The sequence below is a fragment of the Serratia sp. OS31 genome (assembly GCF_014164835.1).
GTDB lineage: Bacteria > Pseudomonadota > Gammaproteobacteria > Enterobacterales > Enterobacteriaceae > Serratia > Serratia liquefaciens_A.
Map to the genome: position 1 here is coordinate 1 of NZ_JACJFQ010000001.1, position 57,671 is coordinate 57,671.

Sequence of the window (57,671 nt, forward strand, 5' to 3'; positions counted from 1 at the left end):
TGATTATTCCGGCCCCCAGTCGCAGATCCAGCGGGCTGCAGATGGCGATGGAGAAAACGCGTTCACTGGTGAAGGGTTCGAACTCCGCGCCCGGCAACTCATTTTGCACCAACTGCAAAGCCTGTCTGACGGGCCCAAACAGCTGCCGAGCTCGCGTCGTCGGTTGAATGCCACGTCCACAGCGCACGAACAGCTCATCGTTAAACATCAATTTCAACCGCGCGACCGCATTGCTGACTGCCGGTTGTGACATTCCCAAAAAACCCGCCGCCCGGGTGATGTTTTGCATCTGCATCACGGCATCGAAGACGGTGAGCAAATTCAGATCGACACCGCGCAAATGCATATCAGTGACGTCTTTATCAATGATAACTCCTGAATTACATTCCGACATATCCCACTCCACTAAGTCCTGTGTAGATAATTCATCAGGCATAATTAAAACAACGACATCGCGGTATTAACCACACCGTATAGAATTAGTTATCTCTCGCTCCGTTCATGTAACATCGGGCTCAAGTATCGTCCTGTTTATAAACATGGTTAAAAGCCAAAATCCGGTTTTCAACAGATTTATCATTCACCTCCCAGTAAAAAACATGAAACTCTTATATTTAATAACATGCAGTAACAAACCATTTTCTTTCACCCTCCGACAAGCAATATTCAAAAACACGTATCACCCAATCGAAAACCTGTGACTTACCGCCCCTATTTAGTCACATCAATAATTCACAAAAAATATAAATCATCGAAAAGCATTGATGCCAACAATAAAAAACGGCCACCTTCAACACTGGCTAGCACGGCTCTCGTTATTTTGCATCTTTAATTTTAACGCACTGTCTCTCAGAAGCAATTGCGAGAATATATATTCATTTCGTTTATGCTAACCGGGCCGCAAATCCGCCTTCACCTTTTCTCTGACAATGTCATTTTTCACCGAACTATCGTCTGTTTCTCAGGGTGCGTTAATCGGGCACTAAAGGAGTACCCTCATTTTCAATCAGGTGTTGACATAGTTAGGCCAATAACGTATCAAATTAGACAACGAAATTATTTAGAGAGTTGAACCGCCATGAACCGCACTTACCGTCTACTAGGCCTACTACTTAACGCATCTTCTTTGCGCGGTATGCCGGTGGACGGAGTTCAGAGCTGATTCAGCCCACCCTCATAACAAACCCGCGCTACTGCGCGGGTTTTTTTTTACCCGCTTAGCGTGAAATAAACACGATAAGGAACCACCCGATGAGCCAACAAGTCATTATTTTCGATACAACTTTGCGTGATGGCGAACAGGCGCTGCAAGCCAGCCTGAGCGTGAAAGAGAAGATTCAGATTGCGATGGCGCTGGAAAGAATGGGTGTCGACGTCATGGAAGTGGGTTTCCCTGTCTCCTCACCGGGTGATTTCGAATCCGTGCAAACCATCGCTCGCCAGATTAAAAACAGCCGTGTCTGTGGCCTGGCGCGTTGCGTAGATAAAGATATCGACGTCGCGGCCGAAGCATTACGCGTCGCCGAAGCGTTCCGCATTCACGTGTTCCTGGCCACCTCGACCCTGCATATTGAATCAAAACTGAAGCGCTCGTTCGATGAAGTGCTGGAGATGGCAATACGCTCGGTGAAGCGCGCCCGTAACTACACGGACGACGTAGAATTCTCCTGCGAAGACGCCGGCCGCACGCCAATCGATAACCTGTGTCGCGTGGTAGAAGCCGCTATCAATGCCGGCGCTACCACCATCAATATTCCGGACACCGTGGGCTACACCACGCCGAACCAGTTTGGCGGCATTATCACCACCCTGTATGACCGCGTACCGAATATCGATAAAGCCATTATCTCTGTCCACTGCCACGACGATCTGGGTATGGCGGTCGGCAACTCCATCGCCGCAGTGCAGGCCGGCGCCCGCCAGGTTGAAGGGACCCTGAACGGTATCGGCGAACGCGCAGGCAACACCTCGCTGGAAGAAGTGATCATGGCGATCAAAGTGCGCCAGGACATCATGAACGTGCACACCAACATCAACCATCAGGAAATTTTCCGTACCAGCCAGATTGTCAGCCAGCTGTGCAACATGCCGATCCCGGCCAACAAAGCGATCGTCGGTTCCAATGCTTTTGCCCACTCCTCCGGTATTCACCAAGACGGCGTGCTGAAAAATCGCGAAAACTACGAAATCATGTCCCCGCAGACCATAGGTCTGAAGGATGTACAGCTGAACCTGACTTCCCGTTCCGGTCGCGCTGCGGTGAAACACCGTATGGAAGAGATGGGCTATAAGGAACAGGACTACAACCTGGACAATCTGTACGCCGCCTTCCTGAAGCTGGCCGACAAAAAAGGCCAGGTGTTCGATTACGACCTGGAAGCGCTGGCGTTCATTAATAAGCAACAGGAAGAGCCAGAGCACTTCAGCCTGGATTACTTCAGCGTGCAGTCAGGCAGCAGCATTATGGCCACCGCCTCGGTGAAACTGGTCTGCGGCGAAGAAGAGAAAGCCGAAGCGGCCACCGGCAATGGCCCGGTTGACGCGGTTTATCAGGCAATCAACCGGATTACCGGTTACCCGATCGAACTGGTGAAATATCAATTAACCGCCAAGGGCCAGGGGCGCGATGCGCTGGGCCAGGTTGATATCGTGGTGTCCTACAACGGCCGCCGCTTCCATGGCGTAGGTCTGGCGACCGACATCGTGGAATCCTCCGCCAAGGCGATGGTTCACGTATTGAATAATATTTGGCGCTCCCAGCAGGTAGAAAAAGAAAAGCAGCGTCTGCAGCAAAGCAAACATCAAAATAATCAGGAAACGGTGTGAACATGACGAAGACCTACCACATTGCCGTCTTGCCCGGAGACGGAATCGGCCCGGAAGTAATGGCCCAAGCGCGTAAAGTGTTGAACGCAGTGCGTCAGCGCTTTGATATCCGCATCACCGAAGCCGAGTACGACGTCGGTGGTATTGCCATCGATCGTCATGGCAGTCCGCTGCCGCAGGCAACCCTCGCCGGTTGCGAGCAAGCCGACGCCATTCTGTTCGGTTCAGTCGGTGGCCCGAAATGGGAACACTTGCCGCCGGCAGAGCAGCCTGAACGCGGTGCCTTGCTGCCCTTGCGCAAGCACTTCAAACTGTTCAGCAACCTGCGCCCTGCTCGCCTGTATCAAGGGTTGGAAGAGTTCTGCCCGCTGCGCGCCGACATCGCCGCCCGCGGTTTCGATATTTTGTGCGTGCGTGAACTGACCGGCGGCATCTATTTCGGCCAGCCGAAAGGCCGCGAAGGCCAGGGCATGCAGGAACGCGCTTTCGACACCGAGGTCTATCATCGCTTCGAGATCGAACGCATTGCGCGCATCGCCTTCGAATCTGCCCGCAAGCGCCGCAATAAAGTGACCTCGATTGATAAAGCCAACGTATTGCAGAGCTCCATTCTGTGGCGCGAAGTGGTGAATCAGGTCGCTAAGGATTACCCAGACGTGTCGCTGTCGCATATGTATATCGACAACGCCACCATGCAGTTGATCAAAGACCCGTCACAGTTCGACGTGCTGCTGTGTTCCAACCTGTTCGGCGATATCCTGTCCGACGAGTGCGCAATGATCACCGGGTCGATGGGCATGCTGCCGTCCGCCAGCCTGAACGAGCAAGGCTTCGGTTTATACGAGCCCGCAGGCGGTTCTGCGCCGGACATCGCGGGTAAAGGCATCGCCAACCCGATCGCCCAGATCCTGTCAGCCACCCTGCTGCTGCGTTACAGCCTGGGTGCCACTGAAGCAGCAGATGCCGTAGAACGCGCAATCAACCAGGCGCTGGAACAGGGTTACCGCACCGCCGATCTGGCCGGTACCGGTAAAGCCATCAGCACCGATGAAATGGGCGACATCATCGCCCGCTTTGTAGCTCAGGGGGCATAACATGGCCAAGACCTTATATCAGAAGCTGTACGATGCCCATGTGGTACACGAAGCACCGAACGAAACGCCGTTGTTGTATATCGACCGCCATCTGGTGCACGAAGTCACTTCACCACAGGCGTTTGACGGCCTGCGCGCCATGGGCCGCAAAGTGCGCCAACCGGGCAAGACCTTTGCCACCATGGATCACAACGTCTCGACCCAAACCAAAGACATCAATGCCAGCGGCGAGATGGCGCGTATTCAAATGCAGGAGCTGATCAAAAACTGTGCTGAATTCGGCGTCTCACTGTATGACCTGAACCACCCGTTCCAGGGCATCGTACACGTCATCGGCCCTGAACAGGGCATGACGCTGCCGGGCATGACCATCGTCTGCGGCGACTCCCACACCGCGACGCACGGCGCTTTCGGCTCGCTGGCCTTCGGTATCGGCACTTCGGAAGTGGAGCACGTTTTGGCTACCCAGACCCTGAAACAGGGGCGCGCCAAGACCATGAAGATTGAAGTCACCGGCGACGCCGCCGAAGGCATTACCGCCAAGGACATCGTGCTGGCGATTATCGGCAAAACCGGCAGCGCCGGCGGTACCGGTCACGTTGTGGAATTTTGTGGCAAAGCGATTGAGGCGCTGAGCATGGAAGGCCGTATGACCCTGTGCAACATGGCGATCGAAATGGGCGCCAAAGCCGGGTTAGTGGCTCCGGACGACACCACCTTTGAATACCTGAAAGGCCGTCAGTTTGCCCCAACCGGCAATAACTGGGAGCAGGCTGTCGCCTACTGGCGCACCATGAAGTCCGATGACGACGCCAGGTTCGATACCGTAGTGACCCTGCGCGCCGAAGACATCGCGCCACAGGTCACCTGGGGCACCAACCCAGGCCAGGTCATTGCTGTCAATCAGGCCATTCCGGCGCCGGAATCGTTCAGCGATCCGGTTGAACGTGCCTCGGCAGAAAAAGCGTTGGCCTATATGGACCTCAAACCGGGTATCAAGCTGACCGAAGTGCCAATCGACAAAGTGTTTATCGGTTCTTGTACCAACTCACGTATCGAAGATTTGCGCGCGGCGGCGGCAATCGCCAAAGGCCGCAAGGTTGCCAACGGCGTACAGGCTATCGTGGTGCCGGGCTCCGGCCCGGTGAAGGCCCAAGCAGAAGCGGAAGGCCTGGATCAAATCTTTATTGAAGCCGGTTTCGAATGGCGTCTGCCAGGCTGCTCAATGTGTCTGGCGATGAACAACGATCGTCTGAACCCTGGCGAGCGCTGTGCATCTACCAGCAACCGTAACTTCGAAGGGCGTCAGGGCCGCGGTGGACGTACTCACCTGGTCAGCCCTGCGATGGCCGCGGCGGCGGCCGTTGCCGGTCATTTCGCCGATATCCGTGATATTCACTAAGGGGCTAACGTGTCTAAATTTACTCAACATATTGGTTTAGTCGTGCCTCTGGACGCGGCTAACGTCGACACCGACGCCATCATTCCAAAACAGTTTTTACAGAAAGTGACGCGTACCGGCTTCGGCCAGCACCTGTTTAACGACTGGCGCTTCCTCGACGACGCCGGCCAGCAGCCAAACCCTGAGTTCGTGCTGAACAAGCCGCGCTACAAAGGTGCCAGCATCCTGCTGGCGCGTGAAAACTTTGGCTGTGGCTCCTCACGTGAGCACGCTCCGTGGGCACTGACCGATTACGGTTTCAAAGTGGTGATTGCACCAAGCTTCGCCGATATCTTCTACGGCAACTCGTTCAACAACCAGCTGCTGCCGGTTACTTTGAGCGAACAGCAGGTCGATGAGCTGTTCAACCTGGTTGCAGACAACGAAGGGGTTGAATTCGTGGTCGACCTGGAGAATCAGACGGTCAATGCCGGTGGCAAAAGCTACCCGTTTGAGATCGACAGTTTCCGCCGCCACTGCATGATCCATGGGCTGGACAGCATCGGCCTGACGCTGCAACACGAAGCGGATATTTCACGCTATGAGGCGCAACAGCCGGCCTTCCTGAACTGAACAGCAAACACCCGCCGTCTGGCGGGTGTTTTTTATCACCAGTAACCCAGCCACTTCCACCAGGCCCCGCCAATTAACATCCAAATCAGCAGGTTAATCACGCTCATCACAAAACCGGCTTTCCACCATTCGCCCAGCGTCACATAGCCGGAACCGAAAATAATCGGTGCCGTCCCGGTACCATAGTGGGTCAGTGACATCATCAGAGAAGACGAAAACGCCAGGATCAGGCCCAACAGCGCCGGTGGCGCCCCGAGCGCAACGCCGGCGGCAAAGAAAGCGGCAAACATGGCGGTGACGTGTGCGGTGGTGCTGGCAAAGAAGTAGTGCGAATACAGATAGATGATGGTCAGCAGCACGGTACCGCCCACCCAGCTCATCCCCATATGATCAATGCCACTGCCCACGGTCTGCGACAGCCAACCGATCAACCCCAACTTGCCGAGGAAGCTGGCCATCATCACCAGCGCGGAGAACCACACCACCGTATCCCAGGCACCTTTGTGCTTCAACACGTCCTCCCAACTCAACACGCCGGTGGCCAACAGTACCGCCAGGCCAATCAGCGCGGCCGTGGTTGGGTTAACCGCCAGCGCCGGACCGAAGATCATCGCAGGGATACCCGCCCACAGCACCAGCAGCAGGGCAAACACTGCCAGGGTGATTTTCTCCGGCAAAGTGACCGGGCCCAAAGCCTGTAACTTGTCGCGAGCGAAACGCGGCGCGTCCGGGGTGCTTTTCACCTCCGGCGGATACAGCAGATAAATAACCAGCGGCATAACGATCAACGAACACACGCCCGGCACCAGAGCGGCAATCGCCCACATAGACCAGGAGAGTTCGAAGTTGCCATGCGTGCCTTTGGCTATCAGGCTGACGATCAACGGGTTGGGCGCAGTAGCCGTGATAAACATCGCCGACGTGATGGGGTTGATGTTGTAATTCACCAGCGACAGATAGCGGCCAATTTTACCGGAGGTATTCAGATCGGGCCGGGAGCCGAAGCTGTCGGCGATTGACTTCATGATCGGGTGAATAATCCCGCCGCCTCGGGCGGTATTGCTTGGGGTGACCGGCGCCAGGGTCGTTTCCGCCAGCGTCAATGCATAGGCGATCCCCAGCGTCTTCTTGCCGAACAACGAAATAAAGTAGTAGCCAATGCGTGCCCCCAGCCCGGTTTTGTTCAGGCTAAGCGAGATCATGATCGAAAAACCGATCAACCAAATCAACTGGTTGGAGAACCCGCTGAGCGCATCATTCAGCGCCGCGCCCGGTTTGCCGGGGTTAGTGACGCCGGTTACGGCCACCAGCGCAATGGCCACGATGGAAACGGCACCGATCGGCATTGCCTTGCCGATGATGGCGATAATAGTGCCGATAAACAGCGCCAGCAGGTGCCAGGCATTGGGCGCAACCCCTTCGGGAACCGGGATTACAAACCAGATAAGCAGAGCGGCGGCGACAGCACACAGGGAAGGGACAGGTTTGAGCGGTGTTAGTTTATCCATAACATACCCACTTTTCTAAACGGATCGGCATCTCAACAAAGAGATGGACGGGAGCACAGCGATGAAGCTCCGGATCCGTTTAGCTTGGGGCTTGGCGCAATGTTCTCAATGACATGCGTCAATGTTGCTGCCGTTTAAACTCACACTTCTCGTACGCGAACGCTCATCCACAACGCCGCCACGGCCAAAAGTGTCGCCAGCCAGTACACGGCGTAATGGCCCAGGTTTTCCACCAGTGCGCCCTGCAGCACCCCGGCCAGGATCACCCCGGTAGAAATACTGTTGGTAAACAGCGTTGTCGCCGCGCCTGGCCGTCCCGGCATCAGGTCCTGGAAATAGAGCATGCCGATACCGGCGATGATGCCGATAAAGATGGCGTTGAACAACTGCAATACCATCAGCGCCAGCTTGAATTTAAACACCACCAGCCCGGCATAAAACAGGATGCCTGCCGCCACGGCGAACAGCATCATATTGCGTTTGCCGAAGCGTTTGACGTAATAACCGGCCAGCAGCATCGCCGGGATCTCCAGCCCGGCGGCCGTGCCCATCAAAAGCCCCGCCAGGTTCTCCGGCAGGCCCAGATCGGCGGTGATATACAGCGGCATGTCGATGATGTACATGGTATTGCAGGTCCACATCAGCACCGAGGCGATAAACAGCCGCCTGACATCCGGATTCCGCCAGGCGCTGACCGGGACAATCGGTGCCGAAGGCGCTGCGATTAGCGTATCGGCAGGTTCTACCGGCACAACACGCGGCACCGAAGGCAGCGTAAACCACACCAGCAATGCACAGATTGCAAAAGTCGCCGCAGCAATGACGAACATCACCGTAAAGCCGTAATTCAGCGCCAGCGTAAACGACAGCGGCGGGCCAATGACCCAGGCCAACGACAGCTGCGCACGCATGACCGAGCTGAACATCACCACTTCACGCGCCGAGCTGTCGGCATATTCCCGCGCCAGTGCAAAAATCTGCGGCATGGCGGTGTTGGCAATCGCCGACAGCAGCACCCCGGCCGTGATCAGCGTCAAATAGTCGCGGTTGAAGGCAAAAAGCAGGCAATTGCCGACCGCCATCAGGCAACACACCAGGATCAGTTTGCGTCGATCGCCGCGCGTGTCCGAGCGTTTGGCCAGCAGAAAACTGACCGCAATACCGACAATGGCGTTAACGGTATAGAACAGACCCACCCACAGCGGCCGGACTTTAACCTCGGTGGTTAAAAACAGGCTCAGGGTCGGTGCCAATAGCGCGCCGGCAATACCGGAAAGGAAAGCAATCAGCAGGAAAGCGGCAAAGACGGGATTAAAGCGGCGTGGCAGCCAATGCAGTCGTTTCATATCGTCGTCTCTGGGCTTTAATGCGGAAGACAGAACCTTAGGCCAAGGGGAAAAAATTGCAAGAATATCCCCACAGCCCACAATAAAAAAACCAGTGGGTATGACCCCACTGGCTGGTGAACAACACCATTACTCAGAAACACTTTCGCTACCGAAGCCTCAGAGGTGCTCGCGGTATTGCTTGTCCGTCATTGACGCGATATCCCATTGGGTCAGGTGGGCCAACATCTCCAGCCGCGCCTGTTCAGGCACCAGCCCCAACCAGTCGGCGTGCTGCCGACGTATCGCACTGAAGTAGCGCTGATAGAACTGTTTTGACAAGAAAACTTTCATCCGTCGCCCTCCCCCTTTCATTGAGGAAAATTATCGGCGTAATATAGGGAAAGATAAATTGATGGGTTACCGCCGGAACCTTCCTCTTTTATGTCCACATCCCGATTGCAACAACAGTTCATTCGCCTGTGGCAGCGCTGCCACGGTGAAGCGACCGAAACCACGCTACAGGAGCTGGCCGAAGTGCTCAGCTGTTCCCGCCGCCACGTGCGTTCGTTACTGGGTGCCATGCAACAGCAGGGCTGGCTGACCTGGCAGGCAGAGTCGGGGCGCGGCAAGCGTTCGCAACTGACCTTTCACTATACCGGTCTGGCGCTGCAGCAGCAGCGTGCCGAGGAGTTGCTGGAGCAGGATCGTATCGATCAGCTGGTGCAACTGGTCGGCGATAAAAACGTAGTGCGACAGATGCTGCTATCCCAGCTGGGCCGCAGCTTTCGTCAGGGTAAACACATTCTGCGCGTGCTCTATTACCGCCAACTGTACAATCTGTTGCCGGGTTCGGCGTTGCGGCGCTCGGAAACCCATTTGGCCCGACAGATTTTCAGCGGCCTGACGCGGATAAACGAGGAAAACGGGGAACTTGAATCCGACCTTTCTCATCATTGGCAAGCTTTAACGCCGTTGCATTGGCGATTTTATCTACGCCCGGCCATTCATTTTCACCATGGGCGCGAGCTGGAAATGGAGGATGTCATCCGTTCGCTCAGCCGGTTGATGCCACAACCGCTGTTCTCCCATATCGAACGCGTGACTTCGCCGACGCCTTACGTGATTGACGTGCATTTGCACGCGCCCGATTACTGGCTGCCGTGGCTGCTGGGCAGCGTTCACGCCATGATATTGCCGCGCGAGTGGCAGAGCCTGCCGGAATTCTCGCGCCATCCGGTAGGGACCGGCCCCTACAGCGTGGTGCGCAATCACCGCAGCCAGATGAAAATTCACGCCTTTGACGATTACTTTGGCTATCGCGCGCTGATCGACGAGGTCAATATCTGGGTGCTGCCAGAGGTGACCGAAGAACTGGTGCACTCCGGCGTACAGCTACAGGCGGACGATACCGGGAAAAACGAGCTGGAAAGCCGGCTGGAAGAAGGCTGCTATTTTCTGCTGTTCGATCAGCGCTCACCGCTGGCCGCCGATCCGATCATGCGCAGCTGGTTGTGTGAACTGATCAATCCCATTTCGCTCCTGAGCAATGCCGGCCCTGTTTATCAACGCTATTGGTCACCGGCCTACGGCATTCTGCCGCGCTGGCACCACAATCGCGCGCTGGCTTTGCAGCCCAAACCGGCCGGTTTGACCGAGCTGACCCTGACCTACTACAGCGAACACTCAGAGTTTCACGCCATTCAGCAGGCCATCGAACCCTTGCTCGCGCAGCACGGCATCAAGCTGAATATTCAGATTGTCGATTACGCTACCTGGCATAAAGGCGACGCGAGCACCGACCTGTGGCTCGGCAGCGCCAACTTTTACCTGCCACTGGAGTTTTCACTGTTCGCCACCCTGTATGAACTGCCGCTGATGCAGCACTGCATGAGTGAGGACTTGTCCGAAGATGCGGCGCTGTGGCGCGCCAATGCGCTGCCGCTGGCGGATTTTTGCCAACGTCTGGTCAGCGGCCATCAATTGCATCCCCTGTTCCACCACTGGCTGCAACTGCATGGCCAGCGCAGCATGCGCGGCGTACGAATGAACACTCTGGGTTGGTTTGATTTCAAATCTGCCTGGTTTGCCCCCCCGGAAGCATAAGCACCTTTCACCGGCGCCCGTTAGTCTTTACAATGGCGCCGTCTCAACGGGGTGCAAAACGCCAGCGGCCGGTTTTGCTGAGAACAAACCCGTCGAACCTGATCCGGTCAATACCGGCGGAGGGATTTGAGCCCAGCGATCCGGCATCAGCCGCTTGCCCCCTCAGATACCCTTGCCCCCCTAAATTTTCAGGAGTGCAAAGTGGTCAAAAAAAGCCTGCCCTTGTTACTGTTGCTGTGCGCCGCATCGGTGTTCGCCAAGCCCACGCTGACGGTCTACACCTACGATTCCTTCGCCGCTGACTGGGGCCCTGGCCCGGCGGTTAAAAAGGCCTTTGAGGCCCAGTGCGATTGCGAGCTGAAATTTGTCGCGTTGGAAGACGGTGTCTCACTGCTTAACCGCCTGCGCATGGAGGGCAAAAACAGCGCCGCCGACGTGGTGCTGGGGCTGGACAACAACCTGCTGCAGGCTGCGCAACAAACCGGGTTATTCGCGCCAAGCGACGTCGACAGCAGCAAATTGAGCGTCCCGGGCGGCTGGCAAGACCAAACCTTCGTGCCTTATGACTACGGCTACTTTGCCTTCGTTTATAACAAAGAAAAGCTGAAGAACCCGCCCAAAAGCCTGCATGAGCTGGTCGACAGCAGCCAGAACTGGAAAGTGATCTACGAGGATCCGCGTACCAGTACCCCAGGTTTGGGTCTGCTGCTGTGGATGCAGAAAGTGTATGGCGATCAGGCACCGGCGGCCTGGCAGAAGCTGGCGAAGAAGACCGTCACCGTGACCAAGGGCTGGAGCGAAGCCTATGGCCTGTTCCTGAAAGGCGAAGGCGATTTGGTGCTCAGCTACACCACCTCCCCGGCTTACCATCTGATTGAAGAAAAAAAAGACGGTTACGCCGCGGCCAACTTCAGTGAAGGCCATTATCTGCAGGTGGAAGTGGCGGGCAAACTCAAGGCCGGCAAGCAGCCTGAGTTGGCGGAACGCTTTATGCAATTTATGGTATCCCCGGCGTTCCAAAATGCCATTCCTACCGGCAACTGGATGTACCCGGTGATCAAGACCTCACTGCCGGCCGGATTTGACCAAATGACCGTGCCGCAGACCGCCTTGCAATACAGCGCAGAAGAAGTGGCCAAACAACGCAGCAACTGGATCCGGGCATGGCAAACCGCCGTCAGCCACTGATCCCGCAGTGGCTCTGGCCGGGGCTGCTGGCCGCCGGCCTGATCCTGACCATCGCCGTGCTGGCGATGGGGTCGCTGTGGCGGCACGCCCCGGACAGCGACTGGCGTGGTTTATGGCAAGACAGCTACCTGTGGCACGTGGTGCGCTTTACGTTTTGGCAAGCCCTGCTGTCCGCGCTGATCTCGGTGCTGCCCGCGATTCTGTTGGCTCGGGCGCTCTATCGCCGCCGTTTCCCCGGCCGTCAGTTACTGCTGCGGCTCTGCGCCATGACGCTGGTGCTGCCGGTACTGGTGGCGGTGTTCGGCCTGCTCAGCGTCTATGGCCGCCAGGGCTGGTTGGCAATGCTGTGTGGCTGGCTGGGCATTAACTACAGTTTCACGCCTTATGGTCTGCAGGGCATCCTGCTGGCGCACATGTTTTTCAACCTGCCGTTGGCGACACGTCTGTTGCTGCAGGCGCTGGAAAACATTCCGGTTGAACAGCGCCAATTGTCAGCCCAGCTCGGCATGAGCGGTTGGCAGCAGTTTCGCTTTGTCGAATGGCCGGCGCTGCGCCGTCAAATCCTGCCGAGCGGCGCGCTGATCTTTATGCTGTGCTTCGCCAGCTTCGCCACCGTACTGTCGCTGGGAGGCGGCCCGCAGGCGACCACCATCGAACTGGCCATCTATCAGGCGCTCAGTTACGACTACGATCTCAGCCGCGCCGCCCTGCTGGCGCTGATCCAACTGACATGCTGCCTGGGACTGGTGATATTCAGCCAGCGGCTGAGCCAGGCGCTGCCGGTCGGCAATACCCATGCCCATATCTGGCGTAATCCGGAAGACAGCCTGTGGCGACGCATCAGTGACTTTTTGCTGATTGCCGCCGCGTTGCTGCTGCTGTTGCCCCCACTGCTGGCGGTGATCGCCGACGGCGCCAATCAAACGCTGGTCAGCGTCCTGCAGCAACAGGTGTTGTGGCAGGCGTTGTTCACTTCGTTGCGCATTGCTCTGGGGGCGGGCGTACTTTGTGTCGTGCTGGCCATGATGCTGCTATGGAGCAGCCGTGAGCTGAAGCTGCAACAGAGGCTCCGTTGGGGCCACGCGCTGGAGCTGAGCGGCATGGTGATCCTGGCGATGCCGGGCATCGTGCTGGCCACCGGTTTCTTCCTGCTGTTAAGCGACACCGTCGGGCTGCCGCAGTCGCCGTATGCGCTGGTGATCCTCACCAATGCGTTGATGGCCGTGCCCTATGCGCTAAAAGTGTTGGAAAACCCCATGCGCGACCTGGCCGAACGCTATAATCCGCTGTGCCTGTCGCTGGATATTCAGGGCTGGCAGCGGCTACGCTGGATTGAGCTGAAAGCGCTGCGCCGCCCGTTGGCCCAGGCGCTGGCCTTCGCCTGCGTGCTGTCGATCGGCGATTTCGGCGTGGTGGCGCTGTTTGGCAACGAACATTTCCGCACCCTGCCTTTTTACCTGTACCAGCAGATCGGCGCCTACCGCAGCAATGACGGCGCGGTCACCGCGTTGCTGTTGCTGCTGCTGTGCTTCCTGCTGTTTACCCTGATCGAACGCTTACCGGGCCGCCATGCTAAAGCTTGAAAAACTGACCTATCTGTATGAACACCTGCCAATGCGCTTCGACCTGCGTATTCAACCGGGCGAACGCGTCGCGGTGCTGGGTCCCAGCGGGGCGGGGAAAAGTACCCTGCTCAGCCTGATCGCCGGTTTTCTGCCGGCCGCCAGCGGCAGGTTGCTGCTTAACGGCAGCGACCACACCGGCACACCGCCGGCCAAACGCCCGGTCTCGATGTTGTTTCAGGAAAATAACCTGTTCGCCCACCTGACGGTGGAGCAGAACATCGGCTTGGGCCTGGATCCCGGCCTGCGGCTGAATGAAGAGCAGAAGTGGCAGTTGGCGCAAATTGCCCGGCAAGTGGGGCTGGAAGAACATCTGCCCCGCCTGCCGTCGCAGCTTTCCGGTGGCCAACGTCAGCGCGCCGCCCTGGCGCGTTGCCTGATCCGCCAGCGGCCCATCCTGTTGCTCGACGAACCTTTTTCGGCGCTCGATCCGGCTTTACGCAATGAGATGCTGCAATTGCTGCAGGAGGTTTGCGACCAGAGAAACCTGACGCTGTTAATGGTATCGCACAACCTGGATGACGCCGCACGCATTGCGCCACGGACCCTGCTGGTGGTGGACGGCCGCATTTATTACGACGGTCCGACGCAGGCACTGCTGGACGGCAGCGCGCCGGAAGCCAAGGTGCTGGGCATTTCACACAAACCGTGATCTTCCGCCCGTTTTTTATGCTGTGCAAATAAACCTGTTGTGCGAATTTTTCGCCTGTGGTTTTATAAAAACCTGACTTTTTTTACTGATGATAAGGTTCCCTGTGATCGCATCCTCGCTGACTTCGACCCTACTAATTACCGCGCTACCAGCCGCGGTGGTCGTCGTGCGTGTGGTGGTGGTCGTCGGCAATGCGCCGTAGGGTCCGAATCAACGCATCGATTCCCAAACCCCGCCGGCGCAAACCGGGCGGGGTTTTTAGTTTTAGCCCCCTGCCCAGAAAAGCAAACCGGCCTTGAGAAAGGATAGGAACATGGCAATTTCGGGCACGCCACATCAAGGTAACCGCTTCACTGGCGCAGAGTTGATCGTTCATCTGCTGGAGCGTCAGGGCATCACCACCGTCGCCGGTATTCCCGGCGGCGCGGCACTGCCGCTGTATGACGCGCTGAGCCAAAGCACCCGCATTCATCACGTCCTGGCTCGCCACGAGCAGGGGGCGGGTTTTATGGCGCAGGGTATGGCACGCGCTAACGGCAAGGCGGCGGTTTGTATCGCCTCGAGCGGCCCCGGTGCGACCAATCTGGTCACCGCCATCGCCGACGCCAAACTCGATTCTATCCCGCTGGTGTGCATCACCGGCCAGGTGCCCTCTTCGATGATTGGTACCGACGCCTTCCAGGAAGTAGACACCTACGGCATCTCGATTCCTATCACCAAGCACAACCATTTGGTCCGCGATATCCGCGAACTGCCGCAGGTGATCTGCGACGCATTCCGCATCGCTGAATCCGGCCGCCCTGGCCCGGTGTGGATCGACGTACCGAAAGATGTGCAAACGGCGGTTATCAGCCTGGACGAACTGCCGCCGATCGCCGTTCCCGATGCGGCACCAACCTTTGAAGCCACCGCCGTGGCGCAGGCCGCCGCGATGATCAACCAGGCCAAACGACCGGTGTTGTATTTGGGCGGCGGCATCATCTGCGCCAACGCCTATCAGCAGGCCATTGAGCTCGCTGAACGCGCTAACCTGCCCACCACCATGACGCTGATGGCATTGGGCGCCATGCCGGTGCAGCATCCGTTGTCGCTGGGCATGCTGGGTATGCACGCGGCGCGCAGTACCAACTTTATTCTGCAAGAGGCTGATTTACTGATCGTGCTGGGCGCGCGCTTTGACGATCGGGCGATTGGCAAGACCGAGCAATTCTGTCCAAACGCCAGCATCATTCACGTAGATATCGATCGCGCCGAACTGGGCAAGGTCAAACAGGCCAATATTGCCATTCACGCCGACGTTGGACAGGTACTGCAACAACTGCTGCCTCAAATCGAAGCGCAGCCACGCAGTGAATGGCTGAGTACCGTCAATGATCTCAAGCGCGAGTTCCCGTTCAGCATGCCTAACGCCGAAGATCCGCTGAGCCACTACGGGCTGGTGTTGGCTGCCGCGCGCTGCGTGGACGAAAGCGCCATCATTACCACCGACGTGGGGCAACATCAGATGTGGGTGGCGCAAGCCTATCCGCTGAGCCGGCCGCGCCAGTGGCTGACCTCCGGCGGGCTGGGCACCATGGGCTTCGGCTTGCCGGCAGCGATCGGCGCAGCCTTGGCCGAACCCCAGCGTAAGGTGCTGTGTTTCTCCGGCGACGGCAGCCTGATGATGAACATTCAGGAAATGGCAACCGCCGTCGAGCAGGACTTGGACGTGAAAATCATCCTGATGAACAACCAGGCGTTGGGGTTGGTGCACCAGCAGCAAACGCTGTTCTACCAGCAGCGCATCTTCGCCGCCGCCTATCCCAAACGCACCGACTTTATCAAGATTGCCGCCGGTTTCGGGATGGACACCTGCGATTTGAATGCCGCAGAAGATCCGCAGGCGGCACTGGCCGAAGCGCTCCAACGCCCGGGCCCTTGCCTGATCCACGCGCTGATTGATATTAATGAAAAAGTTTTCCCTATGGTGCCGCCGGGCGCTGCCAACATCGACATGATTGGAGAATAAGCCATGTCAGAACAACGCAATAACCCACAGGTGATCCTGGAACTGGCGGTACGTAACCACCCTGGCGTGATGTCGCACGTATGCGGTCTGTTTGCCCGCCGCGCCTTCAACGTGGAGGGCATTCTGTGCCTGCCGCTGAAAGACGGTAAGCAAAGCCGCATCTGGCTATTGGTGGCGGACGATCAACGTTTGGTGCAGATGATCAGCCAGGTAGAAAAACTCGAAGATGTGCTGCAGGTAAAACGCCACAGCGAAGACGTGCGGGTGTTTGAACAGCTGGAAGCCTTCTTCCAGTAAGGTGCAAAGGGGCGCCACGCTCCCGAATTTGATGACAAAGTTGTCTTTGCACCCGAGATACCCGGGCCTAGCGCACCGAGGGGCGCTCCGGCGGGCAAGCCGCTACGACCCCTGCGGCACGCTCTCCCTAATAACGAGCATTTTCAGCAGCCTGTGGGGCGTCACGCCCCCTTGTTATTGACCGGCCAACACCTTCCACAGCAGGTGACGGTAGACCGGCATCAGCGGTTGCTGGTGCAGGTAATAAAAGGTGCCGATCGCCAATCCCCAGCTCAGGACGCAGGCCATCCGCAAACGCACCGGCGACAGCCACTTGCCAAGCCGGTCGACGCTGCGTTTGCCTTCGCGCCACCATCGCCAGCTCAGCCAGGCGGCCAGCCAAATCAATACCACTACCGCAAACAGCAGCCATTTAAATAACGCGCTGTTGGCGCTGGCAGGGATGTCGATGGCTACGCCGGCCAAAATCCCCGGGAAGAAATAGACTGGCGGCCAGGCAATACAGCCGATGATGTTAGGCAACGCGAACTTATACGGCGGCAAATCGAGCATGCCGGCCACCATCGGCACCAGCGGGCGCGTTGGGCCGACAAAACGCCCAATCAGGATGGTCGCCATACTGTGTTGATGCAACGCGTGCTCTGTTTTGTCCAGCATCGCTTTGTTCTTCTTCAAGAATGACCAGCGGTGCAACGGCCCCTTGAAGGCGCGGCCGATAAAGTAAGAAATCCAGTCGCCCAACAGGCAACCCACGATGCCCGCCGCCCAGGCATAATAGAAATCTACCTGACCGCTGCCGATCAACGCACCGATACTGGCCATCATGACCGTGCCGGGCAGCAACAGCCCCACCAGCGCCAGCGATTCCAGAAACGCGACAAACATGACCACCATCAGAGTGAAAGCCAGTGACTGGGTGATCAAGTGCTGTAAATAGGCTTCCATTAAACCTCTGTTCGTTATCCAAAGCGCGTGGGCGTGGGATTGTCCGGTGCGGCCGGGAGCGAGTCAACCGGTGAATTGTATGCTTTTTTGGCAGAACTGTGCGACCATGGACAATTACTGTATAAAAACCCATACTATAATTTATCTATCCCCCTTTCAGCTTAGCTTCTCAGGAACAGCGTGATGTCACTCCAACAGGGTTTCTTGCTCACCCGCCACTGGCGTGATACGCCTGCCGGCACCGAGGTGGAGTTTTGGCTGGCGACCGACAATGGGCCGCAGCAACTTCGTCTGACGCCGCAGACCTCCGTAGCCTTTATCCCGGTCGAACAGCGCCAGCGCGCCGAACTGCTGCTGCGTGAGGAGCGGCAACTGGAGCTGAAACCCCTGCCGTTGACTGACTTTCACCATCGCCCGGTAGTGGGGTTGTACTGCCGTCAGCACCGCCAATTGATCAAGCTGGAAAAGTTGCTGAAAGACGGCGGCGTCAATGTCTACGAAGCCGATATCCGTCCGCCGGAACGCTACCTGATGGAGCGTTTCATCACCGCACCGGTGTGGTTCAGCGGTCAGGCCAACGGTAATGGCCCGCTGCAGGGCGGCCAAATGAAACCGGCGCCGGAATACCGCCCAACCTTGAAGCTGGTCTCTCTGGACATTGAAACCACCGCGCACGGCGAACTGTACTCGATTGCCCTGGAAGGTTGCGGCCAGCGCCAGGTTTACATGCTCGGGCCCGCCAACGGCGGCAATGAACCGCTGGATTTTGAGTTGGAATACTGCGTCAGCCGCCCGCAAATGCTGGAACGACTGAATCAATGGCTTGAACGGCACGATCCCGACGCCATTATTGGCTGGAACCTGGTGCAGTTCGATTTACGCGTGCTGCAAAAACACGCCGAACGCTATCAGATCCCATTGAGACTGGGCCGTGGCGGCAACCTGCTGGAGTGGCGCGAACACGGTTTCAAACAGAATCACTTTTTCGCTTCCGCCGCCGGTCGCCTGATTATCGACGGCATTGAAGCCTTGAAATCCGCCACCTGGAACTTCCCTTCGTTCAGCCTAGAACACGTGTCGCAAACGCTGCTGGGAGAAGGCAAGTCTATCGATAATCCGTACCAACGCATGGCCGAAATCGACCGACGCTTTGCCGAAGACAAGCCGGCGCTGGCGCGTTACAACCTGAAAGACTGCGAACTGGTTACGCGGATTTTTGCCAAAACCGAGTTGCTGACCTTCCTGCTGGAACGCGCCACGGTTACCGGGCTGGCAGCCGACCGCAGCGGCGGTTCGGTGGCCGCCTTCAGCAATCTGTATATGCCGCGCATGCATCGGCTGGGCTTTGTGGCCCCCAACCTCGGCGAGCAGCCCGAGGAACACAGCCCCGGCGGGTTTGTGATGGATTCACAACCCGGCCTGTATGACTCGGTGCTGGTGCTGGATTACAAGAGCCTGTACCCCTCGATCATCCGCACTTTTCTGATCGACCCGGTCGGCTTGGTGGAAGGAATGCGGCACCCAGGCGATGCGGACTCGGTGCCCGGTTTTCGCCACGCACGTTTTTCACGCAGCAAGCACTGTTTGCCGGCGATCGTCGAGCAGATCTGGCAAGGCCGTGAAGCGGCGAAACGTCAGCAAAACAAAGCCCTGTCGCAGGCCTTAAAGATCATCATGAACGCGCTGTATGGCGTATTAGGATCGAGCGGCTGTCGCTTTTTCGATCCCCGATTAGCCTCGTCGATCACCCTGCGCGGCCATGAGATCATGCGGCAAACGCGCGAACTGATCGAGGCGCAGGGGTATCAGGTGATCTACGGCGATACCGACTCGACCTTCGTTTGGCTCAAACAGCCGCATGACGAGCAGCAAGCGGCGCAAATAGGCCGAACGCTGGTGCAACAGGTGAACCAATGGTGGCAACAGCATCTGCAGCAAGAGTACGGGCTGGAAAATGCGCTGGAACTGGAGTTTGAAACCCATTACTCGCGTTTCCTGATGCCCACCATTCGCGGCGCCGAGCAGGGCAGCAAGAAACGTTACGCCGGGCTTATCGCCCAGCCAGACGGCAGTGAAGAGATGGTCTACAAGGGATTGGAAACGGTGCGTACCGACTGGACGCCGCTGGCGCAACAGTTTCAGCGTCTGCTGTATGAACGCATTTTCAAACGCCAGCCCTACCAGGATTTTGTGCGTGAATACGTTAGTCAAACGCTTAACGGCGAGTTCGACGATCGGCTGGTCTACCGCAAGCGTCTGCGCAGGAAGCTGGACGACTATCAGCGCAACGTTCCGCCGCATGTGCGCGCAGCACGCATCGCCGACGACTATAATCGTCAGCAGGGACGACCGTTGCAATACCAAAACGGCGGCTGGATCAGCTATATCATGACCGTGGCCGGGCCGGAGCCGCTGGAGACCCAGCAGTCGGCGATTGATTATCCCCATTATCTGGAGCGCCAGCTGCAGCCGGTGGCTGACGCTATACTGCCATTTTTACATGACGATTTTACGACGCTGGTGACCGGGCAGATGGGACTGTTTTGACATTCCACCCGCCAAGCGGGCTTTGGTGAAGGGTTAAGAAAAATCATCGGGTTTTGCAGGTGACGAACGCGTCGCCTTCCATTACCATAGCGCCCTTCCCAAATTCTGGCCCCACACACCCCCCATGTCGTCTGACGATGTATGCATGGGATGAATAGCTATTGCCCGCCATATTAAAATAAATCGGGATTAGCAGACGTTTGATACGGGTGCCGCGGCCCTTTCCGCCCGGTAACAAGACTTACTTAAAAGAATCGAGCCGACAATATATGCCTTTTACACTTGGTCAACGCTGGATCAGCGATACGGAAAGCGAATTAGGACTGGGAACCGTCGTGGCACTGGATGCACGCATGATTACCCTGCTTTTCCCCGCAACCGGTGAAAACCGCCTCTACGCCAGAAATGACTCGCCAATCACCCGCGTGATGTTCAACCCGGGCGATACCATCAGCAACCACGAAGGGTGGGAGCTGCAGGTCGAAGAGGTCAAAGAGGATAACGGTCTGCTGACCTATATCGGCACCCGCCTGGATACCCAGGAGAGCGGTGTGGCGATGCGCGAAGTGCTGCTGGACAGCAAGTTGACCTTCAGCAAGCCGCAGGATCGCCTGTTTGCCGGCCAGATCGACCGTATGGACCGTTTCGCCCTGCGTTTCCGCGCGCGTAAATACCAGAGCGAGCAGTATCGCCTGCCGTTTGCCGGCCTGCGCGGCATGCGTGCCAGCCTGATCCCGCACCAGTTGCATATCGCCTATGAAGTCGGCCAGCGCCATGCGCCGCGCGTTTTGTTGGCGGACGAAGTGGGACTGGGTAAAACCATCGAAGCCGGGATGATCATCCACCAGCAACTGCTGGCAGGCCGTGCCGAGCGCGTATTGATCGTGGTGCCGGAAACCCTGCAACACCAGTGGCTGGTCGAAATGATGCGCCGCTTCAACCTGTATTTCTCTCTGTTCGACGACAGCCGTTACTCAGAGGCCAAACTCGACAGCAGCAACCCGTTCGAAACCGAACAGCTGGTGATCTGTTCGCTGGACTTCGTGCGCCGCAACAAACAGCGCCTGGAAGAGTTGGCCGATGCCCAGTGGGACCTGCTGGTGGTGGATGAAGCTCACCACCTGGCTTGGAGCGAAGACGCACCAAGCCGTGAATACCAGGTGATCGAGCAGTTGGCAGAGCACATCCCCGGCGTGCTGCTGCTGACCGCAACCCCGGAGCAGCTTGGCCAGCAAAGCCACTTCGCTCGTCTGCGCCTGCTGGATCCGAACCGTTTCCACGACTACCACGATTTTGTTGCCGAACAGCAAAAATATCGCCCGGTGGCCGATGCCGTCACCCTGCTGCTGAGCGGCGAGCGCCTGGCCGACGACAAGCTGAACCTGCTCGGCGAGCTGATCGACGAACAAGACATTGAACCACTGCTGAAAGCCGCCAACAGCGACGGCGAAAACAGCGAGCAGGCGCGTCAGGAACTGGTCACCATGCTGATGGACCGCCACGGCACCAGCCGCGTGCTGTTCCGCAACACCCGCAACGGTGTCAAAGGTTTCCCGCACCGCAACCTGCACCAAATCAAGCTGCCGCTGCCGACCCAGTACCAGACCGCCATTAAAGTGTCCGGCATCATGGGCGCGAAGAAAACCGTTGAGGCGCGCGCACGCGACATGCTCTATCCAGAGCAAATCTATCAGGAATTCGAAGGCGAGAACGCCACCTGGTGGAACTTCGATCCCCGCGTTGAATGGTTACTGAATTATCTGGTGGCCAATCGCCACGAAAAAGTGCTGGTGATCTGCGCCAAGGCCGCCACCGCGCTGCAATTGGAGCAAGTGCTACGGGAACGTGAAGCCATCCGCGCCGCCGTCTTCCACGAAGGCCTGTCGATTATCGAACGCGACCGCGCCGCCGCTTACTTCGCCTCCGAAGAAGACGGTGCCCAGGTGCTGTTGTGCTCCGAGATCGGCTCCGAAGGCCGTAACTTCCAGTTCGCCAGCCACCTGGTGATGTTCGACCTGCCGTTCAACCCGGATCTGCTGGAACAGCGTATTGGCCGTCTGGACCGTATCGGCCAGATGCATGACATTCAAATCATGGTGCCGTACCTGGAGAACACCGCTCAGGCAGTGCTGGGCCGCTGGTTCCACGAAGGGCTGGATGCCTTCGAACATACCTGCCCAACCGGCCGTACCATTTACGACAGCGGCTACGAGCAGCTGATCGCTTTCCTGGCTTCGCCGACCGAACAGGAAGGGCTGGACGAGTTCATTCACGCCTGCCGTCAGCAGCACGACCAGCTGAAAATACAGTTGGAGCAGGGCCGTGACCGCCTGCTGGAAATGCACTCCAACGGCGGCGAGAAAGCGCAGGCGCTGGCGGAAGCCATTGCCAATCAGGACAACGACGTCAATCTGGTGGGCTTCGCGCTGAACCTGTTCGACATCGTCGGCATCAACCAGGACGATCGCAGCGACAACCTGATTGTGCTGACGCCGTCCGACCACATGCTGGTGCCGGATTTCCCGGGTCTGCCGCAGGACGGCTGCACCGTCACCTTCGATCGCGAACAGGCTCTGTCGCGTGAGGATGCCCAGTTCGTCAGTTGGGAACACCCGATTATCCGCAACGGTCTGGACTTGATCCTGTCCGGCGATACCGGCAGCTGTGCTGTTTCCCTGTTGAAAAACAAGGCGCTGCCGGTCGGTACCCTGCTGGTCGAGCTGGTGTACGTGGTCGAAGCGCAGGCACCGAAGCACCTGCAGCTGACCCGCTTCCTGCCGCCAACGCCAATCCGCATGTTGATGGATCGCAAAGGCACCAATCTGGCCGCGCAGGTTGAATTCGAAAGTTTCAACCGCCAGTTGAACGCGGTCAACCGCCATACCTCCAGCAAGCTGGTCAATGCGGTGCAACAGGATGTGCACGCCATGTTGCAACAGGCGGAAAGTCTGGTTGAAGATCAGGCTCGCGCCCTGATCGAGCAGGCTAAACAGGAAGCGGATGACAAGCTGAGCACCGAGCTGGCACGTCTGGAAGCGCTGAAAGCGGTCAATCCAAACATTCGTGATGACGAAGTGGAAGCGCTGGAGTTCAACCGCAAGCAGGTGTTGGTCAACCTGAATGAAGCGGGATGGCGTCTGGATGCGATCCGTCTGGTGGTCGTTACCCACCAGTAACCCGTGCATGGGGAACTGCGGTTCCCCTTGCCGTTACTCTCAGCGGAGCCAACAAAATGGAACCCTACAATCCCCCGCAGGGCCCGATGCATATCCTGTATCAGGATGAGCACATTATCGTGGTCAACAAGCCAAGTGGCCTGCTGTCGGTGCCGGGACGAGCGCCGGAAAACAAAGACAGCCTGATGACGCGTATTCAGGCAGACTTTCCGGCTGCCGAATCGGTGCATCGTCTGGATATGGCCACCAGTGGGGTGATTGTGGTGGCGCTGAACAAGGCGGCCGAACGTGAACTGAAGCGCCAGTTCCGTGAGCGTGAGCCGAAGAAGTCCTATATCGCCCGCGTATGGGGGCATTTGGCGCAGGATGAAGGCCTGGTGGATTTGCCGCTGATTTGCGACTGGCCGAATCGGCCACTGCAGAAAGTGTGTTTCGAGACCGGCAAAGCGGCGCAAACCGAGTATCTGGTGTTGTCACGCGACGCCGACGGCAGCACGCGGGTCAAACTCATGCCAATCACTGGCCGTTCGCACCAGCTGCGCGTGCATATGCTGGCGCTGGGTCACCCGATCCTCGGTGACGGTTTCTATGCCACGCCAGAAGCCAAAGCCATGGCGCCGCGTTTACAGCTGCATGCACAAGAGCTGCGCATTACCCATCCGGCTTTCCAGACGCCGATGCACTTTCGTGCCGAGCCCGACTTCTGACTGATATAAAGAGGGGCTCAGCGAATACCGAGCCCTCACCTCTTTTACTTAAAGCCTTTCTCGCGTTTGATCAGGTCATAAGCTGCCTGAATTTCCTGCGCTTTCTGCTTGGCCATTTCCATCATTTGCGGCGGCAAACCTTTCGCCACCAGCTTATCCGGATGGTGCTCGCTCATCAGCTTGCGGTAAGCACGCTTGATGGTAGTCGCGTCGTCGCTGCTGCTGACACCCAATACCTTGCAGGCGTCCTCCAGCGTGGGCCCGCGTTGCGCCTGTTGGTAACCGCCTTGCGAATAACCGCCCTGCTGACCACCGCCAAACTGGCGTCCGCCCTCCATCATGCTGAGGAACTGATCGAACTGCGCACGCGAAATGCCCAGCTCTTCGGCTATCACATACAGTACCTGACGCTCGTTAGGATGAAGTGACCCGTCGGCAAACGCCGCCTGGATCTGAATTTCCAGAAACATCCTAATCAGGTCAAAACGGCCAAAGCAGATGCTGCGGAACTGCTGCAGCGTTTCTCTCAGCGGGAACTGACTCTGTTTGCCTTCACGAAACGCCTGCTGCGCCGCGGTACGGGCTTCCCCGTGCAGCTGCAAACGATCCATAAACAGGCTGGCGATCTGAATATCCGCCTCGGTAACGCGCCCTTTTGATTTGGTCAGGTGGCCCATCACCTGAAAAGTGGTGCGGAAAAACAGCGTTTGCCGCGTTTGCTGGTCGGTAAAAAAGCCCCGGCTGCGCTTGTTGCTGCGCGCAGAGTCGATCATATGACCGACAATCAGCCCCAAAACTACACCCCAGAATCCCGCGCCAGCCCAAATGGCCACGATGACCCCGAGCAGTTTTCCCCAATACTGCATATACTCCTCAATTATCATGCCGAAAGCCGACTGCGCCCTTCCGTCTTAGGTAAGGGTTAAGGCGATTTTTCTCAGGATTTGGATTATCATACCTGTCATTTATCTTTGCGCCTATCGACGACGCAAGTAAACGGCCGGATTTAACACTAGCGCAACGCAGATGAGTGATATAGTCTCTGACCGTTTGCCGGACATGACGCCTCTGATGACGGAACACCAAAACCGCGTATGAAAAAAAGTTTCCCAACACTGCTGGCCACACTGATTTGGACGGCACTCTACAGTCAGCACGCGCTGGCTGACCTGGCCGAGCAATGTATGCTTGGCGTTCCTGTTTATGACAAACCGCTGGTCAGCGGCGATCCTAACAGCCTGCCCGTCACCATTCACGCTGATGACTCCCGCGCGGACTATCCGAAAAGCGCGCTGTTCACCGGTAACGTGAATATTGAACAAGGCAACAGCACCCTGACCGCCAAACAGGTGGAATTGAACCAGACGCAGGACGCGGGGCAAACCGAACCGGTTCGCACCGTGACCGCAACGGGTGACGTGCACTACAGCGACAACCAGATCAAGCTGAAAGGCCCGAAAGCCTGGTCGAACCTGAATAATAAAGATACCGACGTCTATGAAGGCGACTACCAAATGGTAGGCCGTCAGGGACGTGGCGACGCTGACAAAATGAAGATGCGCGGCGCCAACCGTTACACCATTTTGGAAAACGGGACCTTTACCTCCTGTTTGCCGGGCGATAACAGTTGGAGCGTAGTCGGTTCCGAAGTGATCCACGACCGCGAAGAGCAGGTCGCTGAAATCTGGAACGCCCGCTTCAAAATTGGCGGCGTACCGGTATTCTACAGCCCGTACCTGCAATTGCCGGTCGGTGATAAGCGCCGTTCCGGTTTCCTGATCCCGAACGCAAAATATGGCAGCAGCAATGGCTTTGAGTTCATGCTGCCGTATTACTGGAACATTGCGCCGAACTTCGACGCCACTATCACCCCGCATTACATGTCCAAACGTGGTCTGCAGTTACAGAACGAATTCCGTTATCTGGTGCAGCCGGGGCTGGGCCTGATGGAGTTCGATTGGTTGCCGGACGACAAGGAATACAGCAAGGACAATCCTGACGACAGTAAGCGTTGGTTGTTCTACTGGAATCACAACGGCGTGATGGATCAGGTGTGGCGTTTCAATGTCGACTACACCAAGGTCAGCGACTCCAAATACTTTACCGATCTGGATTCCAAATACGGTTCGACCACCGACGGTTATGCGACGCAGAAATTCAGCGTCGGCTACGCCATTGATAACTGGGACGCGACCTTAAGCTCCAAACAGTTCCAGATCTACGACGATACCGATCGCAGCAGCTCAGACTCCTACAAAGTTCAGCCGCAGCTCGACCTGAACTACTATAAAGAGGATCTTGGCCCGTTCGATTTCCGCATTTATGGCCAGGCCGCCAAGTTTATCAGCGTCAACCCGTATAGCCCGGACGCCACCCGTCTGCATATGGAACCGACGCTGAGCCTGCCGTTGACCAACGGCTGGGGCAGTATCAATACCGAAGCCAAGCTGCTGGCGACCCATTACCAGCAGGATATTCCTGACGGTTTCACCAACAACTACAAGAACCGTACCGGCAGCGATGCCCCCGATCTCGAAGATTCGGTCAACCGCGTGTTGCCGCAGTTCAAGGTCGACGGCAAGATGGTGTTCGATCGCCCAATGAACTGGTCCGAGGGCTATACCCAGACCCTCGAACCACGCGTACAGTACCTGTATGTCCCTTATCGCGACCAAAGCAACATCTACACCTACGACACCACGCTGCTGCAAACCGACTACTCCGGCTTGTTCCGCGACCGCACCTACAGCGGCCTGGATCGCATTGCCTCACAGAACCGCGTATCGACCGGTTTGACCTCGCGCATTTATGATGACGCGCTGGTTGAACGTTTTAACGTTTCCGTGGGTCAAATCTACTACTTCAGCCGTTCCCGGACCGGCGATAAGACGACGAATTACGACAACAATGACGACACCGGCAGCCTGGCCTGGGCCGGCGACACCTATTGGAAGATTGACGATCGTTGGGGCCTGCGTGGCGGCCTGCAGTATGATACGCGTCTCAATAGCGTCTCATTGGGTAATGCCGTGGTGGAATACCGCCAGGATTCCGAGCGCGTATTGCAGTTGAACTACCGTTACGCTACGCCGGAGTATATTGAAACCGCACTGAACACCAGGCAGGTGCCGGCTTATCAGGACGGTATTTCGCAGGTGGGCGTCACCGGCAGTTGGCCAATCGCCGATCGCTGGGCCGTCGTGGGGGCTTATTACTACGACACCCGTGCCCAACAGTCCGCCGATCAGTTGCTCGGTCTGAAGTACAACACCTGCTGCTGGGCAGTGACCTTGGGCTATGAGCGCAAGATCACCGACTGGAACAACAGCAACAATACCAGCGTTTATGACAACAAAGTTTCATTCAACATCGAACTGCGTGGCCTGAGCAGCGATCACAGTCTGGGCTCCGCGGAAATGTTGCGTTCCGGCATACTGCCTTACCAGCGTGCATTTTGATACTTTGTAACACTTTGAAAACGAGAACTTTCACCCGCATTTGCGGATTACAGAATGGGAAAAGTATGAAGAACTGGAGAACGCTTATTCTCGGATTGGTGGTTTGTGCCAATACCGCGTTCGCAGCACCCCAAGAAGTGGATAAAGTCGCCGCCGTCGTGGATAACGGCGTGGTACTTGAGAGCGACGTAAACACCCTGTTGCAGTCGGTGAAGCTCAATGCGCAGCAGGCCGGTCAGCAATTGCCGGATGACAAGACCCTGCGTCACCAGATCCTTGAACGTCTGATTATGGATAACATCCAGCTGCAGATGGCCAAGAAAATGGGGATTAACGTCTCCGATGCCGATCTGGACAAAGCCATCGGCAACATCGCCGCGCAGAACAAAATGAGCATCGATCAGATGCGCAGTCGTCTGGCGTATGAAGGCCTGAACTACAACACTTACCGTTCACAGATCCGCAAAGAAATGCTGATCAGTGAAGTGCGCAACAACGAAGTTCGCCGCCGCGTCACCATCCTGCCTCAGGAAGTAGACTCACTGGCTACCCAGGTTGGCGCTCAGAACGGCAGCGACACCGAAATGAACATCAGCCACATCCTGATCCCTCTGCCGGAAAACCCGTCGCAGGCGCAGGTTGACGATGCTGAAGCCCTAGCTAAAAAGCTGATGGGCGAAATCAACGGCGGTGCCGACTTCGGCAAGCTGGCGATCTCCTACTCTGCCGATTCCCAGGCGCTGAAAGGCGGCAACATGGGCTGGGGCAAGCTGCAGGAGATCCCTACCCTGTTCGCTGAAAGACTGGTTAACGCCAAAAAAGGCGAAGTGGTTGGGCCAATCCGTTCCGGCGTAGGCTTCCACATCCTGAAAGTGAATGATATCCGCGGCGCCAACCAGTCTGTGTCGGTTACCGAAGTTCATGCTCGCCATATTCTGCTGAAACCTTCCGTAGTGCTGACCGACGATCAGGCGCGCGCCAAACTGCAGGCGGTAGCCGAAGCTATCAAGAGCGGTCGCGCCAAGTTTGCTGACGAAGCCAAACAGCTTTCTCAGGATCCGGGTTCTGCACTGCAGGGCGGCGATCTGGGTTGGGCTTCTCCAGACATCTACGATCCGGCCTTCCGAGACGCGTTGATGAAGCTGAGCAAAGGCGAAGTCAGCCAACCGGTGCACTCTTCCTTCGGCTGGCACCTGATCCAGCTGCTGGATACGCGTCAGGTGGACAAAACCGATGCGGCGCAAAAAGATCGCGCTTACCGCATGTTGTTCAACCGCAAGTTTGCTGAAGAAGCGCAGACCTGGATGCAGGAACAACGTGCTCAGGCTTACGTGAAGATCCTTGACGGTAATGCACAACAATAATCGTATCGTAATCACCCCCGGCGAGCCTGCCGGGGTTGGGCCGGATTTAGTGGCAGCGCTGGCGCAACAGGATTGGCCTGTTGAACTGGTGGTGTGCGCGGATCCGGCCTTGTTGCTTGAACGCGCCCGACAGTTGAACCTGCCGCTACAGCTGCGCACCTATCAGCCACAGCACCCCGCTCAGCCACAGCGTGCGGGTACGTTGACGGTGTTGCCGGTTACGACGGCTCATCCAGTGGTGGCCGGTGAGCTGAATGTGGGTAACAGCGCTTACGTGGTGGAAACGCTGGCGCGCGCCTGCGACGGTTGCCTAAACGGCGAGTTCGCTGCGCTGATCACCGGCCCGGTGAACAAGAGCGTGATCAACGACGCCGGAGTGCCCTTCATCGGTCATACCGAATTCTTTGCCGATCGCAGCGGTTGCGAGCGCGTGGTGATGATGTTGGCGACCGAAGAGCTGCGCGTGGCGCTGGCAACCACCCACCTGCCTTTGCTGGCGGTGCCTGGTGCCATCACTCGCCAAAGCCTGTTTGAAGTCATCCGCATTCTCGACAATGATCTGAAAACCAAATTTGGCATCGCCCAGCCGCAGATATATGTTTGCGGACTGAACCCGCATGCGGGAGAAGGCGGCCATATGGGACGCGAAGAGATAGATACCATCATCCCGGCGCTAGACGCGCTGCGTACTGAAGGTATTCATCTGATCGGCCCGCTGCCGGCGGACACCCTGTTCCAGCCCAAGTATCTGCAACATGCAGATGCGGTGCTGGCGATGTATCACGATCAGGGTCTGCCGGTGCTAAAATACCAAGGGTTCGGCCGGGCGGTAAACATTACCCTCGGTTTGCCTTTTATCCGTACCTCGGTCGACCACGGTACCGCTCTGGAACTGGCCGGCACCGGCACCGCCGATGCCGGCAGTTTCAAAACGGCCTTGAATCTCGCCATTAAAATGATAATTAATTGTAATGAATAATAAAGTCCACCAAGGGCACTTTGCCCGCAAACGCTTTGGACAGAACTTTTTAACCGATCAGTTTGTCATCGATAGCATTGTTTCCGCCATTCACCCGATGCCGGGTGAAGCCGTGGTGGAAATCGGTCCCGGCCTGGGCGCACTGACCGAGCCGGTCGGCGCACGCATGGACCGCATGACGGTGATTGAGCTCGACCGCGATCTGGCGGCTCGTCTGGCAAACCATCCGCAGCTGAAAGACAAACTGACCATTCACCAGCAAGATGCCATGACGGTGAACTTTGCCGAAATGGCCGAGCAGGCAGGCCAACCGCTGCGCGTATTTGGCAACCTGCCGTACAACATCTCGACGCCGCTGATGTTCCACCTTTTCAGCTATACTCAGGCCATTCGCGACATGCACTTTATGTTGCAAAAAGAGGTGGTCAACCGCCTGGTTGCCGGCCCTAACAGCAAAGCCTACGGGCGCTTAACCGTGATGGCGCAGTACTACTGCAACGTTATTCCGGTGCTGGAAGTGCCACCAGCTTCGTTCACTCCGGCGCCGAAAGTGGATTCCGCAGTGGTACGTCTGGTACCGCACAAGGTAAATCCAAATCCGGTGGGTGACGTGCGCATGCTGAGCCGCATTACGACTCAGGCGTTCAACCAGCGCCGGAAAACTGTCCGCAATAGCCTGGGGGATTTGTTCACTCCGGAGCAACTGACGGAATTGGGTATCGATCCGGTACTTAGAGCAGAAAATATTTCTGTGGCGCAATACTGTAAGCTGGCTAACTGGCTTTCAGCCAATCCCGCGCCGCAGCAATAAGGAGTAGTGATCATGATTGATTCGCCTCGCGTATGTATTCAGGTACAAAGTGTCTATGTGGAATCACAGTCGATACCTGAGGAAGAACGTTACGTCTTCGCTTATACCATCACCATTCGCAATTTGGGGCGTTTCAACGTGCAGCTGCTCGGCCGTTACTGGTTGATCACCAACAGCAATGGCCGTCAAACCGAAGTTCAGGGCGAAGGCGTGGTCGGCGAGCAGCCGCTCATTCCGCCCGGGGGCGAATTCCAATACACCAGCGGCGCCATTCTTGAAACGCCGTTGGGTACCATGGAAGGCCATTACGAAATGGTTGATCATCAGGGTCAGCCGTTCCAGACCGCTATTCCCGTGTTCCGCTTAGCCATTCCAACGCTGATTCACTGATTATGTCGACATATCTTATCGGCGACGTTCATGGCTGTTTTGATGAACTCAAGTCGCTATTGGCCCAGGTTGCCTTCGATCCCCAGCATGACCAGCTGTGGCTGACCGGCGATCTGGTGGCGCGTGGCCCCGGTTCGCTGGACGTGCTGCGCTACGTGCGTTCGCTCGGGCCGGCAGTCCGCATGGTGCTGGGCAATCACGATCTGCATCTGCTGGCCGTTTACGCCGGCATCAGCCGCAATAAGCCCAAAGATCGCATCACGCCGCTGCTGGAAGCCCCGGATGCCGATGAGCTGATCAACTGGCTGCGCCGCCAACCGGTGCTGCAGGTCGATGAGCAACTCAAGCTGGTGATGGCACATGCCGGCATCACGCCGCAGTGGGACATTGAAACCGCGCAAATTTGCGCCCGCGAAGTGGAAGCCGTATTGAGCAGCGACAGCTATCCGCTGTTCCTCGACGCCATGTACGGTGACATGCCGAACAACTGGAGTCCGGAACTGAGCGGGTTGGCGCGTCTGCGTTTCAGCACCAATGCCCTGACGCGCATGCGTTACTGCTTCCCGAACGGCCAGCTAGATATGATCTGCAAAGACGCGCCAGGCACCGCGCCTGCTCCGCTGAAACCCTGGTTTGAATTGCCACGATTGGTTGATGCCGATTACACCATTGTTTTCGGTCATTGGGCATCACTGGAAGGCAAAGGCACGCCGGCAGGCGTTATTGGCCTGGACACCGGCTGTTGCTGGGGGGGCGATCTGACCATGTTGCGCTGGGAAGATCGGCAGTACTTTACCCAACCGGCCCACCGCAGCGATCTGTCCGACAGCGTTCATCAACAGGCCGCGTCATAATCCAGCCGGGGCGGTCAATGCCGCCCCGCTGTTTTCTTCTTAAGCCCCAATCACTCCACCGTCTTCACGCGTAATCATCAATACGGATGAACGCGGACGCGGGCTATTGTTCGGGAAATGAGAATCACCTTCTTCACCCGGGTGCTGTACGTTGACGAACATCGTCTTGTAATCGGGGGTAAAGGTAATGCCGGTCAATTCGCATGACTTTGGCCCGACCATAAAGCGGCGGATTTCGCCGCTTTGCGGATCGCCCACCAGCATTTGGTTATTGCCCTGCCCGGCATAGTCGCCCTTGTTGCTGTATTTACCGTCGGTGAGGATCCACAGGCGACCGGTCTTATCAAAGCCCAGACCGTCCGGACTGTTGAAAGTATTGTCGGCCGTGATATTTGGCGTGCCGCGATTCACGCCTTCCGGATGGGCAATCGGGTTACCGCACAGCGCGTAAATATCCCAGTTGAACGCCGCCGCCGTGGCATCACCGCCTTCATCCCAACGGATAATCTGGCCGTAGACATTGTTCGGACGCGGGTTAGCGGCATTCAACGGCATGCCTTCTTCACCCCGTTTGCTGTTGTTGGTCAGCGTGCAGTAGGCGCGCCCATCATGCGGGTTGACGGCGATCCATTCCGGCCGGTCCATTTTGGTCGCCCCCACCTGCGCCGCAGCCTTGCGGGCGAAGATCAGCACTTCCGCCTCATCGCGGAAGCCATTTTCCGGCGTCAGGCCATTTTTACCGAACTCCAGCGCTATCCAGCGCCCGGTACCTTTCAGCGGTGTGCCGCCGGCGTCCCCGTCAAACTGCGCCACATATAAAGTGCCTTCATCCAGCAGGCTGCGGTTATTGGCCGGGTTAGCCACGTCAACCACGCCTTTGGAGACGTATTTATAGATGTGCTCACCACGCTCATCGTCACCCATATAGACCACTAGGCGACCATCCTTGGCAACGGTTACCGCCGCATTTTCATGTTTGAAGCGGCCCAGCGCGGTATGCTTGATTGGCGTTGAGGCAGGATTCATCGGGTCGATTTCGACGATCCAGCCATGTCGATTGAATTCATTAGGGTTCTCCGCCACGTCAAAGCGCTCGTCGTAATCCGGCCAGTTACGCTCAGGTTCGCTGACTTTCAACGTATAGCGTTTTTGATCCGCCGTGGTCTTGTAGTCGGCCTGCTGAGTGCCGAAATAGGTATCGAAATTCTCTTCGCAGGTCAGGTAAGTGCCCCAAGGGGTTTTCCCGTTGGCGCAGTTGCCGAAAGTACCCAAAACCTTGCCACCGCTAGGATCCGCCGCCGTTTGCAGCAGCGCGTGCCCGGCCGCCGGGCCACTGAACTCCATCTCGGTGTTGGCGGTGATCCGGCGGTTGTAACGCGATGGTCGCTCGACTTCCCAGCGTTGGCTATCACCCACACGGCGTACCGCTACAATAGAAACGCCATGGGCAGCCTGTGATTTGCGTACGTCTTCAAGACTGGTGGCTTTGCTGCCGCCGTGGGCAAACAGGTATTGTTCGTTGACGTATTCGTTGTTGATGGCCATCACGCCGTGATTGTCATCAATCGGGAAGAAGCTCATGCCGTCATTATTATCGCCGAATTGCTTTTCCTGATCGGCGGCACTGTTGTTGCCCTGCGGGTCGAAAGCGGCAGCCCCCTCAACCAGCGGCTCACCCCAGGAGATCAGCACCTCGGCGCGATAGCCTGGCGCGATCGCCACCTCATCGGCGGTGGAAGCGGCAATCCCTTTAAAGCCCAGCAGCTTGTTCGGTGGCAAATCTTCCGCCAGAGCCTGAGCGGAAACCGTCCAAATACCGCCGCCGAGGAAACCGGCCAGGCCAACGGCACCGGCGCTGCCCAGCAACAGTTTACGGCGAGTGGGATCGGTCAGGCGATCGGCATCTAATTGCTCAATTTTGGTCGTCATGGGTTTATTTCCTTTTTAATATGGCGCCACGATCGAGATTCACCAGAGTTGCCGGGGCGCTCAGAGTTGGGCTTCATACTAATCAGGAAGTGTGACGAAAATGTTACAAAGAAAAGTCAGGGAGAGGCCGGGCGTAAAAAGACAAAGGGCGCAATCACTTGCGCCCTCAGAAGGATAGGGTTAATCACCGGCCATTAACGGCGTTCCAGGATCTCGAAGCAATAGCTGTGAGAATTCAACTCGTCGGCATCGTGGAACTCGCTGAACGAGGTTTCCCATTCGTCCGGCTCATAGTCTGGGAAATGGGTGTCACCGCCGACTTCGGCATCGATATGCGTCAGGTACATACGGTTAGCGCGTGCCAGGAACTGGGTATAAATACGCCCGCCGCCCATCACCATCACTTCTTCCACATCACCGGCTGCGGCCAGCGCTTCGTCCAGCGAAGTCGCCCAGGTCACCCCGGCGTCAGTGCCAGGACGGCTGCTTAAAACGATGTTATGGCGGCCCGGTAATGGGCGACCAATAGACTCGAAGGTTTTACGGCCCATAATAACCGGTTTATTCAGCGTGTTACGTTTAAACCACGCGAGGTCCGCCGGCAGGTGCCAAGGCATGGCGTTTTCCATGCCAATAACGCGATCCGCCGCCAAGGCAGCGATCAGGCTGATAATCATTGTTAAACCCTGTGTAGGCAGCAAAATTGCTCACACTATACGTAAAGCCCCAACGGTCGTCGATAGGCTAATCAAGCAATATGAATATATAAGATAGCTCTTATCAGTATATCTAATACCCAACAATTTTTGGCCCATGCTCCTTAAACGCCAGGACGTTTGCGGTATAACCACAGCCCAGGCAATGACAGCCCAATCGATAATGCCCCCACGATAAAGCAGGCCTTGAGGAAGTTGGTCATCATGGTGGCCATCAACGCCTCGCTGTAACCCAGATGCGAAATCTCCACCACGCTGATCATCGCGGTATAGGCGGAGATACCGGGGAACATCGGGATCACTGCCGCCACGGTAAACACCTTCGGATGCGCCAGCAGCCAGCGCGACCAATAAATACCGATGATGCCAATCAGGATCGCCGCCAGCAGCGATGACCATTCAATGTTCATCCCCACATGCATCATCAGCATGCGGGAGCCGTGGCCAATCGCCCCCAACAGCGCACAATAGCGCAGAGCGCGCAGCGGCACGTTGAACACCATGGCGAAGCCCAACGCCGGCACCGCCGCCAGCAGCATATCTTGCAATAAGGCCCAGAGCAGACTCATGACCACCCCCGCAGATCCCAAAGCGACATCGCCATCACCACGCCGATACAGGTGGCCAGCGTCAGCAGGCTGGCCATCGCCCAGCGCGCCAGCCCGGTATTGACGTGGCCCTTGAACATGTCGGCCACGGCGTTAATCAGTGGGAAACCGGGTACCAACAGCAATACGCTGGCGGCCATCGCCACGGTGGAAGTTTCGTTAAACACCGGCAGCCGCAGCAGCAGCCCGGAAACCGAGGTCGCGACAAAGGCCGTCAGGCAAAAGTTGATCAAGGGATTCATGTGGCGTGCGGTCAGCACCTGACGCACCGTCATCGCCAGACCGCTGGCAATAAAGGTGACGGCAAAGGCCTTTTGATCGCCCCCGTTCAGCACGCTGAAACAACCGCATGACAGCGCCACCATCAATACCACCAGCCAGCGTGGATAACGCAACGGGCGGATCTTGTCGAAGCGCCGGGCAACGTCATGCACATCCGCCAGCCGATGCTCCGCCAAAATAACGATGTGCTGCACCTCCGTCACCATCTGCATATTGATACCGCGATCGACGTTCTTGCGCGTAGTAGTCAGACACTCACCGTTGCTGATGGTCGTCAGCACTACCGCATTGGCCGAGATTGAACTTTCAACGCTGTCCATCCCCAGCGCTATCCCCAAACGGGTCGATAACTGCTCAACCACCGTGCTCTCGGCGCCGTGCTGCAGCAACAGCAAAGCGCACTGAATGCACAAGCGGGTAATTTCACGCTGCTGCCGCTGCGCTTCCGGCAGATCTATGTGGGTTGTCTGATGCATGAGGCTCCGTCGTGATCCCTGAGTGAATATTCATCATATTGCCAAACATTACCTCATTTGGTTGATGCGTATCAGGGGACGTGGCGTTATTATCGCCTCCATTACGCCTTTTGTGCAGAGAGTCAAATCATGCTTGAAACTTCGCTGTTCGTCGCCGGCATCGCCACCCTGGGTATGCTGTCACCCGGCCCGGATTTTTTCCTGGTGATCAAGAACGCCGCCCGCTATCCGCGTCTGGCCGCGATGATGACGGCTTTCGGCGTGATCTGCGGCGTCGCCACTCACATGTCTTACTGCGTCGCCGGGCTGGCGGTAGTGATCACCACCACGCCATGGCTGTTCAACGTGCTGAAATACGCCGGTGCCGTCTACCTGATTTGGGTCGGCATTCAGGCGCTGCTGTCGCGCAGCGGCAGCAAGATGAACGTCAGTAATCTGCCGCAGCAGCAAACAAGCCTGAAAAGCGCCTTCGTACAGGGCTATCTGTGTAACCTGCTTAACCCGAAAGCTACGCTGTTCTTCCTGGCGGTGTTCACTCAGGTGCTGCAGATCAACTCCGGGCTGGGCGAGAAACTGTGGTATGCGGGGATTATCCTTGGTCTGTCTGCACTCTGGTGGCCGGTTCTGGTGTTCCTGATCCAAAGCGGACCGGTGCGTCGTGGCCTGGAGAAAACGCAAAAGGTGGTGGATAAGCTGCTGGGCGGGATGCTGATTGCTCTGGGTATCAAGGTGGCGCTGAGTTAATTCGCGCCATCGTGGGCGCAGCCCGGCGGCTGCGCCCATTAGGCTTATCCCTTGGCTTCCACCACTTCATCTTCCGGCGCTTTGCCATCAATACTGCCACGCCACCCACTCTGCGGTACCCGCGCCAACCGATCCTGCTCCTGTTCGATGGCGGCACTGAGCATTTCTTTCGCCCGCTGCAGGCTGGCAACGCGGAATTCGGTATCCTGATAATTATCCAGCGTATCCTCCAGCATTTTCAGGTTATAGCGGCGGAAAGTATCCGCTTTTTCCCGCGCCTCGTAGGCGTCCAGCCCCAGCAACTCCAGCGTCTCACGACCAATGCGCAACGAACTTTCAAAGGTTTCACGCTCCGGCTTTTCCACGCCTAACTGACGCAGCTGATACCAGTGATCGACATCACGCGCACGCGCAACCACTTTCAAGTGCGGGAAGTGCCGTTTGGCCAACTCGGTCAGTTGCAGGTTAGCCTCCACGTCGTCGATGGCGTTGATCAACACCTTGGCGTGCTCGGCACCAGCGGCCTCCAGCAGATCGGCGCGGGTGGCATCACCATAAAACACTTTGGTATCGAACTTACGCAGCGTTTCAATATGGTCAGGATCGTGATCCAACACCACGGTATGTACGCCGTTGGCCAGCAGTAAACGGCCGGCTATCTGACCGAAGCGACCAAACCCGGCGATGATCACGCTGGCATTATCTTCATCAATCACATCCGCCGGGCGTTCGTCTTTCGGCGTATTTTTCTCGAGCCGTGTTGCCACCACCAATAGCAGCGGCGTCGCCGCCATCGACAGGGCAACCGCCAGCGTCAATGATTTGGCCCAGTCTGGCGGCAATACTCCGGCCAGTTGAGCGGCGCCGAAGATCACGAAGGCAAACTCACTGCCCTGACCCAGCAGGATCGCGAACATGCCGCGTTGACGCTTCGGTACCCCAAGCCAGGGGCCAATCAGCCACAACAGCGCCGCCTTGATCAGCATAAAGCCCAGCAGCAGTGAGGCGATCAGCAGCGGGTGATGGAACAAGGTACCGAAGTCGATCGACATGCCAACGCCGATAAAGAACAGCCCGAGCAGCAGCCCCTTGAACGGCTGAATATCGCTTTCCAGCGCATGGCGGTATTCAGAGCTCGCCAGCAGTACCCCGGCGAGGAAGGCGCCCATCGCCATCGACAGCCCGGCCATTTCCAGCAGAATGCCAAAGCCGAACACCAGGAACAGCGCCACGGCGCTGAAAACCTCACGCATGCCCGATCGCGCGACAAAATGCAGCAGCGGCCGGGTCACATAGCGCCCCAGCAGTACCACTATTGCCAGCGCACCCACCACTTTGGCCGCTGAAAGGGAAAACGCCGCTAACGTAGTAGTGGCACCGCTGCTGGCCAGCAGCGGGATCATCGCCACCAGGGGGATCGCCGCGATATCCTGGAACAGCAGTGCCGCAAACGCACTGCGGCCAATCGGCGACGGCGTCAGGTTTCGCTCGCTCATCGCCTGCATGGCGATGGCGGTGGATGACAATGCCAGCGTCAGGCCAATCAGCAGCGCCACCTTCCAGTTCAACCCGAGGAAATAGCAAAAGGCGCTCAGTGCCAGTCCACATGCCGCCATCTGAATAATACCGCCGCCAAACACCGAGGCGCGTAGCGTCCACAGCCGTTTTGGATCCAACTCCAGGCCGATGATAAACAGCATCAGCACCACGCCAATCTCGGCAAAGGTGAGGATCGACTCCGCATCGGAAACCAGCTTCAGCCCCCAGGGACCAATAATGCAGCCGGCAATCAGGTAGCCCAATACCGAGCCCAGCCCGAGCCGCACCGCAATCGGCACAAACAACGCGGCCGATCCCAAATAGATCAGCCCCTCAATCATCATCTGGTGATTATCCATGCTCAACTCCCTGTTCGGCGGGCTCGCTGTGTTCCATCAGATAGGCTACCAGCCGCCGGCGGTAGGCTTCCCCAGCGGCAATCAGCGCCGGTTCATTGCAGGTAAAGGTGTTATGCACGGCAAAATACGGTTGCCAATGCATACCGCAATACAGCGCTGTCGCCTGCAGCGGCTGCCCCAGAGCAGCGAAGTTGGGGTAATCGCCCAGCTCGAAATGGTGTTCATCGCCACCGCTGGTCACTGCCCACAGCACATCCTTGCCCACCAGGGCATTACCTTCATGGCCATAGGCCCAGCCGTGCTCCAGCACCTTATCGATCCACAATTTCAGCAGCGGCGGTTGGCTGTACCATTGCATCGGATGTTGCAGCACCACCAGATCGGCGCGCTCCAGTGCCCGCTGTTCAGCGTTGATATCGATGTTGAAGTCGGGATACAGCTCATACAGCGAGCGCACCTCCACCTCGGGAATATCCTTCACGGCCTGTAGCAGGCGGTGATTGGCATGCGAATGCCGGGGATAGGGATGGGCGTAAATAATCAGAATCATTGTTGTCGTCGTTCCTTCGTTCCATGCCAATACATCAAGCATATACCAATCGCACAGGGTGACAGTTTGCTGAATGATTGATAGCGGAAATTTCTAATTCACGACAACAAATTCACTGAACAAGTTAAAAAATAAGGGCGCTGCAATAGCAGCGCCCTGGAGCTTACGGCATCATCGAATTACTTGGTGATACGCGCATGCAACTCCTGCACCGATGTCACCTGTTCGGTCGGATCCGCTTTTAGCGCCATCGCGGTGGCAAAGCCGCCGTTCAGGGTCGTATCGTAATGCACCTTGTACTGCAATGCGCTACGACGGATCAGCTTGGAGTCCTCAATCGCCTGGCGACCGGCGGTGGTGTTGACGATGTAGGTGTACTCGCCATTCTTGATACGGTCCTGAATGTGCGGACGGCCTTCATGCACCTTGTTGACCAGGCGTGGGTTAATCCCCGCCTCGCCCAGCACCACGGCAGTACCGTGAGTGGCATCCAGCTCGAAGCCCTGTTTCAGCAGGCTTGCCGCCAGATCCACCACCCGGGCCTTATCGCCCTCACGCACCGACAGCAACGCACGGCCCTGTTTTTTCATGCCTGACTGGCTGCCGAGCATCGCCTTGGAGAAGGCCTCGGCGAAGGTACGGCCCACGCCCATCACTTCCCCGGTAGAGCGCATTTCCGGCCCTAAAATCGGGTCGACGCCTGGGAACTTGTTGAACGGCAGCACCACTTCTTTTACCGAGTAGTAAGGCGGGATGACTTCTTCCGTCACGCCCTGCTCAGCCAGGGTTTTGCCTGCCATCACGCGCGCGGCCACTTTGGCCAACGGCACGCCGGTAGCCTTGGAAACAAACGGCACGGTACGCGCGGCACGTGGGTTGACTTCAATCAGGTAAACTTCATTGTTCTTCACGGCGAACTGCACGTTCATCAAGCCGCGCACCTGCAGTTCAAACGCCAGTTTCTCAACCTGCTGGCGCATCACGTCCTGAATTTCCTTGCTCAGGGTGTAGGCCGGCAGTGAACAAGCCGAGTCACCGGAGTGCACGCCCGCCTGTTCAATGTGTTCCATGATGCCGCCAATCAGCACCCGCTCGCCGTCGCAGATGGCGTCGACGTCGACTTCTACCGCGTCATCCAGGAAGCGATCCAGCAGCACCGGGGCGTCGTTGGAAACGCTGACTGCGTTTTGGAAGTAACGGCGCAGGTCAATTTCGTCGTAAACGATCTCCATCGCCCGACCGCCCAGCACATAGGAAGGACGTACCACCAGCGGATAACCGATTCCGGCCGCTTTCTCTACCGCCTGCTCAATGGTTGCCACGGTGGCGTTGGCCGGCTGTTTCAGGCCCAGACGGTGTACCGCCTGCTGGAAACGCTCACGGTCTTCGGCGCGGTCAATCGCGTCCGGGCTGGTGCCGATAATAGGGACACCTGCGGCTTCCAGTTCACGCGCCAATTTCAGCGGCGTCTGGCCACCGTATTGCACGATCACGCCTTTCGGCTTCTCGATGCGCACGATTTCCAGCACGTCTTCCAGCGTTACCGGCTCGAAGTACAGACGGTCGGAGGTGTCGTAGTCGGTAGACACGGTTTCTGGGTTACAGTTGACCATGATGGTCTCGTAACCGTCTTCGCGCAGTGCCAGCGAGGCATGCACGCAGCAGTAATCGAATTCGATACCCTGGCCGATACGGTTTGGCCCGCCGCCCAGCACCATCACTTTCGGACGGTCGTTGGTCGGGTTGGACTCGCACTCTTCTTCATAGGTGGAGTACATGTAAGCGGTGTCGGTGGCGAATTCCGCCGCGCAGGTGTCCACACGCTTGTAAACCGGGTGCAGGCCATAGCCGTGACGCAGCTTGCGGATTTCGCTTTCTGCGACGCCGGCCAAGGTGGCCAGACGCGCATCGGCGAAGCCTTTGCGCTTCAGGGTGCGCAGGAACTCTTTCGTCAGGCCGTTGATGCCGGTACCGGCAACCTGCTCTTCCAGACGCACCAGCTCTTCAATCTGCACCAGGAACCAGCGGTCAACATTGGTCAGGTTGAAGACGCCGTCAACGGACAGGCCGGCGCGGAAGGCGTCAGCGATGTACCAGATGCGGTCAGAACCAGCGTCTTTCAGCTCGCGACGGATTTTGGTCAGCGCTTCCGGATCATCCAGGCTCACTTTAGGGTCAAAACCGGTGGCGCCCACTTCCAGCCCGCGCAACGCTTTCTGCAGCGACTCTTGTTGGGTGCGGCCAATTGCCATCACTTCGCCGACGGATTTCATCTGGGTGGTCAGACGGTCGTTGGCACCGGCAAATTTCTCGAAGTTAAAACGAGGGATCTTGGTCACGACGTAGTCGATGGACGGTTCAAACGAAGCCGGCGTACGGCCACCGGTAATGTCGTTCATCAGCTCGTCGAGGGTATAACCCACCGCCAGCTTGGCGGCGATTTTGGCAATCGGGAAGCCGGTGGCTTTTGACGCCAGCGCCGAAGAGCGGGATACGCGCGGGTTCATTTCGATGACGATCAAACGGCCGGTTTTCGGGTTGACCGAGAACTGCACGTTGGAACCGCCGGTTTCCACGCCGATTTCACGCAGTACCGCCATCGAGGCGTTACGCATGATTTGGTATTCTTTGTCGGTCAGGGTTTGCGCCGGTGCTACGGTGATGGAGTCGCCGGTATGGATCCCCATGGCATCGAAGTTTTCGATCGAACAGACGATGATGCAGTTATCGTTCTTATCGCGCACCACCTCCATCTCGTACTCTTTCCAGCCGATCAGCGACTCGTCAATCAGCAGCTCTTTGGTTGGAGACAGGTCCAGACCACGCTCACAGATCTCTTCGAACTCTTCGCGGTTGTAAGCGATGCCGCCACCGGTGCCGCCCATGGTAAAGGAAGGGCGGATGATGCACGGGAAACCGACGTCAGCGGCCACCGCCAGCGCTTCTTCCATATTGTGCGCAATGCCGGAGCGCGCGGTGTCCAGGCCGATTTTTTTCATCGCCACGTCGAAGCGACGACGGTCTTCCGCTTTGTCGATCGCGTCAGCGGTAGCGCCAATCATGGTCACGCCGAACTCGGCCAGCACGCCCTGACGTTCCAGCTCCAGCGCGCAGTTCAGTGCGGTCTGGCCGCCCATGGTCGGCAGCACGGCATCCGGACGCTCTTTTTCGATGATTTTGCGCACCACTTCCCAGTGGATTGGCTCGATGTAGGTCGCATCCGCCATTTCCGGGTCGGTCATGATGGTGGCCGGGTTGGAGTTGACCAGAATGACGCGGTAACCCTCTTCGCGCAGCGCTTTACACGCCTGGGCACCCGAGTAGTCGAACTCACACGCCTGGCCGATAACAATCGGGCCAGCGCCGAGGATCAGGATGCTTTTTATGTCTGTACGTTTTGGCATTTTTTACTGCTCCTGATTATTTGGCGTTAGAACGGTAAGTCTCGATCAGTTCGATAAAGTGATCGAACAGCGGCGCGGCGTCGTGTGGGCCCGGGCTGGCTTCAGGGTGGCCCTGGAAGCTGAACGCTGCTTTATCGGTGCGGTGGATGCCCTGCACCGTGTGGTCAAACAAGGATTTGTGCGTGACGCGCAGTTCGGCCGGCAGATTGTTTTCGTCTACCGCAAAACCATGGTTCTGCGCGGTGATCATGACGCAGTCGTTATCCAGATCTTTTACCGGGTGGTTACCACCGTGGTGACCTAGCTTCATCTTCACGGTTTTCGCGCCGCTGGCCAAAGCCAGCAACTGGTGGCCGAGGCAGATGCCAAACACCGGAATGTCGGTTGCCAGGAACTGCTTGATGGCGGCGATGGCGTAATCGCATGGCTCCGGGTCACCCGGGCCGTTGGACAGGAAAATACCGTCCGGATTCATTTTCAAGACTTCATCCGCCGGGGTCTGCGCCGGCACCACTGTCAGGCGGCAGCCGCGATCCACCAGCATACGCAGAATATTGCGCTTGGCGCCGAAGTCATAGGCCACCACGTGGAACGGCAGCTCAGAGGCCGGTTTGGCTTCCGGCAGTTCGCCTTCAAGCGTCCAACTGCCCTGCTGCCAGCTGTAGGCTTCCTGGGTGGTGACTTCTTTCGCCAGATCCATGCCTTTCAAACCCGGGAAGGCTTTGGCCTTCGCTAACGCCAAGGCGGCATCCGGCGTGTCGGCGGCGATGATGCAGCCGTTCTGTGCCCCTTTCTCGCGCAGCAGACGGGTCAGCTTGCGGGTATCGATATCGGCAATCGCCACGATGTTGTGACGCTTCAGGTAGTCAGACAGGCCTTCTTCGTTGCGGTAGTTGCTGGCAATCAGTGGGAGGTCGCGAATGACGAGGCCTTGGGCGTGTACAGCGGAGGATTCTTCGTCGGAAGCATTGGTGCCGACATTGCCGATATGAGGATAAGTAAGAGTAACGATCTGGCGGGAGTAGGAAGGATCAGTGAGGATTTCTTGATAACCGGTCATCGACGTATTGAAGACCACTTCCCCCACTGCCGTACCCTCTGCCCCGATGGCCCGACCGTGGAATTGGGTTCCGTCTTCGAGAACCAATAGCGCTGACTTAATCAAAACACCCTCCAAGGAATAATCAATCACAATATTTGCATATTAATTCAGATATCGAGATCTAAATCAATGCAAAAACCGCCCTCAAGGTCAATTTTTGGCAAATTGGGCGCATTTTAATGATGAGTGCTCCGCTTGTCTACCCAAAGCGCCATTTTTTCTCTTATTTTTGCACTTCTCGGCGTTTAATGAGGTTAGTAGCCATAAAAACACGTCTAAACTCGGGTGAGTAAACGGTTGCGAGCGCTAAAGACAGAAAATCACCATTCTGCAGGCATTTTTACGAGCGAGGGATACGTCAGAAGGGACAAAAGCACCACAAAATAAAAGTTAACTACCTAAAACAAAGAAAAACTAACAAAAACAACTTAAAACACCTATTTATCATGTTAAAAAAAAGGACAATAAAATTATTGTCCGTTAATCATAGCATTATGATTAATACAGCCACATCACGATGGCATACAAATCAATTACAACTGGTCTAAATTGAGCACGTCACGCATATCAAACAGACCTTTATCATGGCCTTTAAGCCATATCGCAGCCTTAACTGCACCACTGGCAAAAGTCATGCGACTGGAGGCCTTATGGGTGATTTCTACCCGCTCACCGATGTCGGCGAACATGGCGGTGTGCTCACCGACGATATCGCCGGCGCGAATAGTGGCAAAGCCAATGCTCTTCGGATCGCGTTCACCTGTATGACCTTCACGCGCATACACCGCGCACTCTTTCAGATCGCGCCCCAGCGCACCGGCAATCGCCTCGCCCATCGCCAGAGCCGTGCCCGAAGGGGCGTCGACCTTATGACGATGATGCGCTTCAACAATCTCAATATCGGTATAGTCGCCCATCACCTGCGCGGCTTTTTCCAGCAGTTTTAACACCAGGTTCACGCCGACGCTGAAGTTGGCGGCGAAGACGATGCCAATCTGCTCAGCCGCGGCGCGGATGGCCTCTTTGCCCGCATCATCGAAACCGGTAGTACCTATCACCACGGCTTTTTTGTGCTCGACGCAGAAAGCCAGGTACGCCAGGGTGCTTTCCGGACGGGTGAAGTCGATCAGAATATCGAAATCGTCGGCCACTTTTTCCAGGCTGTCGCTGACGGTTACGCCCAGCGCACCAATGCCCGCCAGTTCACCGGCGTCGGTGCCAATCAGGCTTGAGCCAGGACGCGATACTGCCGCACCCAAAACCACGCCCTGCGCCTGATGTACGGCCTGGATCAATTGGCGGCCCATACGGCCGCCGGAACCCGCAATCGCAATGCGGATGGGTGAATCAGTCATGCTTGCTCTCTTGTTGATTTAACGCCTATCTCATTAGGCTATCGGTTCAGGTTAACTGCCCCACCTTATCATCGCCAGAGGATTCATTTCATAATTAGAAAATTATGATATCCCCCGCTTTTCATCAGTAATGCTGTCAACGGGTTAACAATCCGGCCGATCAACGCCCATTGACGATTGTACATAAACATGCAATTTGAACCGGTGAAATTTGCATGATAAAACGCTCGTTTTCTTCATTCAAACCGGCACTGGTACCACCAGCACGCCGCTTAGCTTAGTATAGGGCGCAACAGCCGCTTTAATTACCTGAGAAACACGGATGAAAACCGCGCAAACCACCATATCTGAAACCCTGACGCAAGATTTGGCCCGCCGCATCATCAGTGGCGATCTGCCGCCTGGGTTGTCGCTGCCGGGCGAGAATGAATTGGCCTTGCAGTATTCGGTTTCACGCACTTCGGTTCGTAACGCGTTGCAGGTGCTGGCGGCGAAGGGGTTGGTTTCCATTCAGGCCAAGAAGCGCAGCACCGTCAATGCCCGCGAACAATGGAGTTTTTTGGATCCTGACGTACTGAGCTGGTTGGCGGAAGGCAGTCTCGACCAGCAACTGGTCGAACAATTGATGGTTACCCGTCTGATCTTTGAACCGAATATCGCAGCATTAGCGGCCGTTAACGCCACCGGTCATGACCTGGCTGCGCTGGAAGACGCCTGCAATCTGATGTCGCAAGGGCAGCAGCAAGCCAGCCGCCAACTCTTCGAGCAGGGCGATATGGCGTTTCATCTCGCGTTGCTGGGCGCCAGCCATAATCCTTTTTTGCATTCCCTGGGCAGTGCCCTTTCCGCCGCCATGGCGCTCTCTTTTCAGCAAACGCTGGAAGAAGATATCCGGCTGACCAAAAGTGCGGTAGAAGAACACCAACAATTGCTGGAGGCCATTCGCTTCAAGCAGGTGGAAACTGCGCGTCAGCGTATGCGAGTCATTCTGCTTAACGCAGCCAAAAAGAGTCACTGGCATCAGCAACCGGAAATGTTCGCCCACATCCTCTAAAAATCCCTCTTTGCTGTAATTTCGATCGTCCTCACAGATCCTGAGCAATTTTCGCTCTAGCATTCTTGTATGACAAGATTGCATGATTTGTATTACTTGGATGAATAACAACTGGATTGCTATCGACTGGGGCACCACTAACTTTCGCGCTTTTTTAATGCGTGGGGAGCAATGCCTGAGTACCCTCAGCCGCCCCTGCGGGTTACTGGCCGTAGAAAAAAACCGGTTTGCCGACACCCTGAAAACCTTATTACAGCCCTGGCTAGCCGACCAGGGGGCTCTGCCGGTGGTCATGGCCGGCATGGTGGGTTCGCAGCAGGGGTGGCATGAGGTCGCCTATCTACCCCAGCCGTGCGGTCTGAAAAGTTTGGCGGCCGGGGCCATGGCATTCACCACCGACTGGGGAAGTCCGGCGTGGATCATTCCCGGCGTTCGGGGCCAGGGTCTGGCTCAACAACCCGAAGTCATGCGAGGGGAAGAGGTGCAGTTGCTCGGTTTGCCCAGGCTGCATCCGGCCGCGCAATGCCTGGCTATCCTGCCCGGCACCCACAGCAAGCACGTTCAGTTGAATCATAGGGAAATCGGCCGCTTCTCCACCTTTATGACCGGCGAACTCTTCTCGCTGCTCAGCCGACACTCCATTTTGGGCAACGCCCTGCCGGAACAACAGGAAGACGCGCAGGCGTTCATGCTCGGGGCCAATACCGCACGCACCGGCGCCCCCTTCAGCCATCTGATTTTTTCGGCACGTACCCGCCGCCTGAGCGGTGAAATAGCCGCGGCGAATATACACAGCTACCTTTCCGGCCTGTTGATCGGCTATGAGCTTCATGCGCTGCCCACGCACCAGTCTATCTGGGTAGTCGCCAGCCCGTCGCTGATTGCACGCTACCAAATGGCGGCGGAGCCGTTGGGCCTGTCATTGCGCGCCGCGGATGGCGATAGCTGCTTTATCAACGGATTAAGTCAACTGTATCCCCTACTGCAAGGAACCGCCCAATGAGCCCAGAGATTTTCTTCCAACAGTGGCAGCAGCAGCCCCTCCCGCTGGTAGCCATTTTACGTGGTATCACGCCAGCGGAGGCGGAGCCGGTCGCCGAAACTCTGCTGGACTGCGGCTTCCGCTATCTGGAAGTGCCGCTTAACAGCCCCAGCCCGTACGACTCTATCCGCTCGATCAGGAATACCGTTGGTGATAGGGGTTTTGTCGGTGCCGGCACCGTACTGAACGTTCAGCAGGTTGAAGAGGTAGCCAAAGCCGGAGGGCAGCTGATTATTTCTCCCAATGCCGACGCCGCCGTGATCGGCCATTCCCGTTACCTGAATCTGATCGGTTTGCCCGGCGTGGCGACGCCTTCCGAAGCCTTTGCTGCCCTCGCCGCCGGGGCCAGCGGGTTAAAATTTTTTCCCGCAGAAAACATCACTCCCGCCGTCATCAAGGCGCTGCGTGCCGTGCTTCCGCAAAGGCTGGTTTGCTTGCCGGTTGGCGGCATTCAGCCGGACCCCATGCAGATGCGTGCCTATATCCAGGCCGGCAGCAACGGATTTGGGTTGGGTGGCGGGCTCTATCAACCCGGCATCAGCCTGGCGGCGTTGCGCCAACGGGCCCTGGCTTATCAGGCCGCGTATCGTCAATCCGTAGAGTAACCATTAACGCCTCCGTACCTTACTGCCGCAGCCCAAAGCTGCCGATTGCTCCTTGAATACGCCGGCATCACCCGGCTAATAAAAATAAATCAAAGGAAACCATCATGAAGCTGACCACGGAAACCCCTACGACGGAACAGGCCGCTGAAACGCGGGTGTACGGAAAAATTACCCGCCGCCTGATCCCTTTCCTGATTTTGTGCTATTTCTTCGCCTATCTGGACCGCGTTAACGTCGGGTTCGCCAAGCTGCATATGCAGGATGCCCTGAGCTTCAGCGATACCGTTTATGGCCTGGGCGCCGGCATATTCTTCATCGGCTATTTTATTTTCGAGCTGCCAAGCAATCTGCTGATGCAACGCTTCGGGCCGCGTTTTTGGATTGCCCGCATCATGGCTACCTGGGCGATCCTGTCCGCGGCCATGATGTTTGTTACCACGCCAACCACCTTCTATGTATTGCGTTTCCTGCTTGGCGTGGCCGAAGCCGGCTTCTTCCCCGGCATCGTGTTCTATTTAACGCTGTGGTTCCCTTCATGGCGTTCCGCCCGCACGCTGGGGTTGTTTATTCTGGTTACGCCGCTGTCGGTAATTATCGGCAGCCCGCTCTCAGGGCTGATCCTCAAACTGTTCGAAAATGTCGGCGGTTTACATAACTGGCAGTGGCTGTTCCTGGTCGAGGCCATTCCCTCTTTCGTACTGGCCTTTGTGGTACTGCGTTACCTGGATAACAACGTGGACGAAGCCAAATGGCTCACCGTCGAAGAGAAAAAGATCGTTCAAACCGATCTGGCCAAAGATCGCGCCAACCGCGATCGGGCGGCAAACGGCAAAGCGTCCCACAGTCTGAAAGAGATGTTGGCTAACCGCTATGTCTGGTTGCTGGCGCTGATTTTCTTCAGTTTCAACGTCGGATATTACGGCGTCAGCTTCTGGCTGCCTTCCATCATCAAGACTTCGGGCATCAGCGACGATCTCCAAATCGGCCTGCTGGCAGCCCTGCCCTACGTGTTTGGCGCGGTATTTATGATATGGAACAGCCGCCATTCCGATCTGAAACAGGAGCGTCGCTGGCATATCGCCATTCCGGCGGTCATTGGCTGTATCGGCCTGACGTTGAGCGCCTACTGCAGCGGTTCCACCTTCTGGATGATGACGTGGATCTGCGTAGCGATGTCCGGCACCCTGGCGCTGATCCCCACCTATATCAGCCTGCCCGGCACGCTACTTTCAGGCACCGCCGCTGCCGCCGGTATTGCACTGGTGAACTCTGTCGGCAACCTCGCGGGTTTCTTCGGCCCCACGGTGCTCGGCTGGCTGAAAGATCAAACCGGACAAACCGACAGCGGTCTGTACATTCTGGCGGGCTTCCTGCTGCTCTGTGCACCGTTGATTTTCATGCTGCCTGCCAAGCTGGTCTCCCCCGGCAAAACCCCTGGCATGCATTACCAGGATGTTGCTCAGCCTGACGCTGAGGATCCTTTAAATATCACTGAGAGATTTTGATGATGAGCGGATGTGGAACCTGTGGCAGCGGCGGTTGCGGCTCGCATTTCAACCCTATTCTGGAGGGCGATGACGGCGCTTTGAAGCGTGCACTATACAAATCCATGGGGCACAGCGACGAACAACTGCGCCGTCCGGTGATCGCCGTGGTCAACAGCTATACCAACGCGACCGCCGGCCACGCCAACCTGAACGAACTGACGGCCAAGGTATTGCAGGGCATTGAAGAAGCCGGCGGGGTCGGCATGGTGTTCGGCACTATTGCCCCCTGTGACGGCATCGCAGAAGGGCATCTCGGCATGCGCTACATTCTGGCTGCTCGTGAAGTGATCACCGCCTCCATCGAAGTGATGATGCGTGCCCATCGTTTCGACGGCATGGTGTTGCTTGGCTCCTGCGACAAAATTGTCCCCGCCATGCTGATGGCCGCGGCACGGCTGGATATTCCGGCCATCATGGTCAACGGCGGGCCGATGTACCCGGCTGAATATAAAGACAAACATTGGGACGGCAACATCGTCACCGAGGCCATCGGCTGGAAGATGCGGGGCGAGATCGATGAGGCGGAATTTGCCCATATCGAAAATATTGCCGAACCCGGCCCGGGTTCCTGCACCATGTATGGCACCGCCAACACCATGTGCTGCATCGGTGAAGTGCTGGGTATGAGCCTGCCGGGCAGCAGCACGCTGCCGGCGGTGTCGGCCGAACGCCGCGAGTGCGCTATCGAAACCGGACGCACCGCGGTGGAACTGGTATTGAACGGCATCAATGCCCGCCAAATCATCACCACCGAGTCGATTCGCAATGCGGTGATCTACCTGCTGGCAACCGGCGGCTCCACCAATGCCATCCTGCATCTGCAAGCCATTCACTACGAGGCGGAACTGGGCCACCTGCCGCTGTCCGTCTTCGATGAACTGAGCCATCAGGTACCGCTGGTCGCCTCGCTCTACCCGGCCAGCGAACATGACATGATTGATTTTTGGGAAGCGGGTGGCGTACCGGCAGTAGAGCTTGAGATTGCCAAACTGCTCGATCTCAACGCGTTAACCGTCACCGGCAAAACCAAAGCGGAAATGCTGGCGAAAACCCGGCCAAGCCGCCGCCCGGAAGTCATCCATACCCTGGCCATTCCTGTCCGCAATGAAGCCGGCGTCGCCGTACTGCACGGTAATCTGTCGCCTCTCGGCTGCGTGGTGAAGCCTGCGGCCGTGCCGGAAAATTTGATGCGCTTCCGGGGACCTGCCGTGGTGTTCAACAGCGAGCAAGAATCCGTCGAGGCGATTATGTCCGGCCAGATTAGGCCGGGTAGCGCCCTGGTCCTGCGCTATGAAGGGCCCAAAGGCGGCCCCGGCATGCCGGAAATGTATAAACCGATGAAGTCGCTGGAAGGCATGGGCCTGGCTGACAGTTGCGCTCTGATCACCGACGGCCGTTTCTCCGGCTCCAACCGCGGGCTGTTTGTCGGCCATATTTCACCTGAAGCGGTGGACGGCGGCGAGCTGGCATTGGTGCAAGACGGTGACGATATATCCATCGATATTCCCGCGCGTACCCTGACGCTGCATGTCAGCGAGACGATGTTGGCGCAGCGGCGCCAAAACTGGCAGTCCGTGGACAAAGAAGTGCCACGCGGCTTCCTGCGTTTATATCGTCGCTGGGCTTTACCTGCTGCGCAGGGTGCCGTACTGGCCGATCGGGAGGAGGAATAATGGGCCGTTACCAAGCTATCGACATTGCAGGGGTCAACCCTATCGTCGCCATGCCGTTCAAGGCCAATGGCGAAATCGACCCGCTGAGTTTTACCCAGTTGCTGGAGCATCTGGCAGCAACCGGCGTTCAGGGAATGACGCTGTTTGGCATCGCCAGCGAATTCCCGAAGCTCGAGGAGCCTGAGCGTGAACGCCTGGCGGAGATATTTATCAGCGAACTGGCAGGAGCCCCGCTGTATCGCGCTATCTCGGTCACCGATCACAGCAGCGAAGTCGCCGTCAAACGCGCTCGTCATTATCAAGCTCTGGGCGCCGACGCTTTGATGCTGCTGCCCCCCTTTTTCCTTCAACCCAGTCCACAGGCGATTCAGCAGCACATTTTTGCCGTTCTGGAGGCCGTAGACATACCGGTGATGGTGCAATACGCGCCGGGTGAAACCGGTTTGCCGATCGCCCCGCAGCAATTGGCCGACGTGGCAGCCCGTTATCCCCATGCGGTGTTCAAGATTGAATGCAATCCGCCGGTGGATTACACCAAAGAATTTCTGCAACTTGCCCCCCAGGCCAACGTGCTGAACGGCTATGCCGGGCTTTATATGTTGCAGATGCTGGCGGCGGGCGGTAAAGGCGTGATGCCGGGTTGCTCGTTCAGCGAGATTTACCTGCTTATTTTTCGCCATTGGCAGGCCGGCGAAGTGGAACAAGCGAACGGGCTGCATCAGGCATTGTTGCCTTACATCCAACGCTGGATGAGCCACTGCGAATACATCATTCAGATCGAAAAGACGATCCTGCAACGACGCAATATCATCGCCACCGATTACTGCCGCCACCCCGGTTGGCAACTGACCGCCGACGATCACCAGACGATCGATCGATTTCTAAGTCAGTTCTCTCTGTAACCAAGCAGGCAGCGCATTACGATTATGATGAACAGTGGACACGGCAACACGGGAAACAGGACGGACGCCAGATAGCGGAATACAAAAAAGGGGGCAAAAGCCCCCGTGATAAAGGCGACTCAAGCAGTTAATGCCGCCACCTCTTCGGCAATAGCCGCCAGCGCATCATGGCGGGCGTAATCGGCCTGAACCCATGCCGCGTGCTGTCGATAGGCCGGTTGCGTCAGGATCTGTTGCACCGCATGACGCAGTTGCGGCTCATCCGGATTGCTGGTGTGCAGATTAATTCCGCAGCCAGCCGCCACTACCCGAGAAGCCGCCTCGAGCTTGTCCTCGCCGGTACCGGCGATAATCAACGGCACGCCCTGATCCAACGCGTAGTTGATCGAACCGTAACCGCCGTTGGTGATCAGCACCGCGGCCCGCGGTAGCCAGTGTTCGAAAGAGATAAACTCCCGAACTCTGGCATTGTCCGGCAGCAGATCCGACAGCCCGTCGACCGAACGACCACCGGTGGTCGCCAGCACCCGTACCGGTAACTGTGCCAGCGCCTTAAGCGTCGGAACAATCAACTGGTGCAGATCGACATTCGCCAGTGTGCCCTGGCTGACAATCACCAGCGGCCGCTGATCGGCTTCATCCCAAAGAGCATCGGCAGGCGGTTGCGCCGACGCGCTTCGCAACGGGCCAATAAATCGTACGCTGGCCGGCAAATCGTCACGCTGATACTCCAGCGCAGGGGTCGCCAGTTGCAAGAAACTATCGCAACCGCCGATCAAAGCATCGCTAAAGGGTTGGTGCAGCGGCCTGCCACCGGATTGCGTCATCGCGGCATCAAAACTCTGCTGCACCTCATCTATCAAGGCACGTGTAGCGTCATCCACCAGCTGTTCGCGACGCAGCTCCCGCGGCAACAGCGCCGGAGGAATGCGCGGCCCGTAGAAGATGGAATCTTCAGACGAGAATGACAGCGGCGTTACGCCGATACCGATAACCGGAGGGCGATCCTCCGCCTGCAGCAGCGGCAATACCCCATAGAAACAGTTTTCCACCATCAGCAGATCGGTAGTCTCGGCGGCGATCACCGTACGCAGCTGTTGATTCAGCAACGGGATTGGGGCGGCGAAGAAGTCTTTCAACGCCAGCGCCATCTGCTCATTGCCCGGCGGCAGTGCAGCTCGTTGCGGAAAATGTTCCTCGAGATAGCGGTAGTCGAAATCGACCTTGGGATCGAAGGCAACAAACTTCGCCCCTATCGCCTCCGCACGTTCACGGAACAACGCGCCGGTCATCACCCGAACCTGGTGCCCTTGTGCGATCAGGTGCCGGGCAATGCCCAGCATTGGGTAAACGTGACCGGGCGTTGCCACGGCGGTCATCAGTATACGTGCCATAACTCTTAAGCCTCTGCGTTGGCCGGTTTCAGCGCCAGATTGGCGCACACCGGGTTGCTCTGTATATGAACCCGTTGCAAATGGCGGGCCGAGCGGGCGGTAAAGCCTTCACGCCCGTGCAGCAGCGAGAAGTTGTCTGCGATCACCACATCGCCCTGCTGCCACTGGTGGGCGTAATAGTGGCGCGGATCGTAGAGATGCTGTTGCAGAGTCTGATGGAACGCTTCCTGCTGATCTTCCGGCACCCCGTGATATTCCAGCGCATGCTGGTTGAGGAATTTCTTCCCCTCTGTCGGCGGCTCGTTGTAGCGCATGATCAGCCCACTCCCGCTCGGGTGCGTTACCACCAGCGGCGAGCAAACCTCGCCACCGTAGTGCACCACCTGCTTGATTCGGTATGAGATCGACACCGTCAGCCACTGTGCCAGTTGCGACTCATCGGCATTGGCCAGCAGGCGCGTAGTATCGACAAAGGTAGTGCAACCGCCTTCATCCTGCGAGGGCGCGGCTACGCAGTGGAACAGCTGAAATTCCGGGATGGTCGGTTTATACATGCCGTCCCAGTGCAGCGGCACATAGCTGCTGTCGAAAATATGGTCCTTGGCGTCTGGATGTTCTTTCACATCCAGCACCGCGCCGAAGGGCCACATCATGATCTCGCCCCAATTGCCAGCATAACGGGTCAGTACCCGAGGATCGGTAAAACCGGAATCGAAGCCGCGCAGCACCAGCAGGTGATGCTGCTGTGCCAGCGCCCGCAACGCCGCCACCGGCAGCTCGCTGATGGATTGCCCTGGGCGTTCTGGGGTCAATACAGCGCCAAAGGGGCTATTGAGTTCAATACGGCAGTTCAATTGTTGCTTGTCCATCGGTGACTCTCCTTGAAGCAAATTTGCTGCTCACACGGCAACCGTGCCGTTAAAACACGCTCGCCAAGATAGCGGGCGCAAGGTGGCGTGTTACACCACTTGAGGTTGTTCAATCAGGTAATGGCTTGGCGTACCGCGGATCGCCACCAGTTCGCCCTCTAGCTCCTGAGCGTCTTTGCGTTTCATCAGCACGAACTGTCCGTTGACGTTGGCCGCGACGCCGTGCCATGGCGTGAGCCAATCATCTTTGGTCGGCATCATATGAATACCTATTTTCAGGCTGTCCGCAGGCTGCGGGTGGATCGACAAGCGGATCGCCGCCGGGAAATGCTGAGCCAGCAAATTGCCCCAGGCCCAGCTGCGTTGGATCACACCGCAGGCCCGCAGCTTGGCGTCTTTCTGCAGCGCGGCATTCGAGCCGCTGTAGCCCGGCAGTTGACTGTCTTCATACAGGAAACGGGTAATGGCGCGGTACAGTTGCAGTCCTTGCTCGCTTTCCATCAGCTGTTGTTTGATTGCCGACTCCGGTTCGGCATAACCGTCGACCAGCAACTGGCGCAGCAAGTCGTAGTCGTCGGTATGTTCCGCCAGCCCTTCCACGTCCCCCAGGTTGAACACGCTCAGGTGCGTGGCCCCAACCTCATGCAGCAGAGTTTCAATTTCGCGCTGATAGTGGTTGATGGCATCGTCGCTGACGCGGATTAAATCGCCGAAGACGTGACCATCCGAACAGATGACAATATGTGCACCCGGCGGATAATAAAGCTGAATACGCTGGCAGAGGGAATTAAGGAATATCAGCGACAGGCGTTCCGCCATATCGGGCACCGCACCAATTACCTTATTGGTATTGGGTGATTTTGTTGGAAAGGCAGGCAGTACAAACTCAATCCGCTGTTGTTGTTCAATGAACGCCCGGATGCGCGGCAATTGCACTTGAGTAACGAGCAGCTCTTCCTCGGAATTTGATGTTTCCATTCCTGGGAACCGACGCCGATATTGCAATAGCTCATGAAGGATCTTTAACGATATTTTTTCAATACGGGCACTGTCCACAATTAACTCCTGTTCAGATCATGGCGCAGGTGACTTATTCACAAACGCAATAAGACTTTTCGAAAAAAGAGGCATCATCAGGGAATAATACTCACCACTGAGATTTATCTGCTTCAGGCAATATAGAAGAGATAGTGCTATATTATTAGCCCGTATAATTAACAATCTTGGTTAAGTTGAACTTAACAAACTATGAGTAATATTCTAAAGCGCATGGCCATTTTTTCTAAAGTTGTCGATTGCGGCGCGTTCAGCATGGCAGCTAAAGAATTAGGCATTACCACCTCTGCCGTCAGCCAGCATATCCGCCTGCTGGAAAACGAGCTGGGCATTCAATTACTTCTACGTTCCACGCGTTCACTGAGTCTGACCGAAGCCGGGCTCTGTTTTTATGAAGACTGCGTTTTAATGCTGCATGCCGCCGAGCGGGGACAACAACGTATCGCCGCCCTGCGTGGTGAACTGAGTGGTGAATTGCGCGTCGCGACCTCTACCGAGTTCGCCACTCACTATTTGGTGCCTGCACTGCAAAGCTTCCTTGACGATCACCCGCGCATCACGCTGAGGTTGGAGATCCATGACGAGAAGATTGACCTGATAGGCCAGCGCATTGATCTGGCGATCCGCGGCGGCGTCCTGGCGGACTCCAGCTATGTTTCCACCCGCCTGGCGCGCTTTCGCGAAGTGTTGTGTGCCTCACCGGCCTACCTTGCCGGCCATGGCATTCCTGATAGCCCACAGGCGTTAACCCGACATCAATGGGTGACTTTTACTCCTTTGGGCAACCCGCAGTTTGTTCGCCTTCTCCACCATAACGGTGACGAACATCGGCTGAGAATGACCGGCCGTTTATTTACCAATAACGGTATGGCTATGAAAGAACTGGCGCTGGCGGGCAAAGGGATCATCCGTAATTTCTTTGTCAATGTTGAGCGTGAATTACACAACGGCGATTTGGTGGAAGTGCTGCCTGATTGGCGATTACCGGAGATTAATTGTTATGCGATTATGCCACGCCGGGACAGCCAACCTTTAAAAGTTCGCCGCTTGCTTGAGCATATGAAAATCCATTTGCAGCAAAAAGAGAAAAATTCTTTTAACCAGTTGCGAACTTAATTAAATAAACAGTGTCTGCAACGACAATTAATTTAGTTATTTAACCACTCAGCCCTTTGCTGACCAACACCAGCTTTTATTTAGATTGCAGACTAATGATATTAGTCTTAATAACTTTATTACTGTCTATATAAGCACTTCCTTTTTCATTAATTCAAATTGTCAGAACAAATTTGACTTTAAATAGCAGAAAATTTGAATTACATCCTATTCCTCTCCCGTTCTAATATTTCCCCCAGCCCCCGTTCCCCAAAAGCAAAACGGGGAGCCTAAGCTCCCCGTTCATTTATTTACCACTGTGCCCTAGTCAACCTGACGGATATCGACCCGCAGCTCTTTTGGCACTTCAAACACGATATTCTCTTCACGACCGCTGACTTCATGGACGTTAAGGCCGCCCAAGGCTTTCAGACGGGCGATAACATCCTGTACCAGCACGTCAGGGGCCGACGCACCGGCGGTCACGCCGATGTTAGTCGCGTTCTTCAGCCAGGCTTCCTGAATATCCGCAGCGGAATCGATCAGGTAGGCCGGCTTGCCAACGCGCTGGGCCAACTCAGCCAGACGGTTGGAGTTGGATGAGTTCTTCGAGCCCACCACCAACACCACGTCCGCATCCCCGGCCAGGTTACGCACCGCTTCCTGGCGGTTGGTCGTGGCATAGCAGATGTCGTCCTTGCGTGGCCCGATGATGCTCGGGAAACGCTTGCGCAGGGCATCGATCACGTCAGAAGTGTCATCTACCGACAGCGTGGTTTGCGTCATAAAGCACAGGTTGCTCTCATCCTTCACCTGCAGCTTCCACACGTCGTCCGGCGACTCAACCAGATACATGCCCCCTTTTGGGTTGCTGTACTGGCCCATGGTGCCTTCCACCTCCGGGTGGCCGGCATGGCCAATCAGGATCGCCTCAGTGCCACGACGGCTGGCGCGCGCCACCTCCATATGCACTTTGGTTACCAGCGGACAAGTCGCGTCAAACAGCATGGTCAGATCGCGCGCCTTGGCTTCAGCCCGTACCGCTTGGGAAACCCCGTGCGCCGAGAAGATTAGAATCGACCCGTCCGGCACTTCAGCGATCTCCTCAATAAACACCGCCCCGCGCTCGCGCAGGCTATCCACCACATAGCGGTTATGCACCACTTCGTGGCGCACATAGATAGGCGCACCGTAAATTTCCAGTGCGCGCTCTACGATACTGATCGCACGATCAACCCCGGCGCAGAAGCCACGTGGGTTAGCCAGCAATATTTGCATGCGTCTCCTCCTGCACGGGATCAATCTCCAGGACTTCAATGTCGAAGCTTACCGGATGGCCCGCCAGCGGATGGTTGAAGTCAACGGTAATCGAATCTTCCGCCACTTCACGCACCACTCCCGGCATTTCACTGCCGTCGACGGCGGTAAACAGCATGATGGTGCCCACATCCGGTACCCCGGTCTCCGCGAAATCGCGGCGTGAGAAGTACTGGACCAGG

At 56.9% G+C, this 57,671-nt stretch carries 49 protein-coding genes and 1 riboswitch (1 of these 50 running past the window's edge); of the genes, 29 read left to right on the plus strand and 20 right to left on the minus strand.

All coding sequences use genetic code 11. The annotated features are described in order from the left end of the window. On the minus strand, window positions 1–394 hold a 394-nt coding region (locus H5P17_RS00005), incomplete at its 3' end, for a LysR family transcriptional regulator (RefSeq protein WP_182820642.1). Window positions 395–1,078: 684 nt separating this feature from the next. Between H5P17_RS00005 and leuL the strand changes: the two genes are divergently transcribed. The 5 genes from leuL to leuD all read left to right on the plus strand — a co-directional run bounded on the left by leuL (window position 1,079) and on the right by leuD (window position 5,934). Further along, on the plus strand, window positions 1,079–1,162 hold the full coding sequence (leuL, locus tag H5P17_RS26795; RefSeq protein WP_156033875.1) for a leu operon leader peptide: 84 nt from the start codon (window positions 1,079–1,081) through the stop codon (window positions 1,160–1,162). An 89-nt stretch (window positions 1,163–1,251) separates the two neighbouring features. Next, on the plus strand, window positions 1,252–2,826 hold the full coding sequence (leuA, locus tag H5P17_RS00015; RefSeq protein ID WP_044554163.1) for a 2-isopropylmalate synthase: 1,575 nt from the start codon (window positions 1,252–1,254) through the stop codon (window positions 2,824–2,826). 2 nt (window positions 2,827–2,828) lie between these two features. Continuing rightward, the gene (leuB, locus tag H5P17_RS00020) at window positions 2,829–3,920 is read left to right on the plus strand and encodes a 3-isopropylmalate dehydrogenase (RefSeq protein ID WP_041414192.1); all 1,092 of its coding nucleotides are present in this window, start codon (window positions 2,829–2,831) and stop codon (window positions 3,918–3,920) included. A gap of 1 nt (window position 3,921) precedes the next feature. Continuing rightward, window positions 3,922–5,322, plus strand: a complete 1,401-nt coding sequence (gene leuC, locus H5P17_RS00025) for a 3-isopropylmalate dehydratase large subunit (protein ID WP_044554162.1) — start codon at window positions 3,922–3,924, stop codon at window positions 5,320–5,322. Window positions 5,323–5,331: 9 nt separating this feature from the next. Continuing rightward, window positions 5,332–5,934, plus strand: coding sequence for a 3-isopropylmalate dehydratase small subunit (gene leuD, locus H5P17_RS00030; RefSeq protein WP_044554161.1), 603 nt, complete (start codon window positions 5,332–5,334; stop codon window positions 5,932–5,934). A 35-nt stretch (window positions 5,935–5,969) separates the two neighbouring features. Here the strand turns inward: leuD and H5P17_RS00035 are convergent, their stop codons facing one another. The 3 genes from H5P17_RS00035 to sgrT all read right to left on the minus strand — a co-directional run bounded on the left by H5P17_RS00035 (window position 5,970) and on the right by sgrT (window position 9,121). Continuing rightward, window positions 5,970–7,442 carry a DASS family sodium-coupled anion symporter gene (locus tag H5P17_RS00035; RefSeq protein ID WP_044554160.1) on the minus strand — a complete coding sequence of 491 codons (1,473 nt, stop codon included), beginning with the start codon at window positions 7,440–7,442 and terminating at the stop codon, window positions 5,970–5,972. A gap of 140 nt (window positions 7,443–7,582) precedes the next feature. Then, on the minus strand, window positions 7,583–8,788 hold the full coding sequence (locus tag H5P17_RS00040; RefSeq protein WP_182820644.1) for a sugar efflux transporter: 1,206 nt from the start codon (window positions 8,786–8,788) through the stop codon (window positions 7,583–7,585). Between the two features lie 159 nt (window positions 8,789–8,947). After that, entirely contained in the window at window positions 8,948–9,121 is a 174-nt protein-coding gene (gene sgrT, locus H5P17_RS00045; RefSeq protein WP_071827067.1) for a glucose uptake inhibitor SgrT, read from the minus strand. 90 nt (window positions 9,122–9,211) lie between these two features. Here sgrT and sgrR point away from each other — a divergent pair, with 90 nt between their 5' ends. From sgrR to ilvN, 7 genes are all read left to right on the plus strand, one after another. Next, the gene (gene sgrR, locus H5P17_RS00050) at window positions 9,212–10,873 is read left to right on the plus strand and encodes an HTH-type transcriptional regulator SgrR (RefSeq protein ID WP_182820646.1); all 1,662 of its coding nucleotides are present in this window, start codon (window positions 9,212–9,214) and stop codon (window positions 10,871–10,873) included. A 37-nt stretch (window positions 10,874–10,910) separates the two neighbouring features. Next, window positions 10,911–11,016: riboswitch (TPP riboswitch) on the plus strand. Between the two features lie 58 nt (window positions 11,017–11,074). Next, window positions 11,075–12,061, plus strand: a complete 987-nt coding sequence (gene thiB, locus H5P17_RS00055; protein ID WP_044554157.1) for a thiamine ABC transporter substrate binding subunit — start codon at window positions 11,075–11,077, stop codon at window positions 12,059–12,061. Then, complete coding sequence (gene thiP, locus H5P17_RS00060) at window positions 12,037–13,644, plus strand: thiamine/thiamine pyrophosphate ABC transporter permease ThiP (protein ID WP_044554156.1); 1,608 nt, start codon at window positions 12,037–12,039, stop codon at window positions 13,642–13,644. The genes thiB and thiP overlap by 25 nt, the downstream gene beginning before the upstream one ends. After that, complete coding sequence (gene thiQ, locus H5P17_RS00065; protein ID WP_182820648.1) at window positions 13,631–14,335, plus strand: thiamine ABC transporter ATP-binding protein ThiQ; 705 nt, start codon at window positions 13,631–13,633, stop codon at window positions 14,333–14,335. The genes thiP and thiQ overlap by 14 nt, the downstream gene beginning before the upstream one ends. Before the next feature lie 88 nt (window positions 14,336–14,423). Then, window positions 14,424–14,537 carry an ilvB operon leader peptide IvbL gene (gene ivbL, locus H5P17_RS00070; protein ID WP_218167600.1) on the plus strand — a complete coding sequence of 38 codons (114 nt, stop codon included), beginning with the start codon at window positions 14,424–14,426 and terminating at the stop codon, window positions 14,535–14,537. A 111-nt stretch (window positions 14,538–14,648) separates the two neighbouring features. Beyond that, window positions 14,649–16,343, plus strand: coding sequence for an acetolactate synthase large subunit (gene ilvB, locus H5P17_RS00075; RefSeq protein ID WP_182820650.1), 1,695 nt, complete (start codon window positions 14,649–14,651; stop codon window positions 16,341–16,343). A gap of 3 nt (window positions 16,344–16,346) precedes the next feature. After that, window positions 16,347–16,640 carry an acetolactate synthase small subunit gene (ilvN, locus tag H5P17_RS00080; RefSeq protein WP_020825185.1) on the plus strand — a complete coding sequence of 98 codons (294 nt, stop codon included), beginning with the start codon at window positions 16,347–16,349 and terminating at the stop codon, window positions 16,638–16,640. A 174-nt stretch (window positions 16,641–16,814) separates the two neighbouring features. Here the strand turns inward: ilvN and H5P17_RS00085 are convergent, their stop codons facing one another. Next, on the minus strand, window positions 16,815–17,585 hold the full coding sequence (locus H5P17_RS00085) for a DedA family protein (protein WP_044554153.1): 771 nt from the start codon (window positions 17,583–17,585) through the stop codon (window positions 16,815–16,817). A 183-nt stretch (window positions 17,586–17,768) separates the two neighbouring features. On the opposite strand from H5P17_RS00085, the gene H5P17_RS00090 reads away from it, so the two are divergent. The 3 genes from H5P17_RS00090 to rluA all read left to right on the plus strand — a co-directional run bounded on the left by H5P17_RS00090 (window position 17,769) and on the right by rluA (window position 24,015). After that, the gene (locus H5P17_RS00090; protein ID WP_182820652.1) at window positions 17,769–20,132 is read left to right on the plus strand and encodes a DNA polymerase II; all 2,364 of its coding nucleotides are present in this window, start codon (window positions 17,769–17,771) and stop codon (window positions 20,130–20,132) included. A gap of 269 nt (window positions 20,133–20,401) precedes the next feature. Further along, window positions 20,402–23,308, plus strand: coding sequence for an RNA polymerase-associated protein RapA (gene rapA, locus H5P17_RS00095; protein WP_182820654.1), 2,907 nt, complete (start codon window positions 20,402–20,404; stop codon window positions 23,306–23,308). A 56-nt stretch (window positions 23,309–23,364) separates the two neighbouring features. Then, window positions 23,365–24,015 carry a bifunctional tRNA pseudouridine(32) synthase/23S rRNA pseudouridine(746) synthase RluA gene (gene rluA / locus H5P17_RS00100; protein WP_044554150.1) on the plus strand — a complete coding sequence of 217 codons (651 nt, stop codon included), beginning with the start codon at window positions 23,365–23,367 and terminating at the stop codon, window positions 24,013–24,015. Between the two features lie 44 nt (window positions 24,016–24,059). On the opposite strand, the gene djlA is transcribed toward rluA, so the two are convergent. Beyond that, window positions 24,060–24,881 (minus strand): co-chaperone DjlA, encoded by an 822-nt coding sequence (gene djlA / locus H5P17_RS00105; protein ID WP_020825180.1) that lies wholly within the window; start codon window positions 24,879–24,881, stop codon window positions 24,060–24,062. A 228-nt stretch (window positions 24,882–25,109) separates the two neighbouring features. Here djlA and lptD point away from each other — a divergent pair, with 228 nt between their 5' ends. The 6 genes from lptD (at window position 25,110) to apaH (ending at window position 31,871) form a co-directional block, all read left to right on the plus strand. Beyond that, the gene (lptD, locus tag H5P17_RS00110; protein ID WP_182820656.1) at window positions 25,110–27,473 is read left to right on the plus strand and encodes an LPS assembly protein LptD; all 2,364 of its coding nucleotides are present in this window, start codon (window positions 25,110–25,112) and stop codon (window positions 27,471–27,473) included. A 65-nt stretch (window positions 27,474–27,538) separates the two neighbouring features. Beyond that, window positions 27,539–28,837 carry a peptidylprolyl isomerase SurA gene (gene surA, locus H5P17_RS00115; protein ID WP_182820658.1) on the plus strand — a complete coding sequence of 433 codons (1,299 nt, stop codon included), beginning with the start codon at window positions 27,539–27,541 and terminating at the stop codon, window positions 28,835–28,837. Then, complete coding sequence (pdxA, locus tag H5P17_RS00120; protein ID WP_182820660.1) at window positions 28,824–29,816, plus strand: 4-hydroxythreonine-4-phosphate dehydrogenase PdxA; 993 nt, start codon at window positions 28,824–28,826, stop codon at window positions 29,814–29,816. Before surA ends, pdxA begins: the two co-directional genes overlap by 14 nt. Then, window positions 29,809–30,627 carry a 16S rRNA (adenine(1518)-N(6)/adenine(1519)-N(6))-dimethyltransferase RsmA gene (rsmA, locus tag H5P17_RS00125; RefSeq protein WP_044554146.1) on the plus strand — a complete coding sequence of 273 codons (819 nt, stop codon included), beginning with the start codon at window positions 29,809–29,811 and terminating at the stop codon, window positions 30,625–30,627. Before pdxA ends, rsmA begins: the two co-directional genes overlap by 8 nt. Before the next feature lie 12 nt (window positions 30,628–30,639). Then, the gene (gene apaG / locus H5P17_RS00130; RefSeq protein WP_012005174.1) at window positions 30,640–31,017 is read left to right on the plus strand and encodes a Co2+/Mg2+ efflux protein ApaG; all 378 of its coding nucleotides are present in this window, start codon (window positions 30,640–30,642) and stop codon (window positions 31,015–31,017) included. A 2-nt stretch (window positions 31,018–31,019) separates the two neighbouring features. Beyond that, entirely contained in the window at window positions 31,020–31,871 is an 852-nt protein-coding gene (gene apaH / locus H5P17_RS00135; RefSeq protein WP_044554145.1) for a bis(5'-nucleosyl)-tetraphosphatase (symmetrical) ApaH, read from the plus strand. 39 nt (window positions 31,872–31,910) lie between these two features. On the opposite strand, the gene H5P17_RS00140 is transcribed toward apaH, so the two are convergent. From H5P17_RS00140 to H5P17_RS00155, 4 genes are all read right to left on the minus strand, one after another. Next, complete coding sequence (locus H5P17_RS00140) at window positions 31,911–33,800, minus strand: PhoX family phosphatase (RefSeq protein WP_182820662.1); 1,890 nt, start codon at window positions 33,798–33,800, stop codon at window positions 31,911–31,913. Between the two features lie 194 nt (window positions 33,801–33,994). Continuing rightward, window positions 33,995–34,477 carry a type 3 dihydrofolate reductase gene (gene folA, locus H5P17_RS00145; protein ID WP_020825173.1) on the minus strand — a complete coding sequence of 161 codons (483 nt, stop codon included), beginning with the start codon at window positions 34,475–34,477 and terminating at the stop codon, window positions 33,995–33,997. A 143-nt stretch (window positions 34,478–34,620) separates the two neighbouring features. Continuing rightward, on the minus strand, window positions 34,621–35,085 hold the full coding sequence (locus H5P17_RS00150; RefSeq protein WP_020825172.1) for a threonine/serine exporter: 465 nt from the start codon (window positions 35,083–35,085) through the stop codon (window positions 34,621–34,623). Further along, window positions 35,082–35,882 carry a threonine/serine exporter ThrE family protein gene (locus tag H5P17_RS00155; RefSeq protein WP_044554143.1) on the minus strand — a complete coding sequence of 267 codons (801 nt, stop codon included), beginning with the start codon at window positions 35,880–35,882 and terminating at the stop codon, window positions 35,082–35,084. The genes H5P17_RS00150 and H5P17_RS00155 overlap by 4 nt, the downstream gene beginning before the upstream one ends. A gap of 129 nt (window positions 35,883–36,011) precedes the next feature. Here H5P17_RS00155 and H5P17_RS00160 point away from each other — a divergent pair, with 129 nt between their 5' ends. Further along, window positions 36,012–36,626, plus strand: coding sequence for a LysE family translocator (locus tag H5P17_RS00160; RefSeq protein WP_044554142.1), 615 nt, complete (start codon window positions 36,012–36,014; stop codon window positions 36,624–36,626). Between the two features lie 44 nt (window positions 36,627–36,670). Here H5P17_RS00160 and kefC read toward each other — a convergent pair whose 3' ends face one another. From kefC to dapB, 5 genes are all read right to left on the minus strand, one after another. Beyond that, on the minus strand, window positions 36,671–38,524 hold the full coding sequence (kefC, locus tag H5P17_RS00165) for a glutathione-regulated potassium-efflux system protein KefC (protein WP_182820664.1): 1,854 nt from the start codon (window positions 38,522–38,524) through the stop codon (window positions 36,671–36,673). After that, window positions 38,517–39,074: a glutathione-regulated potassium-efflux system oxidoreductase KefF gene (kefF, locus tag H5P17_RS00170; protein WP_044554140.1), complete on the minus strand. Its 558-nt coding sequence runs from the start codon at window positions 39,072–39,074 to the stop codon at window positions 38,517–38,519. The genes kefC and kefF overlap by 8 nt, the downstream gene beginning before the upstream one ends. Before the next feature lie 179 nt (window positions 39,075–39,253). Further along, window positions 39,254–42,478: a carbamoyl-phosphate synthase large subunit gene (gene carB, locus H5P17_RS00175; protein ID WP_020825167.1), complete on the minus strand. Its 3,225-nt coding sequence runs from the start codon at window positions 42,476–42,478 to the stop codon at window positions 39,254–39,256. 16 nt (window positions 42,479–42,494) lie between these two features. After that, window positions 42,495–43,643 carry a glutamine-hydrolyzing carbamoyl-phosphate synthase small subunit gene (carA, locus tag H5P17_RS00180; protein WP_182820672.1) on the minus strand — a complete coding sequence of 383 codons (1,149 nt, stop codon included), beginning with the start codon at window positions 43,641–43,643 and terminating at the stop codon, window positions 42,495–42,497. A 470-nt stretch (window positions 43,644–44,113) separates the two neighbouring features. Then, complete coding sequence (dapB, locus tag H5P17_RS00185) at window positions 44,114–44,935, minus strand: 4-hydroxy-tetrahydrodipicolinate reductase (RefSeq protein WP_182820674.1); 822 nt, start codon at window positions 44,933–44,935, stop codon at window positions 44,114–44,116. Between the two features lie 322 nt (window positions 44,936–45,257). On the opposite strand from dapB, the gene H5P17_RS00190 reads away from it, so the two are divergent. The 6 genes from H5P17_RS00190 (at window position 45,258) to H5P17_RS00215 (ending at window position 51,758) form a co-directional block, all read left to right on the plus strand. Next, a complete protein-coding gene (locus tag H5P17_RS00190) occupies window positions 45,258–45,989 on the plus strand; it encodes a FadR/GntR family transcriptional regulator (protein ID WP_044554136.1) in 732 nt (243 codons plus the stop codon). 82 nt (window positions 45,990–46,071) lie between these two features. Continuing rightward, window positions 46,072–46,992, plus strand: a complete 921-nt coding sequence (locus tag H5P17_RS00195) for a 2-dehydro-3-deoxygalactonokinase (RefSeq protein ID WP_255477839.1) — start codon at window positions 46,072–46,074, stop codon at window positions 46,990–46,992. Then, window positions 46,989–47,636 (plus strand): 2-dehydro-3-deoxy-6-phosphogalactonate aldolase, encoded by a 648-nt coding sequence (locus H5P17_RS00200; protein WP_182820676.1) that lies wholly within the window; start codon window positions 46,989–46,991, stop codon window positions 47,634–47,636. Before H5P17_RS00195 ends, H5P17_RS00200 begins: the two co-directional genes overlap by 4 nt. Before the next feature lie 104 nt (window positions 47,637–47,740). Then, complete coding sequence (locus tag H5P17_RS00205; protein WP_182820678.1) at window positions 47,741–49,141, plus strand: MFS transporter; 1,401 nt, start codon at window positions 47,741–47,743, stop codon at window positions 49,139–49,141. Between the two features lie 2 nt (window positions 49,142–49,143). After that, a complete protein-coding gene (gene ilvD / locus H5P17_RS00210) occupies window positions 49,144–50,856 on the plus strand; it encodes a dihydroxy-acid dehydratase (protein WP_182820990.1) in 1,713 nt (570 codons plus the stop codon). Then, the gene (locus H5P17_RS00215; protein WP_182820680.1) at window positions 50,856–51,758 is read left to right on the plus strand and encodes a dihydrodipicolinate synthase family protein; all 903 of its coding nucleotides are present in this window, start codon (window positions 50,856–50,858) and stop codon (window positions 51,756–51,758) included. The genes ilvD and H5P17_RS00215 overlap by 1 nt, the downstream gene beginning before the upstream one ends. Before the next feature lie 119 nt (window positions 51,759–51,877). Here H5P17_RS00215 and H5P17_RS00220 read toward each other — a convergent pair whose 3' ends face one another. The 3 genes from H5P17_RS00220 to pvcA form a co-directional block, all read right to left on the minus strand. After that, window positions 51,878–53,137 (minus strand): glycosyltransferase, encoded by a 1,260-nt coding sequence (locus H5P17_RS00220; protein ID WP_182820992.1) that lies wholly within the window; start codon window positions 53,135–53,137, stop codon window positions 51,878–51,880. Between the two features lie 20 nt (window positions 53,138–53,157). Then, window positions 53,158–54,021 (minus strand): TauD/TfdA family dioxygenase, encoded by an 864-nt coding sequence (locus H5P17_RS00225; protein ID WP_044554128.1) that lies wholly within the window; start codon window positions 54,019–54,021, stop codon window positions 53,158–53,160. A 90-nt stretch (window positions 54,022–54,111) separates the two neighbouring features. After that, entirely contained in the window at window positions 54,112–55,077 is a 966-nt protein-coding gene (gene pvcA, locus H5P17_RS00230) for an L-tyrosine isonitrile synthase (protein WP_182820682.1), read from the minus strand. Between the two features lie 213 nt (window positions 55,078–55,290). Between pvcA and H5P17_RS00235 the strand changes: the two genes are divergently transcribed. Next, window positions 55,291–56,193 carry a LysR family transcriptional regulator gene (locus H5P17_RS00235; RefSeq protein ID WP_255477847.1) on the plus strand — a complete coding sequence of 301 codons (903 nt, stop codon included), beginning with the start codon at window positions 55,291–55,293 and terminating at the stop codon, window positions 56,191–56,193. Window positions 56,194–56,496: 303 nt separating this feature from the next. Here the strand turns inward: H5P17_RS00235 and ispH are convergent, their stop codons facing one another. Both ispH and fkpB read right to left on the minus strand, forming a co-directional pair. After that, complete coding sequence (gene ispH / locus H5P17_RS00240; RefSeq protein WP_044554125.1) at window positions 56,497–57,450, minus strand: 4-hydroxy-3-methylbut-2-enyl diphosphate reductase; 954 nt, start codon at window positions 57,448–57,450, stop codon at window positions 56,497–56,499. Then, window positions 57,431–57,671, minus strand: the 3' portion of a protein-coding gene (gene fkpB, locus H5P17_RS00245) for an FKBP-type peptidyl-prolyl cis-trans isomerase (protein WP_044554124.1). It continues 230 nt past the right edge of the window; the window shows 241 of its 471 coding nt (coding positions 231–471); the start codon falls outside the window, past its right edge; the stop codon is at window positions 57,431–57,433. The genes ispH and fkpB overlap by 20 nt, the downstream gene beginning before the upstream one ends.

Bases quoted from the DNA above. Each gene is read 5' to 3' on its own strand.
- leuL (WP_156033875.1), top strand. From the start codon at position 1,079: ATGAACCGCACTTACCGTCTACTAGGCCTACTACTTAACGCATCTTCT.
- leuA (WP_044554163.1), top strand. From the start codon at position 1,252: ATGAGCCAACAAGTCATTATTTTCGATACAACTTTGCGTGATGGCGAA.
- leuB (WP_041414192.1), top strand. From the start codon at position 2,829: ATGACGAAGACCTACCACATTGCCGTCTTGCCCGGAGACGGAATCGGC.
- leuC (WP_044554162.1), top strand. From the start codon at position 3,922: ATGGCCAAGACCTTATATCAGAAGCTGTACGATGCCCATGTGGTACAC.
- H5P17_RS00035 (WP_044554160.1), bottom strand. From the start codon at position 7,442: ATGGATAAACTAACACCGCTCAAACCTGTCCCTTCCCTGTGTGCTGTC.
- H5P17_RS00040 (WP_182820644.1), bottom strand. From the start codon at position 8,788: ATGAAACGACTGCATTGGCTGCCACGCCGCTTTAATCCCGTCTTTGCC.
- sgrT (WP_071827067.1), bottom strand. From the start codon at position 9,121: ATGAAAGTTTTCTTGTCAAAACAGTTCTATCAGCGCTACTTCAGTGCG.
- sgrR (WP_182820646.1), top strand. From the start codon at position 9,212: ATGTCCACATCCCGATTGCAACAACAGTTCATTCGCCTGTGGCAGCGC.
- thiP (WP_044554156.1), top strand. From the start codon at position 12,037: ATGGCAAACCGCCGTCAGCCACTGATCCCGCAGTGGCTCTGGCCGGGG.
- thiQ (WP_182820648.1), top strand. From the start codon at position 13,631: ATGCTAAAGCTTGAAAAACTGACCTATCTGTATGAACACCTGCCAATG.
- ivbL (WP_218167600.1), top strand. From the start codon at position 14,424: ATGATAAGGTTCCCTGTGATCGCATCCTCGCTGACTTCGACCCTACTA.
- ilvB (WP_182820650.1), top strand. From the start codon at position 14,649: ATGGCAATTTCGGGCACGCCACATCAAGGTAACCGCTTCACTGGCGCA.
- ilvN (WP_020825185.1), top strand. From the start codon at position 16,347: ATGTCAGAACAACGCAATAACCCACAGGTGATCCTGGAACTGGCGGTA.
- H5P17_RS00085 (WP_044554153.1), bottom strand. From the start codon at position 17,585: ATGGAAGCCTATTTACAGCACTTGATCACCCAGTCACTGGCTTTCACT.
- H5P17_RS00090 (WP_182820652.1), top strand. From the start codon at position 17,769: ATGTCACTCCAACAGGGTTTCTTGCTCACCCGCCACTGGCGTGATACG.
- rapA (WP_182820654.1), top strand. From the start codon at position 20,402: ATGCCTTTTACACTTGGTCAACGCTGGATCAGCGATACGGAAAGCGAA.
- rluA (WP_044554150.1), top strand. From the start codon at position 23,365: ATGGAACCCTACAATCCCCCGCAGGGCCCGATGCATATCCTGTATCAG.
- djlA (WP_020825180.1), bottom strand. From the start codon at position 24,881: ATGCAGTATTGGGGAAAACTGCTCGGGGTCATCGTGGCCATTTGGGCT.
- lptD (WP_182820656.1), top strand. From the start codon at position 25,110: ATGAAAAAAAGTTTCCCAACACTGCTGGCCACACTGATTTGGACGGCA.
- surA (WP_182820658.1), top strand. From the start codon at position 27,539: ATGAAGAACTGGAGAACGCTTATTCTCGGATTGGTGGTTTGTGCCAAT.
- pdxA (WP_182820660.1), top strand. From the start codon at position 28,824: ATGCACAACAATAATCGTATCGTAATCACCCCCGGCGAGCCTGCCGGG.
- rsmA (WP_044554146.1), top strand. From the start codon at position 29,809: ATGAATAATAAAGTCCACCAAGGGCACTTTGCCCGCAAACGCTTTGGA.
- apaG (WP_012005174.1), top strand. From the start codon at position 30,640: ATGATTGATTCGCCTCGCGTATGTATTCAGGTACAAAGTGTCTATGTG.
- apaH (WP_044554145.1), top strand. From the start codon at position 31,020: ATGTCGACATATCTTATCGGCGACGTTCATGGCTGTTTTGATGAACTC.
- H5P17_RS00140 (WP_182820662.1), bottom strand. From the start codon at position 33,800: ATGACGACCAAAATTGAGCAATTAGATGCCGATCGCCTGACCGATCCC.
- folA (WP_020825173.1), bottom strand. From the start codon at position 34,477: ATGATTATCAGCCTGATCGCTGCCTTGGCGGCGGATCGCGTTATTGGC.
- H5P17_RS00150 (WP_020825172.1), bottom strand. From the start codon at position 35,085: ATGAGTCTGCTCTGGGCCTTATTGCAAGATATGCTGCTGGCGGCGGTG.
- H5P17_RS00155 (WP_044554143.1), bottom strand. From the start codon at position 35,882: ATGCATCAGACAACCCACATAGATCTGCCGGAAGCGCAGCGGCAGCAG.
- H5P17_RS00160 (WP_044554142.1), top strand. From the start codon at position 36,012: ATGCTTGAAACTTCGCTGTTCGTCGCCGGCATCGCCACCCTGGGTATG.
- kefC (WP_182820664.1), bottom strand. From the start codon at position 38,524: ATGGATAATCACCAGATGATGATTGAGGGGCTGATCTATTTGGGATCG.
- kefF (WP_044554140.1), bottom strand. From the start codon at position 39,074: ATGATTCTGATTATTTACGCCCATCCCTATCCCCGGCATTCGCATGCC.
- carB (WP_020825167.1), bottom strand. From the start codon at position 42,478: ATGCCAAAACGTACAGACATAAAAAGCATCCTGATCCTCGGCGCTGGC.
- dapB (WP_182820674.1), bottom strand. From the start codon at position 44,935: ATGACTGATTCACCCATCCGCATTGCGATTGCGGGTTCCGGCGGCCGT.
- H5P17_RS00190 (WP_044554136.1), top strand. From the start codon at position 45,258: ATGAAAACCGCGCAAACCACCATATCTGAAACCCTGACGCAAGATTTG.
- H5P17_RS00195 (WP_255477839.1), top strand. From the start codon at position 46,072: ATGATTTGTATTACTTGGATGAATAACAACTGGATTGCTATCGACTGG.
- H5P17_RS00200 (WP_182820676.1), top strand. From the start codon at position 46,989: ATGAGCCCAGAGATTTTCTTCCAACAGTGGCAGCAGCAGCCCCTCCCG.
- H5P17_RS00205 (WP_182820678.1), top strand. From the start codon at position 47,741: ATGAAGCTGACCACGGAAACCCCTACGACGGAACAGGCCGCTGAAACG.
- ilvD (WP_182820990.1), top strand. From the start codon at position 49,144: ATGAGCGGATGTGGAACCTGTGGCAGCGGCGGTTGCGGCTCGCATTTC.
- H5P17_RS00215 (WP_182820680.1), top strand. From the start codon at position 50,856: ATGGGCCGTTACCAAGCTATCGACATTGCAGGGGTCAACCCTATCGTC.
- H5P17_RS00220 (WP_182820992.1), bottom strand. From the start codon at position 53,137: ATGACCGCCGTGGCAACGCCCGGTCACGTTTACCCAATGCTGGGCATT.
- H5P17_RS00225 (WP_044554128.1), bottom strand. From the start codon at position 54,021: ATGGACAAGCAACAATTGAACTGCCGTATTGAACTCAATAGCCCCTTT.
- H5P17_RS00235 (WP_255477847.1), top strand. From the start codon at position 55,291: ATGGCCATTTTTTCTAAAGTTGTCGATTGCGGCGCGTTCAGCATGGCA.
- ispH (WP_044554125.1), bottom strand. From the start codon at position 57,450: ATGCAAATATTGCTGGCTAACCCACGTGGCTTCTGCGCCGGGGTTGAT.